The 57,671-nt window shown below is 35.7% G+C and carries 64 protein-coding genes and 3 pseudogenes (2 of these 67 cut by a window edge); 54 read left to right on the top strand and 13 right to left on the bottom strand.

The window, feature by feature from the left end; genetic code table 11:
* Nucleotides 1–79: the end of an aspartate-semialdehyde dehydrogenase gene (locus tag ACZDYH_RS12425; RefSeq protein WP_474886369.1), read on the top strand. The gene continues 965 nt to the left of window position 1, outside the view; the window shows 79 of its 1,044 coding nt (coding positions 966–1,044); the start codon falls outside the window, past its left edge; it ends in the stop codon at nt 77–79.
* A gap of 78 nt (nt 80–157) precedes the next feature.
* On the opposite strand, the gene ACZDYH_RS12420 is transcribed toward ACZDYH_RS12425, so the two are convergent.
* Nucleotides 158–589: a hypothetical protein gene (locus ACZDYH_RS12420; protein ID WP_048558433.1), complete on the bottom strand. Its 432-nt coding sequence runs from the start codon at nt 587–589 to the stop codon at nt 158–160.
* 285 nt (nt 590–874) lie between these two features.
* Here ACZDYH_RS12420 and ACZDYH_RS12415 point away from each other — a divergent pair, with 285 nt between their 5' ends.
* Together ACZDYH_RS12415 and ACZDYH_RS12410 are read left to right on the top strand one after the other, a co-directional pair.
* Nucleotides 875–1,999 (top strand): C45 family autoproteolytic acyltransferase/hydolase, encoded by a 1,125-nt coding sequence (locus ACZDYH_RS12415; protein WP_474886368.1) that lies wholly within the window; start codon nt 875–877, stop codon nt 1,997–1,999.
* A gap of 63 nt (nt 2,000–2,062) precedes the next feature.
* Complete coding sequence (locus tag ACZDYH_RS12410) at nt 2,063–2,314, top strand: hypothetical protein (protein ID WP_000936605.1); 252 nt, start codon at nt 2,063–2,065, stop codon at nt 2,312–2,314.
* Between the two features lie 96 nt (nt 2,315–2,410).
* Here the strand turns inward: ACZDYH_RS12410 and ACZDYH_RS12405 are convergent, their stop codons facing one another.
* Nucleotides 2,411–3,313, bottom strand: coding sequence for a LysR family transcriptional regulator (locus ACZDYH_RS12405; RefSeq protein ID WP_149215847.1), 903 nt, complete (start codon nt 3,311–3,313; stop codon nt 2,411–2,413).
* Nucleotides 3,314–3,469: 156 nt separating this feature from the next.
* On the opposite strand from ACZDYH_RS12405, the gene ACZDYH_RS12400 reads away from it, so the two are divergent.
* The 6 genes from ACZDYH_RS12400 (at nt 3,470) to ACZDYH_RS12375 (ending at nt 10,878) form a co-directional block, all read left to right on the top strand.
* On the top strand, nt 3,470–4,159 hold the full coding sequence (locus tag ACZDYH_RS12400) for an MOSC domain-containing protein (protein ID WP_001263000.1): 690 nt from the start codon (nt 3,470–3,472) through the stop codon (nt 4,157–4,159).
* A gap of 258 nt (nt 4,160–4,417) precedes the next feature.
* Complete coding sequence (locus ACZDYH_RS12395) at nt 4,418–5,305, top strand: GNAT family N-acetyltransferase (RefSeq protein ID WP_474886367.1); 888 nt, start codon at nt 4,418–4,420, stop codon at nt 5,303–5,305.
* Between the two features lie 33 nt (nt 5,306–5,338).
* Nucleotides 5,339–5,935: a DUF1349 domain-containing protein gene (locus ACZDYH_RS12390; protein WP_001027679.1), complete on the top strand. Its 597-nt coding sequence runs from the start codon at nt 5,339–5,341 to the stop codon at nt 5,933–5,935.
* Nucleotides 5,936–6,156: 221 nt separating this feature from the next.
* Complete coding sequence (locus tag ACZDYH_RS12385; protein ID WP_474886366.1) at nt 6,157–7,911, top strand: ABC transporter ATP-binding protein; 1,755 nt, start codon at nt 6,157–6,159, stop codon at nt 7,909–7,911.
* Entirely contained in the window at nt 7,904–9,700 is a 1,797-nt protein-coding gene (locus ACZDYH_RS12380; protein ID WP_474886365.1) for an ABC transporter ATP-binding protein, read from the top strand. The genes ACZDYH_RS12385 and ACZDYH_RS12380 overlap by 8 nt, the downstream gene beginning before the upstream one ends.
* A gap of 530 nt (nt 9,701–10,230) precedes the next feature.
* Entirely contained in the window at nt 10,231–10,878 is a 648-nt protein-coding gene (locus ACZDYH_RS12375; protein ID WP_474886364.1) for a hypothetical protein, read from the top strand.
* Nucleotides 10,879–11,294: 416 nt separating this feature from the next.
* On the opposite strand, the gene ACZDYH_RS12370 is transcribed toward ACZDYH_RS12375, so the two are convergent.
* From ACZDYH_RS12370 to ACZDYH_RS12360, 3 genes are all read right to left on the bottom strand, one after another.
* Nucleotides 11,295–11,555, bottom strand: a complete 261-nt coding sequence (locus ACZDYH_RS12370) for a hypothetical protein (RefSeq protein WP_078993328.1) — start codon at nt 11,553–11,555, stop codon at nt 11,295–11,297.
* 385 nt (nt 11,556–11,940) lie between these two features.
* A complete protein-coding gene (locus ACZDYH_RS12365; protein ID WP_139850029.1) occupies nt 11,941–12,723 on the bottom strand; it encodes a glycosyltransferase family 2 protein in 783 nt (260 codons plus the stop codon).
* Nucleotides 12,724–12,902: 179 nt separating this feature from the next.
* Nucleotides 12,903–13,487: a LysE family transporter gene (locus ACZDYH_RS12360; protein ID WP_139850027.1), complete on the bottom strand. Its 585-nt coding sequence runs from the start codon at nt 13,485–13,487 to the stop codon at nt 12,903–12,905.
* 55 nt (nt 13,488–13,542) lie between these two features.
* Between ACZDYH_RS12360 and ACZDYH_RS12355 the strand changes: the two genes are divergently transcribed.
* Nucleotides 13,543–14,157, top strand: coding sequence for a helix-turn-helix domain-containing protein (locus ACZDYH_RS12355; RefSeq protein ID WP_139850025.1), 615 nt, complete (start codon nt 13,543–13,545; stop codon nt 14,155–14,157).
* A gap of 374 nt (nt 14,158–14,531) precedes the next feature.
* Here ACZDYH_RS12355 and ACZDYH_RS12350 read toward each other — a convergent pair.
* Nucleotides 14,532–15,027: pseudogene (locus ACZDYH_RS12350) on the bottom strand (BclA C-terminal domain-containing protein).
* Between the two features lie 220 nt (nt 15,028–15,247).
* Here ACZDYH_RS12350 and ACZDYH_RS12345 point away from each other — a divergent pair.
* Nucleotides 15,248–16,168: a DUF4183 domain-containing protein gene (locus tag ACZDYH_RS12345; protein ID WP_474886363.1), complete on the top strand. Its 921-nt coding sequence runs from the start codon at nt 15,248–15,250 to the stop codon at nt 16,166–16,168.
* A 62-nt stretch (nt 16,169–16,230) separates the two neighbouring features.
* On the opposite strand, the gene ACZDYH_RS12340 is transcribed toward ACZDYH_RS12345, so the two are convergent.
* Nucleotides 16,231–16,521, bottom strand: coding sequence for a DUF4183 domain-containing protein (locus ACZDYH_RS12340; protein WP_001121647.1), 291 nt, complete (start codon nt 16,519–16,521; stop codon nt 16,231–16,233).
* Between the two features lie 468 nt (nt 16,522–16,989).
* Between ACZDYH_RS12340 and ACZDYH_RS12335 the strand changes: the two genes are divergently transcribed.
* Complete coding sequence (locus ACZDYH_RS12335; RefSeq protein ID WP_474886362.1) at nt 16,990–18,276, top strand: exosporium glycoprotein BclB-related protein; 1,287 nt, start codon at nt 16,990–16,992, stop codon at nt 18,274–18,276.
* A 561-nt stretch (nt 18,277–18,837) separates the two neighbouring features.
* Here ACZDYH_RS12335 and ACZDYH_RS12330 read toward each other — a convergent pair.
* Complete coding sequence (locus tag ACZDYH_RS12330; RefSeq protein ID WP_049107819.1) at nt 18,838–19,470, bottom strand: cupin domain-containing protein; 633 nt, start codon at nt 19,468–19,470, stop codon at nt 18,838–18,840.
* 229 nt (nt 19,471–19,699) lie between these two features.
* Here ACZDYH_RS12330 and ACZDYH_RS12325 point away from each other — a divergent pair, with 229 nt between their 5' ends.
* The 3 genes from ACZDYH_RS12325 to ACZDYH_RS12315 all read left to right on the top strand — a co-directional run bounded on the left by ACZDYH_RS12325 (nt 19,700) and on the right by ACZDYH_RS12315 (nt 22,257).
* Nucleotides 19,700–20,005, top strand: coding sequence for a luciferase domain-containing protein (locus ACZDYH_RS12325; protein ID WP_000010319.1), 306 nt, complete (start codon nt 19,700–19,702; stop codon nt 20,003–20,005).
* A gap of 94 nt (nt 20,006–20,099) precedes the next feature.
* Entirely contained in the window at nt 20,100–21,410 is a 1,311-nt protein-coding gene (locus tag ACZDYH_RS12320) for a phytoene desaturase family protein (RefSeq protein WP_474886361.1), read from the top strand.
* Nucleotides 21,388–22,257, top strand: a complete 870-nt coding sequence (locus tag ACZDYH_RS12315) for a sigma-70 family RNA polymerase sigma factor (RefSeq protein ID WP_474886360.1) — start codon at nt 21,388–21,390, stop codon at nt 22,255–22,257. The genes ACZDYH_RS12320 and ACZDYH_RS12315 overlap by 23 nt, the downstream gene beginning before the upstream one ends.
* Nucleotides 22,258–22,289: 32 nt before the next feature.
* Here the strand turns inward: ACZDYH_RS12315 and ACZDYH_RS12310 are convergent, their stop codons facing one another.
* A complete protein-coding gene (locus ACZDYH_RS12310; RefSeq protein WP_001100984.1) occupies nt 22,290–22,448 on the bottom strand; it encodes a hypothetical protein in 159 nt (52 codons plus the stop codon).
* Nucleotides 22,449–22,751: 303 nt separating this feature from the next.
* On the opposite strand from ACZDYH_RS12310, the gene ACZDYH_RS12305 reads away from it, so the two are divergent.
* The 3 genes from ACZDYH_RS12305 (at nt 22,752) to ACZDYH_RS12295 (ending at nt 25,630) form a co-directional block, all read left to right on the top strand.
* Nucleotides 22,752–23,345 carry an O-methyltransferase gene (locus ACZDYH_RS12305; RefSeq protein WP_002094007.1) on the top strand — a complete coding sequence of 198 codons (594 nt, stop codon included), beginning with the start codon at nt 22,752–22,754 and terminating at the stop codon, nt 23,343–23,345.
* Between the two features lie 314 nt (nt 23,346–23,659).
* A complete protein-coding gene (locus ACZDYH_RS12300) occupies nt 23,660–24,772 on the top strand; it encodes a toxic anion resistance protein (RefSeq protein WP_000137402.1) in 1,113 nt (370 codons plus the stop codon).
* Nucleotides 24,773–24,796: 24 nt separating this feature from the next.
* Entirely contained in the window at nt 24,797–25,630 is an 834-nt protein-coding gene (locus ACZDYH_RS12295) for a DUF3974 domain-containing protein (protein ID WP_000008372.1), read from the top strand.
* Nucleotides 25,631–25,687: 57 nt separating this feature from the next.
* Here the strand turns inward: ACZDYH_RS12295 and ACZDYH_RS12290 are convergent, their stop codons facing one another.
* Nucleotides 25,688–27,247 carry a glycoside hydrolase family 10-like protein gene (locus ACZDYH_RS12290; RefSeq protein ID WP_474886359.1) on the bottom strand — a complete coding sequence of 520 codons (1,560 nt, stop codon included), beginning with the start codon at nt 27,245–27,247 and terminating at the stop codon, nt 25,688–25,690.
* A gap of 227 nt (nt 27,248–27,474) precedes the next feature.
* Between ACZDYH_RS12290 and ACZDYH_RS12285 the strand changes: the two genes are divergently transcribed.
* The 10 genes and pseudogenes from ACZDYH_RS12285 (at nt 27,475) to ACZDYH_RS12240 (ending at nt 37,063) form a co-directional block, all read left to right on the top strand.
* Complete coding sequence (locus ACZDYH_RS12285; RefSeq protein WP_000865907.1) at nt 27,475–27,780, top strand: PTS sugar transporter subunit IIB; 306 nt, start codon at nt 27,475–27,477, stop codon at nt 27,778–27,780.
* 11 nt (nt 27,781–27,791) lie between these two features.
* Nucleotides 27,792–29,075, top strand: coding sequence for a PTS sugar transporter subunit IIC (locus ACZDYH_RS12280; RefSeq protein ID WP_001032280.1), 1,284 nt, complete (start codon nt 27,792–27,794; stop codon nt 29,073–29,075).
* 78 nt (nt 29,076–29,153) lie between these two features.
* Nucleotides 29,154–29,420 carry a hypothetical protein gene (locus tag ACZDYH_RS12275; protein ID WP_001021963.1) on the top strand — a complete coding sequence of 89 codons (267 nt, stop codon included), beginning with the start codon at nt 29,154–29,156 and terminating at the stop codon, nt 29,418–29,420.
* Nucleotides 29,421–29,442: 22 nt separating this feature from the next.
* On the top strand, nt 29,443–30,615 hold the full coding sequence (gene anmK, locus ACZDYH_RS12270; protein ID WP_474886358.1) for an anhydro-N-acetylmuramic acid kinase AnmK: 1,173 nt from the start codon (nt 29,443–29,445) through the stop codon (nt 30,613–30,615).
* Complete coding sequence (locus tag ACZDYH_RS12265; RefSeq protein ID WP_474886357.1) at nt 30,612–31,505, top strand: BadF/BadG/BcrA/BcrD ATPase family protein; 894 nt, start codon at nt 30,612–30,614, stop codon at nt 31,503–31,505. The genes anmK and ACZDYH_RS12265 overlap by 4 nt, the downstream gene beginning before the upstream one ends.
* A 137-nt stretch (nt 31,506–31,642) precedes the next feature.
* The gene (gene plsY, locus ACZDYH_RS12260) at nt 31,643–32,191 is read left to right on the top strand and encodes a glycerol-3-phosphate 1-O-acyltransferase PlsY (protein WP_139850010.1); all 549 of its coding nucleotides are present in this window, start codon (nt 31,643–31,645) and stop codon (nt 32,189–32,191) included.
* Between the two features lie 70 nt (nt 32,192–32,261).
* Nucleotides 32,262–33,844 (top strand): annotated as a pseudogene (locus ACZDYH_RS12255) (aminotransferase class V-fold PLP-dependent enzyme).
* A gap of 74 nt (nt 33,845–33,918) precedes the next feature.
* Nucleotides 33,919–34,920 (top strand): bifunctional threonine ammonia-lyase/L-serine ammonia-lyase TdcB, encoded by a 1,002-nt coding sequence (tdcB, locus tag ACZDYH_RS12250; RefSeq protein WP_000632955.1) that lies wholly within the window; start codon nt 33,919–33,921, stop codon nt 34,918–34,920.
* Nucleotides 34,921–35,151: 231 nt separating this feature from the next.
* Nucleotides 35,152–35,622, top strand: a complete 471-nt coding sequence (locus ACZDYH_RS12245) for a MarR family transcriptional regulator (protein WP_001030904.1) — start codon at nt 35,152–35,154, stop codon at nt 35,620–35,622.
* A gap of 205 nt (nt 35,623–35,827) precedes the next feature.
* Nucleotides 35,828–37,063 carry an MFS transporter gene (locus ACZDYH_RS12240; protein WP_048656574.1) on the top strand — a complete coding sequence of 412 codons (1,236 nt, stop codon included), beginning with the start codon at nt 35,828–35,830 and terminating at the stop codon, nt 37,061–37,063.
* Between the two features lie 152 nt (nt 37,064–37,215).
* Here the strand turns inward: ACZDYH_RS12240 and ACZDYH_RS12235 are convergent.
* Nucleotides 37,216–37,284, bottom strand: a pseudogene (locus ACZDYH_RS12235) (YkvA family protein); the annotation flags it as partial.
* A 378-nt stretch (nt 37,285–37,662) separates the two neighbouring features.
* Here ACZDYH_RS12235 and ACZDYH_RS12230 point away from each other — a divergent pair.
* The 3 genes from ACZDYH_RS12230 to ACZDYH_RS12220 all read left to right on the top strand — a co-directional run bounded on the left by ACZDYH_RS12230 (nt 37,663) and on the right by ACZDYH_RS12220 (nt 39,294).
* On the top strand, nt 37,663–38,820 hold the full coding sequence (locus ACZDYH_RS12230) for an AimR family lysis-lysogeny pheromone receptor (protein WP_474886356.1): 1,158 nt from the start codon (nt 37,663–37,665) through the stop codon (nt 38,818–38,820).
* A 1-nt stretch (nt 38,821) separates the two neighbouring features.
* Complete coding sequence (locus ACZDYH_RS12225) at nt 38,822–38,977, top strand: hypothetical protein (protein WP_176524318.1); 156 nt, start codon at nt 38,822–38,824, stop codon at nt 38,975–38,977.
* A 143-nt stretch (nt 38,978–39,120) separates the two neighbouring features.
* The gene (locus ACZDYH_RS12220; protein WP_000712297.1) at nt 39,121–39,294 is read left to right on the top strand and encodes a hypothetical protein; all 174 of its coding nucleotides are present in this window, start codon (nt 39,121–39,123) and stop codon (nt 39,292–39,294) included.
* A gap of 22 nt (nt 39,295–39,316) precedes the next feature.
* Here ACZDYH_RS12220 and ACZDYH_RS12215 read toward each other — a convergent pair whose 3' ends face one another.
* The gene (locus tag ACZDYH_RS12215; RefSeq protein WP_098430480.1) at nt 39,317–39,655 is read right to left on the bottom strand and encodes a helix-turn-helix domain-containing protein; all 339 of its coding nucleotides are present in this window, start codon (nt 39,653–39,655) and stop codon (nt 39,317–39,319) included.
* Between the two features lie 266 nt (nt 39,656–39,921).
* Here ACZDYH_RS12215 and ACZDYH_RS12210 point away from each other — a divergent pair, with 266 nt between their 5' ends.
* From ACZDYH_RS12210 to ACZDYH_RS12100, 23 genes are all read left to right on the top strand, one after another.
* Entirely contained in the window at nt 39,922–40,230 is a 309-nt protein-coding gene (locus ACZDYH_RS12210) for a helix-turn-helix transcriptional regulator (RefSeq protein WP_474886355.1), read from the top strand.
* 5 nt (nt 40,231–40,235) lie between these two features.
* Nucleotides 40,236–40,385, top strand: coding sequence for a hypothetical protein (locus ACZDYH_RS12205; protein ID WP_170962309.1), 150 nt, complete (start codon nt 40,236–40,238; stop codon nt 40,383–40,385).
* Between the two features lie 23 nt (nt 40,386–40,408).
* The gene (locus ACZDYH_RS12200; RefSeq protein WP_172452005.1) at nt 40,409–40,570 is read left to right on the top strand and encodes a hypothetical protein; all 162 of its coding nucleotides are present in this window, start codon (nt 40,409–40,411) and stop codon (nt 40,568–40,570) included.
* Nucleotides 40,554–42,110 (top strand): AAA family ATPase, encoded by a 1,557-nt coding sequence (locus tag ACZDYH_RS12195; protein WP_474886354.1) that lies wholly within the window; start codon nt 40,554–40,556, stop codon nt 42,108–42,110. Before ACZDYH_RS12200 ends, ACZDYH_RS12195 begins: the two co-directional genes overlap by 17 nt.
* 13 nt (nt 42,111–42,123) lie before the next feature.
* On the top strand, nt 42,124–42,420 hold the full coding sequence (locus tag ACZDYH_RS12190; protein WP_071714771.1) for a hypothetical protein: 297 nt from the start codon (nt 42,124–42,126) through the stop codon (nt 42,418–42,420).
* A complete protein-coding gene (locus ACZDYH_RS12185) occupies nt 42,420–42,653 on the top strand; it encodes a hypothetical protein (protein ID WP_000421150.1) in 234 nt (77 codons plus the stop codon). Before ACZDYH_RS12190 ends, ACZDYH_RS12185 begins: the two co-directional genes overlap by 1 nt.
* A 13-nt stretch (nt 42,654–42,666) precedes the next feature.
* The gene (locus ACZDYH_RS12180) at nt 42,667–43,302 is read left to right on the top strand and encodes a chromosome segregation ATPase (RefSeq protein WP_000273132.1); all 636 of its coding nucleotides are present in this window, start codon (nt 42,667–42,669) and stop codon (nt 43,300–43,302) included.
* A gap of 16 nt (nt 43,303–43,318) precedes the next feature.
* Nucleotides 43,319–43,684: a hypothetical protein gene (locus ACZDYH_RS12175; RefSeq protein ID WP_000334955.1), complete on the top strand. Its 366-nt coding sequence runs from the start codon at nt 43,319–43,321 to the stop codon at nt 43,682–43,684.
* Nucleotides 43,684–44,742 (top strand): metallophosphoesterase family protein, encoded by a 1,059-nt coding sequence (locus ACZDYH_RS12170; RefSeq protein WP_221839681.1) that lies wholly within the window; start codon nt 43,684–43,686, stop codon nt 44,740–44,742. The genes ACZDYH_RS12175 and ACZDYH_RS12170 overlap by 1 nt, the downstream gene beginning before the upstream one ends.
* Nucleotides 44,739–45,029 carry a hypothetical protein gene (locus tag ACZDYH_RS12165; RefSeq protein ID WP_474886353.1) on the top strand — a complete coding sequence of 97 codons (291 nt, stop codon included), beginning with the start codon at nt 44,739–44,741 and terminating at the stop codon, nt 45,027–45,029. The genes ACZDYH_RS12170 and ACZDYH_RS12165 overlap by 4 nt, the downstream gene beginning before the upstream one ends.
* Nucleotides 45,022–45,573 (top strand): hypothetical protein, encoded by a 552-nt coding sequence (locus ACZDYH_RS12160; RefSeq protein WP_242314025.1) that lies wholly within the window; start codon nt 45,022–45,024, stop codon nt 45,571–45,573. Before ACZDYH_RS12165 ends, ACZDYH_RS12160 begins: the two co-directional genes overlap by 8 nt.
* 9 nt (nt 45,574–45,582) lie before the next feature.
* Entirely contained in the window at nt 45,583–46,101 is a 519-nt protein-coding gene (locus ACZDYH_RS12155) for a hypothetical protein (protein WP_324656449.1), read from the top strand.
* Between the two features lie 83 nt (nt 46,102–46,184).
* Complete coding sequence (locus ACZDYH_RS12150; RefSeq protein WP_474886549.1) at nt 46,185–47,762, top strand: DEAD/DEAH box helicase; 1,578 nt, start codon at nt 46,185–46,187, stop codon at nt 47,760–47,762.
* An 89-nt stretch (nt 47,763–47,851) separates the two neighbouring features.
* Entirely contained in the window at nt 47,852–48,094 is a 243-nt protein-coding gene (locus ACZDYH_RS12145; protein ID WP_474886352.1) for a hypothetical protein, read from the top strand.
* Entirely contained in the window at nt 48,094–48,828 is a 735-nt protein-coding gene (locus ACZDYH_RS12140; protein ID WP_000191309.1) for a hypothetical protein, read from the top strand. The genes ACZDYH_RS12145 and ACZDYH_RS12140 overlap by 1 nt, the downstream gene beginning before the upstream one ends.
* 19 nt (nt 48,829–48,847) lie before the next feature.
* Nucleotides 48,848–51,934, top strand: coding sequence for a DNA primase small subunit domain-containing protein (locus tag ACZDYH_RS12135; RefSeq protein ID WP_474886351.1), 3,087 nt, complete (start codon nt 48,848–48,850; stop codon nt 51,932–51,934).
* 23 nt (nt 51,935–51,957) lie between these two features.
* Complete coding sequence (locus tag ACZDYH_RS12130; protein ID WP_474886350.1) at nt 51,958–54,384, top strand: bifunctional 3'-5' exonuclease/DNA polymerase; 2,427 nt, start codon at nt 51,958–51,960, stop codon at nt 54,382–54,384.
* Between the two features lie 3 nt (nt 54,385–54,387).
* On the top strand, nt 54,388–54,660 hold the full coding sequence (locus tag ACZDYH_RS12125; protein ID WP_474886349.1) for a hypothetical protein: 273 nt from the start codon (nt 54,388–54,390) through the stop codon (nt 54,658–54,660).
* The gene (locus ACZDYH_RS12120; protein WP_080598401.1) at nt 54,623–54,880 is read left to right on the top strand and encodes a hypothetical protein; all 258 of its coding nucleotides are present in this window, start codon (nt 54,623–54,625) and stop codon (nt 54,878–54,880) included. The genes ACZDYH_RS12125 and ACZDYH_RS12120 overlap by 38 nt, the downstream gene beginning before the upstream one ends.
* Before the next feature lie 25 nt (nt 54,881–54,905).
* Nucleotides 54,906–55,271 carry a hypothetical protein gene (locus ACZDYH_RS12115; RefSeq protein ID WP_474886348.1) on the top strand — a complete coding sequence of 122 codons (366 nt, stop codon included), beginning with the start codon at nt 54,906–54,908 and terminating at the stop codon, nt 55,269–55,271.
* A gap of 16 nt (nt 55,272–55,287) precedes the next feature.
* Nucleotides 55,288–55,590, top strand: coding sequence for a hypothetical protein (locus ACZDYH_RS12110; RefSeq protein ID WP_000219343.1), 303 nt, complete (start codon nt 55,288–55,290; stop codon nt 55,588–55,590).
* On the top strand, nt 55,587–56,126 hold the full coding sequence (locus ACZDYH_RS12105; protein WP_474886347.1) for a dUTP diphosphatase: 540 nt from the start codon (nt 55,587–55,589) through the stop codon (nt 56,124–56,126). The genes ACZDYH_RS12110 and ACZDYH_RS12105 overlap by 4 nt, the downstream gene beginning before the upstream one ends.
* Before the next feature lie 11 nt (nt 56,127–56,137).
* A complete protein-coding gene (locus ACZDYH_RS12100; protein ID WP_474886346.1) occupies nt 56,138–56,917 on the top strand; it encodes a hypothetical protein in 780 nt (259 codons plus the stop codon).
* Nucleotides 56,918–57,018: 101 nt separating this feature from the next.
* Here ACZDYH_RS12100 and ACZDYH_RS12095 read toward each other — a convergent pair whose 3' ends face one another.
* Nucleotides 57,019–57,671, bottom strand: the 3' portion of a protein-coding gene (locus ACZDYH_RS12095) for an exosporium leader peptide-containing protein (protein WP_474886345.1). Its footprint extends 217 nt past the window's final position; the window shows 653 of its 870 coding nt (coding positions 218–870); its start codon lies off the right edge, out of view — the gene reads right to left on this strand; its stop codon occupies nt 57,019–57,021.

The following is a 57,671-nucleotide window of genomic DNA, read 5'->3' as shown; positions in this document are numbered from 1 at the left end:
TTCCGATAACCTATTAAAAGGTGCGGCTTGGAATTCAGTTCAAATCGCAGAGACTTTAGTGGAAAAGGGGGTACTTTAATATAGTTTAAAAAACTGGGGAATCGTTAATGATTCCCCAGTTTGTATTTCATAATTGTTTTCTTTATTTCGGCCAACTTTAATTAAAATTAGTCGTTATTGAATTTTTATAAATATCTACTTTATGTACAGTGAAGCGTAAGGTTTTGGATTCTGCATGAATTGTAAGATTAATAATAATCGATAACGGCATTTCGACCGCTTTCACAATATCTTCTATAGCAATATACTCATTTTTTGCTTCCTTATAATAAACAACAGAACGAATTACGGCCTCGTCACCTTCAATATCAATTTCACACATCATAGGGAATTTTTCACCATTATGTAAGAATAATTCGCCTAGTACGATTGAACCGTTTAATTCTTCTGTAAAATTAGTAGTTGCCGCTGGTTTTACCCATGTTTCGTCATGTTCTTCGTTTTCCTCTTCATCTATTGCCCATTCCCAAATGGGGTTTTGTTTTAGGTCCTCAATAGTTAATTTATCAATTGGTTTGCAACTACTCATACATAAATTCTCCTTTTATTTTGATAAATAAGTTTTTTGATTTCATGAATTAGATGATTGCTTATAAGTGGGTTTAACAAAGTATTTTGCTCATTTGATATCCAAACTACTTTATTTTGAAATAAAGCTATTACAGCAATATTAACAAAACTTTAATTGTCTAGTAAATAATTATTAGTGGAGATATTAATATGGGATGGTGTTAAAGAAAGATAGTAAAAAACATCAAGGATGAATGGAATCCATTTGGTATGATATGGATATATCCAATGTGAGGGGGATTTGATGTATCAAGTAAAGGGGTATTTTTCATCATTAAAAGGAAGTTATTATGAGATTGGAAAGCAACAAGGGGAATTCGTGAAACAAAATCCATATCTCATCCCGCAATTTATACACGAAGAAAATGTAATATCTAATAACCATTGGACAGAATCGAGAAATATACTAAACAAACATTGTCCAGGCATAAATGAAGAAATTGAAGGGTTTTGTGAAGTGTTAAAAATTCCTTCAAAAAATATGATGTATTACTATCAAACACTATTGAAAGCAGGTTGTAGTCATTGTGCAGTATTACCTAAAAAGACAGATTCAAAACACACATATGTATTAAGAAATTATGATTTGTCACCAGTAATAGATGATATGCGTTTTTGCTCGACGCATGTTGAAGGTGCGTATGCACATAGTGGTTTTTCTACTCAATATTTTGGTCGAACAGAAGGGGTTAACGAACATGGATTATCTGTTACATTTTCAGCATGTGGTCAACCAGTAGGAAACATTGCAGGTTTAAGAAAGCCAATGGTAAATGGTTTACAATGTTTTGCGGTAATTCGATTGTTGTTGGAGAAATGTAAAAATGTGCAGGAAGCTAAGTCACTAATAGAAGAAATACCAATTGCTAGTAATATTAATTTAATAATAGCTGATCCTTTAAGTGCAGCATATATTGAAATATTTGACGGTCATAAATCGACAATAACGATTGATGGTGAAAAACAAGCTTTTATTGTATCAACAAACCATGCAGTTAGTTCATCAATTCAGAAATTAAATAATAGGAAATTAGAACAATCAACAAAGAGATATTACCTTTTACATGAGCATTTAAATAGATATGAACAAGTAAGCATAGAGTCTTTAAAAAAGTTAGTAGAAGAAGAATATCCTGCTGGACTTACTGTGCATAACTATGAAGAATGGTTTGGAACTTTACATTCTGTATTATTCGATTTACATGATTGTACAATGAAGATTTGTTTCGGATCACCACTTTTAAACGACTGGTATTCATTGAAAGTTGGAGGAAGTATGCCGTTTTCTGAGGTGAACGTGAACTTTAAAAATAAAACTTATACTGACTTTTGGAAGGAAGATAAGAATGAATTGATACCTAAAAGATAAATGGGATAAGATTGTGATGTAAAGAGTGCATTTATACTGGAGGGATTATCAATACTAAAGGTTATGTTACCATTTGTTCTTATCTTTTTTCTTGTCATTGCGATGTATATTGCTTATCAAAAGAGAAAAAAGTCTGGGATAAAAGGATTGAAAAGTGCGGTAACTTCTATTTGCTTCTTTTCACTTGCAATCTTAAATATGTTTGCATATTGGTTTCATTTTGGCGGTGCTTTTACTTGGTTATTTTCAATTGTATTATTGCTAGTTGGTGCATATTTTACAAAATATATTCCAATATCTAAAAGGGTACATTAAAGTTTATAGGAGTTAAATATAATGTTTACTTTGTTTTGAAAAGAGATTATTCTACTAAATTGTTGTGAAACGGTTTCATAGGATAATCTCTTTTGTTTAGTTTTGGAAAGAACGTACTGTGATTTTTAGTTGCTCAATAAATTTTCGAGTTGCAGCACACATATATTTATCTTTTCTATAAATTAGCCCTATTTCAATTATTGGAGTAGGGTTTTCTATTTTAATAGCTTGAATGTTTTTATTTTGTAAAAAGTCTATATATGGTTTGGGTAACACTGTAATTCCCATTCCTTTGGAAACCATTTGGATTAAAGATTCCATCGTACTAATTTCTAAAATTGGCCTTGGTTTAAAGTTTAACTTTTGACAATGAGATGTAATTAGTTCGGTTAAAAAGAAATTTTTAGGTAAAAGAATTAAAGGGTAGTTCTGTAATTCAGCAATAGATACATGATTACGTTCAGCTAATCGATGACCAGTGGGCACGACCAATGTAAGATCGCTTTTGTATAGAGGGATGGAGATAATCTCTTTATCTTGCACCGGGAGAAATGTAATTCCAATATCTAGTTCGTTTTGTAATAATTTTTCACGAATATCTCCTGTACGAAGCCCTAATACAGAAAGCTCTATATTAGGATATAAATTATTAAAATTTAAAATAGCTGGTGGTAGTAAATAATTTACGACGGTTAACAAAGCCCCTATTGTTAAGGAACCTTGCTGTAATCCGTTTAGGTCTTGAATAGCTGAACGAGCTTGTTCGACTTCATGAAAAATGGTTTTACTATGTGATAATAAAATCTTCCCTGCTTCAGTTAATGATATTTTTTTACCAATTCGATCGAAAAGTGGCATTCCTACTTCATGCTCTAATGCACGTATTTGTTGACTTAGAGAAGGCTGTGAAATATTTAATTTTTCAGCTGCTTTTGTGAAATGTAATTCTTTTGAAACAGCTAAAAAGTATTCAAGTTGTCGTAATTCGATTGGAATCACCTCAAGTATAATAATAGGTTATACCTATCATTATTATATAAATAATTGAATTGAACAATGATTTTAGAGGTTTTATAATCATCTTTATATAACAGAGAGGTTTGTAAAAATTAATCGAGAGAAAATACATGTAACACCTGTAAAGGAGGAAATAGAATGGCTAATGAATATCAATTATTATCTTTAAATATAGGATTACCAAAAGAGGTTACATACGGCGGAAAAGTAATTCATACAGGCATAAATAAGAAACAAGTAAAGGAACCGGTATATTTATCCTTTGTAAAATTTAATGGGGATGGACAAGCTGACTTAGTTCATCATGGAGGAGTAGATAAAGCAGTTTGTGTTTATACTGGTGATCACTATCCATATTGGAAAAAAGAATTGAATCAAGATTTTGTATATGGGGCTTTCGGAGAAAATATAACAGTTAGTGGTATGCGCGAAGAGGATGTTTGTATTGGTGATACGTTTGAGCTAGGACAGGCAATCGTACAGGTAACACAGCCAAGGCAACCTTGTTTTAAATTAGCAAAAAAATATAATATTCCAAAGTTACCACTATATTTTCAAGAAACAGGATATACAGGATTTTATTTTCGTGTATTAAAAGAAGGATGGGTATCATCAGTCGATACCTTAAAAAAACTACAGTCTGATCCAAAAGGTGTTTCAGTAGCGTTTGCTAATCGTATCATGCATAAGGAAAAACAAAATATTGAAGGGGTAAAAAGGATATTAGAAGTAAATGCACTTTCAAATAGTTGGAGAAAGTCTTTTGAAAAGCGTATAAGTGGAGAAGAAATTAATACGAAGGAAAGACTTGAAGGGATAAAAGAATAAAAATATTTTATTATAAATAGTGTATTTCTATTAGTAAAAGCTAATTAGAAAGCGCTATTTTTATATAATAAACTAATTAATATCCAGAAATCTTAATATTGTTTTATTCGACTTATTTTCAAATAGTCAAAACATAAAATTAATTAGACTTTTTTTTTATGTTTTATGATAGTATATTGATTGGTAAGACCTCTATTTTTAAGAGTAGGTCATATAAGTATATCTAATTTAATGGAATTTAATATTTGGAGGTACAACATGGGGAACGTTGAAAAATTGGCAAGTCTTCTAATAGAAGAACCGAAAAGAGAGCAGTTATTTCCTTTATTTGAAGAAGTGTTTGGAATTAAAACTCAAACATTGAATGATTTTTCGGATAAAGGATATTGGGATGATACATATAAAGCTTTATCGTTTTTACAAGAAGATAAAGTGATTGCAAATGTTGCGGCATTTTCACTCCCATTATTAATTAATGGTGAAAAAATAAATGCAGCGGGTATTCAATCAGTAATGACACACCCTAATTTCCGTAGACAAGGGCTAATGACACAATTAATGGGTAAAATGATAGAAGAAATTGATAAGAAATGTGACTGTGCATTATTGTTTACAGAAAAACCTGAACTATATACAGCATTTGGGTTTAAAGTTGTGCAGGAATATTTGATGACTATACCATATGATAAAAATATTAATAATAACGATTCACTACTTAAAAAGTTAGATTTCTATAATATAGAGAATAGACAGTTAATACATGAAACTATTGATAGTAGCCAAAGACTTTCAAATAGTTTTTCAACTTTAAACTTCCATCCTTCATTTTATTTGAATATGTATGATTCGGAATGGAATGAGAAATTGTATTATTCAGAGAAACTAGATGCTCTAATCGTTTATGAAGTAGACAATGAAAAGTTGAAATTATTTGGAGTATTTGCGCCAGTACTTCCGGTTTTAGATGAATTATGTGGAGAAATCAATGAAAGGTTTACGGAAATCGAATTTTATTTTTCTCCGGATCAATTAGGGATTGAGGATGTACAGTTTACAGAATTACAGTCTAGCAAGTATTTAATGGTTCGAGGTGATAAAGAGTTAGATTTTAAAGGTTATAAATTCCCAGTATTAGCGGAGTTTTAAATGACTATATAAATGCTTTATTATGGAGGAGCTATGAATATATCGTATATACCAGAACGTATTGAGCAACTCACTATAATGAATGTACCTGAGTACTATAAGATTAATGATAATCATGCGTTTATTGTCCGTTCGAAAGCAGAAACCGATTTTTGGCTTAAAACACATTATGGTTTTGAAGTAATGAATGGTCATGTATTTTATAATGAGATGATGACAGACTTTCAAGCTGAAGTTCAGTTACGTATGAATCCAAATTCAAAATTCGATCAAGCAGGTCTTTTTGTTATGATTTCGGAGAACTGTTGGCTAAAAACATCTTTAGAATATATCCCTGAAGGGCCATCTCACTTAGGTGCTGTCGTAACGAATAATGGATATTCTGACTGGTCAACGCAAGATTATCCAACTGAAGCAGCTAAGCAACAACTTTGTTTTCGAATTATTCGAAAACGCGGTGATTATACAATATATGTGAAAAAGAGCCATCAATGGGAACAAATAAGAATCGCTCATTTAATGGAGGATATAGGGAATGAGCCTATTAAAATAGGTTTTTACACGTGTAGTCCTTCTAAAAATAAGGGATTTGAGACTGAGTTTTTAAATTTTACAATTGAAGAAATATAGATGAAAAACCGTATTCTTTTCATTAAGAATGCGGTTTTTGTATTTACATAATATAAAGCACATTTATTGACCAGAAAGTCATTAATACTTATCATTTAATAATGTTAAATATTAATTTACATAATATAATAGAAGTAATGAAGAAATTACAAAATATATCGCTTAAATAAGGAGGGATATGAATTATTCAGTGGTAATTTCATGGGAAAAGGAGACTATGTATGAAATCATTTCGTAAGTTATTACAGTATTTAAAACCATACATGTTCTTCGCTATTATTGGACCGCTATTTATGGTACTTGAGGTTGCGATGGACTTAATTCAACCGACTATTATGCAACATATCATTGATGTTGGGATTGCAAATCGGGATTTAAATTATGTAATAAAAATGGGGCTTCTTATGATAGGAGCAGCAGCACTCGGTTTAGTTGGAGGGCTTGGGTGTATGATGTATTCTACAAAAGCAGCTGTTAATTTCGCTACAGACATACGAAAAGATGTGTTTGCGAAAATAGAAACATTTTCTAGTAATAATCGGGATTCATTTGGAACAGGTAAATTATTAACGATCGTAACAAATGATATCACTTCCATTCAATCAGCAATGACGATGACATTACGTGTTCTCGTTCGTGGTCCACTGTTATTTATCGGAAGTATAATTATTGTTTTTGTAACAGCGCGAGAGTTATTTCCAATATTACTTGTAGTTGTTCCGATTTTATTACTTGCGATTATTTTAATTGCAAGTAAAGCAAGTGGTACATTTAAAAAGGTGCAAGAGGCATTGGACAAAGTGAATACAAAGTTACAAGAAAATTTATCTGGTGTGCGTGTTATAAAAGCGTATGTAAGACAAAAATACGAAATCGCTCAATTTGGAAATGTAAATACAAATTTAACGAAGATAAATATTCGAGCTGTGCAACTTATTTCTTTAATGATGCCAATCATTATGCTAGTTGTAAGTGGCGGGATTGTCGCAACATTATGGATTGGTGGAGAAAAAGTATTCAATGGAACGCTTCAAGTAGGAGCGATTTTGGCATTTATTAATTACTTGAATATCATTTTAATGTCACTTATGTCGATTAGCATGGTATTTATTCAAATTGCGCGAGCTTTTCCATCTGCGGAGCGTGTACAGCAAGTGTTAAATACCGAGGTTGATATTATAAGCGAAGCGAATGCGATCGAACCTGAGAAAATCGAGGGGAATATCGAATTTAAAAATGTTAGTTATAGCTATACGAAAAATAATGAATACGTTTTAAAAGATATTTCGTTTAGCATACAAAAAGGTGAAAAAGTAGGGATTATTGGATCAACTGGAAGTGGTAAATCTACCTTAGCGAAACTGTTACCACATCTATATGATGTGGATCAAGGTGAAATATGTATAGATGGAATAAATGTTAAAACATATGATTTGCAAAAACTCCGTGCTTCAATAGGGTTTGTACCTCAGAAGGCATTGTTGTTCTCAGGTAGTATAGAAGAGAATTTACGTTATGGTAAAGAAGATGCAACACATGATGAGCTGGAAGTAGCAGCTGCATCAGCTTGTGCGACTGAGTTTATCAATAAGCTGGAAGAATCTTATCAATATAATTTAACACAAGGTGCGACAAATCTATCAGGTGGACAAAAACAACGTGTATCAATTGCAAGGGCACTTGTGAGAAAACCGCCGATTCTCATATTAGATGATTCTACATCAGCAGTTGATGCGAAATCAGAGGCTACTATTCAAACAGCTTTAAAAACAAAATATAAAGGCACAACGACTTTATTAATTGCGTCCAAAATTTCTTCCATAATGGATGCGGATAAAATACTTGTATTAGATAATGGTGAATTAGTTGGCAATGGTACACATGAACAATTATTAGAACAAAGTGAGGTTTATCAGGAAATTTATCTTTCCCAAGGTGGTAATTTGCATAAAGAAGGTGGGGAAGAACATGCGTAATTTTCAAGGGCAATTTGCTAATAAAGGTGGACGAAACACGCCAAAGATGGGGAAAGCTAAAAATGCTCAAGGAACTGTAATGCGGATATGGAACTATATGGGCTACCAAAAAGCTGCTCTTATGTTTGTTATATTTCTAGTCGTTGTTACTACTTTACTTGGATTATTAGGTCCCTATTTTATGGGGGTCATTATAGATCAATATATTGTACCGAAAGATTTAAGTGGTACAGCAAGAATGTGTATGTTACTTATCGCGATTTACGGTGTAACTGTACTTTTAACATGGTTACAAACATTTGTCATGATTAACGTTGCATTAAAAACAATTCAAAAAATACGACAAGATATTTTTGAGAAAATCCAAACGCTTTCTTTACGGTTCTTTGATGTGCGTTCCCAAGGTGATTTAATGAGCCGTGTGACAAATGATATAGATAATTTGAATCAAGCTTTGACACAAAGTGTTGTACAAATTATTTCATCAGCGTTAACTTTTATAGGTGTAACGATTGCGATGTTCGCTTTAAATTGGATTTTAGCAATTGTAACTTTAATTACAGTACCTATTATGTTTTACGTTACAAAAAAACTAGTTGCATATAGTGGTAAAAACTTTGCGAAGCGTCAAAAAGATTTAGGTGAATTAAATGGATTTATTGAGGAAGCAATTACAGGTGCGGATGTTACAACGTTGTATGGAAAAGAAAAAGAAACTGTCCAAAATTTCAATAAAATTAATGAACAGCTAAGAGTTTCAGCTACGAAGGCTGATACATTTTCAGCTTTTATTTTTCCAAGTATGAACTTTATTAATAACTTAGGTATGGGGCTTGTCATTGGGACTGGATCAGTTATGGTCTTAAACGGAATGACAACAGTAGGAGTTATTGCGGCTTTTATTAATTATTCTCGTCAATTCTCAAGACCGCTAAGTCAATTTGCGACTTTAATGAATACAATTCAAGCGGCAGTTGCTGGTGGAGAACGTGTTTTTGAGATTATGGATGAGGTACCAGAAATTCAAAATAAAAAAGACGCATTTGTTGTACAAAATTTACAAGGGCATGTTACACTTGAGCATGTTTCATTTGGCTACGCAGAAAATAAAACAATTTTAAAAGAAGTGAGTCTTAAAGCGCAGCCAGGAGAGACAATTGCTTTAGTTGGTCCGACTGGATCAGGGAAAACAACAATCATTAATTTGTTAACTCGCTTTTACGATATACAGCAAGGACAAATTCATATTGATGGAAAAGATATAAAAGATTATGATATTAATTCTTTACGAAGTAAAATTGGAGTAGTTTTACAGGATACGTATTTATTTGCTGGTTCAATTATGGATAATATCCGTTATGGACGCTTAGATGCTACTGATGAAGAAGTTATCACTGCAGCTAAGGCAGCATCTGCACATTCTTTTATTAAGCATTTGCCAAATCAATATGAAACAGAAATTGCTTCAGAAGGATCGAATTTAAGTCAAGGACAAAAACAACTTCTTGCGATTGCACGAGCAATTTTAGCAGATGCAGATATATTAATTCTCGATGAAGCGACATCTAATATTGACACAAGAACAGAATTACAAATACAAGCAGGACTAAATAATTTAATGAGAGGTCGCACAAGTTTTGTGATCGCTCACCGACTTAAAACAATTGAAAAAGCAGATCAAATCCTTGTTATAAAGGATGGGGAAATTTTAGAAAGAGGGAATCATGAATCTCTCATGGAAGATAAAGGGTTTTATTTTGATTTGTATACGAGCCAATTTAAAATTTAATATAAAAAATGAGGTTTCTCTAGAAAAGAGAAGCCTCATTTTTTATATTTGTAAATTTTATGAATCACTTTTCTAACCAAATTAATTATCCGACCTGAAAAATACTTATACTTGCAGATACATTTGTTAAAGAGCCACCATCACTATTTGAGAGAGTGATAGTACCTGCTGAAGAGGTGTTATTTATTAAAGTCAATGTTGAAGGAACAACTGTTACGGTAAAAGCAGCAGTACCTTGATTTATTGTATGTGGTGACCCCGTACCAAAACGTCCACCTGAAATTGGTGTACCATTTAGTTCGAGGGAGAATTGGTTTTCGCGAGAAGCTTGTAATTGAAACTCTGCTACATATGTTCCTAGTGTATTAATTATAATATTTCCAGTACCTGTGATGTGGCTAAGGGCAGTTCCTGTTATAGGTCCATTTGTGTTAAAAGTAACACTACTTCCTACTGCAATTGATTGGTTAGTAGTATCAAAAACATATAGATAGTTTGTTAATCCTACACTAGCCGCCCCAGTAGGCCCGGTGGAACCGGTAGAGCCAGTATGTCCAGTAGCCCCAGTAGAACCGGTGAAGCCAGTAGGCCCGGTGGAACCAGTGAAGCCAGTAGGTCCGGTGGAACCAGTGGAGCCAGTAGAACCGGTAGGTCCAGTGGAGCCAGTAAGTCCAGTAGAACCGGTAGGCCCAGTAGGCCCGGTGGAACCAGTAGAACCGGTAGGCCCAGTAGGCCCGGTGGAACCAGTGAAGCCAGTAGGCCCGGTGGAACCAGTGAAGCCAGTAGGCCCGGTGGAACCAGTGAAGCCAGTAGGCCCGGTGGAACCAGTGAAGCCAGTAGGCCCGGTGGAACCAGTGAAGCCAGTAGGTCCGGTGGAACCAGTGGAGCCAGTAGAACCGGTAGGTCCAGTGGAGCCAGTAAGTCCAGTAGAACCGGTAGGCCCAGTAGGCCCGGTGGAACCAGTAGAACCGGTAGGCCCAGTAGGTCCAGTGGAACCAGTGAAACCAGTGAAACCAGTGAAACCAATGGAGCCAGTAGCCCCAGTAGGCCCGGTAGGCCCAGTAGGCCCAGTAGGTCCAGTGGAACCGGTAGAGCCAGTTGGTCCAGTAGGAGAATGTGGGAGAATAATACGGTTAATATCTAAAAGTGAAAAGTTAATGAACATATCTTTGTTTTGATAATCTATCGAAATCACCTCACTAGCATGTTTAAAGAAATAGTAAAGTAATAATTTTTATAGGTATTTCATTTCTATATTATTAATGCAACTTATTTTGGAAACAGTAAATAGCTATCATGACTATAGGGTATTAATTTTTAACCTAAATTTTAATAAAACCTTTATTAAAGATAAAGAGCGCTTTTAAAGGCGCTCTGAGACAAGTTTCATGTTGAAAAAGGGAATTGAGGATATTATGTGCATGCTGTTTTAGAATGTTGTAAATTTTTAATTAAAAATAAAAAGATCTTATAAAAATTTAAAATTTGTATTATTAGATAGTCACCATACAATAAAATATGCTTGTTTGATATAAATGTGTGTCAAATTTACCAAAATATATTTTGGCATGCATAAGAAAAATAAAATACTTTGTTAGCAAATACTAGCGGCTTCAGTGACAGATGGTAGAAAGAGTTTACGTGGTATTGTAATAATCTCAAGCGCAATTTGCGTTGAATATAGGAGTATTGGAGTTAAATCTAAAGCGAGTGTTAAAAGTATTATGAAGCTTGTAAGAATTACAAAACTACCCCAAAAGAAACTTTTTGAAGTGTTGCGGAAATCTTTTATTAAGGAAAAGAAAGAAAAAGATGCGGTAACAATAAGAATGAAAATTTTATACTTATCAGACATTATAACCCTCCCAAAGAACAGTGACTTATATTATACCGTATTTTTCAATATTATTATAAAAAGATTTTAAAGTGAATAATAAGAAAAAATAAAGCCATAACTTAAAACATTAGTTTAGGTTCTATTGTTTGAATTCTTTATTTTAGAAGGTATATAATTTGAAATTTAAAATTTTCCAAATGAATTACCATTTTTTATTTCTGATCCAACATCAGGTGCTCAATGAAATGGTATGAAAGATTATAGGCTAGTGATACGAGATTAAATAAGAGGAATCTGCGTGCAGCAAGAGTCCTAGCTCAGATTTCTACTAGAGAAAAGTATTTAGTTGGAGTTGGTATGTTAATAAAAAAAGGATGGATGTGGAAACTAAATATTCAAGACATTAAGGATAAAGGTCAGGAAATATAATTTGGTATTCTGGGAATAACCGGAGGTCCGTAGTTAAAGTTGCATAGAATTTGTATTTTGTTTCTAATTTTTCAATTGTTGTTAAGTGATGAGAACCTAGTCCACGCTGTACACTATGTTGAGAAAGAGTCGGCCCAATTTGTAATTTTCGTTTTTTCATTGCATCGTTCCATGGACTATAAAAAAATTTAAAAATAAAAGCAGGTTCTTTGTAAATGTTATAAGGATAATGCGAACCATGTCTCCCGACTCTATAGTTCCCGTGCGAATTATTGTGAATTAATCTACCGTTAAGATATAGTTGATTTGGATTAGGTTGAATTATTATGCCATGGTAACGTTGTTTAACAAGCGGAGAACTATATCTTGGATTAGTGTAGCCATAAGTCGGATCATCAATCATCATAATCATTCTTATTGAAAACATATTGCCGCCCATAGTGTTAAGTGATTTGAAAAATTGTTCTTTATTATAACAGCACAGGAATTCTGTCGTATTTAATACCATTTTCCATCCTGTAAGTTCTCTTTCAATTTCCATAACTTCTTGATCAACTAAATAAGCATCAAATTCGAATGATTTTGAGTTTCGTATTTCCCAATTAGGAGCGAATGTTTTACAGATTTCAACTGAACGATCAGTGGATCCACGGTTAATAAGAATGCCATGATCAAATAGCTTTGTATGGTGCATTAACCACCACGGAAGTAAATATTCTTCATTGTAAAAATGAGAAATTAAAGTAGTCTTAATCAAAATCACCTCCGTATTTAACCTGCTTCTTATTTAATATGATATGGAAGGAAACCTATTGTTAGAAGGTCTCCTCTTAAAAGTTTTAAACCACATAGGGTATGTGGATGGATTAGTATGTAAAGTAGTCTGAATGATAAAGAGTGGTATTAAAAAGTACAAAATCTAAAATGAGCATCGAATTAGTGTATAACGATTGAAACGGCACTGAAAACTAATAAAACAGCCATAATGATGTTAAATAATTGATTATGTTTTAATAAAAATTTTTGGAACATGGAACCAAAAAGGCTCCAACTAAATGTACTCAGTAAACCGACTATACCTAGAAATAATGAGAAAAGTAGAAAACTTGAATATGAATTGTAGTAAGGGAGTATAAAAGTAGAGACTACTGTGAGTCCGAATAATATTCCTTTAGGGTTAATAAATTGAAGGAAAATACCCACTGTAAATAAGTTTTTATTATTTTTTTCATTGTGACCGGCACCGCCTTTACTAGTAATTATTTTAAAGGCTAAATATAGCATATACGCGACACCTAAAATTTTTAAAGGAAATTCAATTATAGGGATAATATTAATTAATACAATATTAAAGAAACTGCATAAAGAAGTGAGGATGAAAAAACCGAATGCTACTCCAAAGCAAAAGTTTATGCTTCTCTTTAATCCATGTTGATTTGCGTATGTCATAGCTAAGAAATTGTTGGGACCAGGTGTGAAGCTACTTATAAATACAAATAACAAAAAAGAAAATATAGGCATTTCAAAACCCCCTATTTTTTGTGTGTTATAATGACCAAAAAGAACAATATAACGTGTGCTTTTTATTATACATAACGGTCGTTATATTGTATACAGTGTAGGAGTGTTTTTTATGGAAGAAATTCAACTTATTCTGGCAAAAAATTTAAAATCAATACGTGAAAAAGAAAAATTAAGTTTAGAAAAGGTCTCTCAATTAACAGGTGTAAGTAAAACAATGATTGGACAGATAGAAAGAGGAGATTCAAGCCCGACACTAACAACAATATGGAAAATTGCTAATGGTTTGAAAGTATCATTTACCTCTTTAATTAATAATCCTCAGCCTGATACGAAAGTGATTTTAAGAAAGGATATTCAAGTATTGTCTGAAGACAATGGAAAATATAAAGTGTATCCTTCTTTCCCTTTTCAAGATGATAGACATTTTGAAATGTATACAGTGGAAATAGAAACAGAAGGGAAATTAAGTTCAGAAGGGCATAAAGAAGGCGCAGAAGAATTTATAACGGTATTTGAAGGTGAATTGACAGTAAAAGTGAATAACTGTCAATATAAATTAAATAGTGGAGATTCAATTCGTTTTAAGGCCGATAGATCACACTCTTATTATAATTTAGGGAAATCTTTGACTCGATTAAGCATGACAATTTATTATCCAACTGCATAAGTTTACATTTATAGTAACAAAAGATAAAACCATCTATAAGAGATGGTTTTTATTTTTTATCATTCACAAAAAAAGACACTCATCTGAGTGTCAACATAGTATTGCTCTCGCGTATAGGATTGGAGTACGTTTCTCAAATACGTATTGAGATGGTTCGTAAAAGAGAAACTGTCTTCATATTTAATGTAACATCGGTGGAAGTCAGTGTAAATTGATAATATATATACGGAAAATTTAGTATAGATAGTTTCTACTATGAATATAGTGCAATTTGTTCTTTAATGCGCCATCACTTTTATGAAATAATTGGGAGGTTTTTATCATGATAGACTTAGTATTTAATAATGTTTATTAGAAAAAGAATGAATCATTTTTTAATCGATTCGTATAATTGTTAGAGAGGCACCTGTTGAACCACCTCCAACCAAATTAACGATGTATAATACGCCGAATAATTGAAGGGAAATTGTATTATCGGCAATTAAATTATTGTTATAATTTGAAGTTGATATAGCGGGAGAAAAAATAGAACCAGGAAGTGGAGTAGAAGCGTTTAATAGTAGTTTTGTTCCAGTGAGTAGAGCAGTTGTCGTATTAACTTGATAGGTTAAATGATATCTTCTGGCTACAGGAATTGTAAATATATCGTTTGAGGCGTTAACTGTAAAATTACCGAGGCTTTGGTTATTAGAAAGAGGAATATTAGTTCCACCTAATACCTAATGTATTATTAGCGAACATAGAGTTTGTTGTAACTATTGACCCAGTACTTCCGGTAGGTCCAGTACTTCCAGTAAGTCTGTATGGAAGAATAATTTCAAGAGCTATTGATACTAGTTCTTCTATTCTTTTTTCATTTTTATCTTGAATTTAAATCACCTCATTTTTAAATTAGAATGCAATAAGTTTCGTGTTTTTGGAATGGAACTATCATTTTATTATATTAATAGTAGTAGTTAAAGCAACGGTAAAATGTTTAATAACTGTATGAATCATTTGGAAAGAAAAAAGAATAGTTATGAAAGTATTCCTTAATAATAGACTCATACTTATGTAAGTTAATTAAAAATATGTGGAATGAGGAATTAAATTGAAGCGGAATGATAAATTATCAATAAATAAAGGTAAGATAGAACCTGAGAATATTGGACCTACATTTCCAGCTCTTCCACCAATATATATTCCAACAGGAGCAACGGGAGCAACAGGAGCAACGGGGGCAACAGGAATAACAGGAGCAACAGGAGCAACGGGGGCAACAGGAATAACAGGAACAACAGGAGCAACGGGGGCAACAGGAGCAACAGGGGCAACAGGAATAACAGGAGCAACGGGAGCAACGGGGGCAACAGGAACAACGGGAGTAACAGGAGTAACAGGAACAACGGGAGTAACAGGAACAACAGGAGCAACGGGGGCAACAGGAATAACAGGAGTAACAGGAACAACGGGAGTAACGGGAGCAACAGGAACAACGGGAGCAACAGGAACAACGGGAGCAACAGGAACAACGGGAGCAACAGGAGTAACAGGAGCAACAGGAGCAACGGGAGCAACGGGAGTAACAGGAACAACGGGAGCAACAGGAATAACAGGAATAACAGGAGCAACAGGAGCAACGGGAGCAACAGGAGCAACGGGGGCAACAGGAATAACAGGAGCAACGGGAGCAACAGGAATAACAGGAGCAACAGGAGCGACAGGAGCAACGGGTGTAACAGGAGCAACAGGTCCTACTGGGGGGATTGGCCCTATAACAACAACTAATTTGTTATTTTACACTTTTTCAGATGGAGAGAAACTTATATATACAGATGCAGATGGCATAGCTCAATATGGTACAACGAATATACTTTCACCTAGTGAGGTTTCGTATATAAATTTGTTTATCAATGGAATTTTGCAACCACAACCATTCTATGAAGTTAGTACTGGTAAACTAACTTTATTGGATAACCAACCACCATCGCAAGGTTCTTCAATTATTTTACAATTTATTATTATTAATTAAAAAAGACAGATTCTTAATGAAAAGGAATCTGTCTTTTTTGTTCTGAATTACATTCGTTAATATTAAGTGACGATAAATTCAATTGTAATTGGAATTCCGCCGTCTAATGCATCCCCACCAGGAATTGTAATAGCACCAGTAGGACCAGTAGTAACACTGGAGTTCACGCTTGGTTGAAGAATACCGTTCACATATAAGTTGTAATACGTGAAAGTCGGAAAAGCGGTTGCAGTAGTACCCGCATCGTTTAAACAAGCTGTGGCAGCAATTGCAAAAGCCGCACCTGTACCTGTGCCGGCTCCTAGTGTAGATGTAAATCTTCTAGATGCCATAAATGGTTGAATGATAGGCAATTAATTTTCACTCCTTACAATATTTTATTAGAACGAAGTATAAAATAACTTGTCCACTATATTGTATGAGAGTTTTTTATAATAGAAACGGCTTCCCCTTTAAAAGGGGAGCCCAATTTTAGTAAAGAAGTGTTCTTTATGTATATGAAAAAATGATGTTGTTACTTGCGGAATATATGTAAATCGTAAATTCGGTTTTTGTATTCAAATTAAAATGTGTCTTTGAACCTAAGAGATAAATGCGGAAAAATAAAATAAACTCTTAAGTTTAGGTATTTAATCTAAGCAGTCAATTATTAAAAACATATAATTAATATGTGAGTCATGAACATAATTAAATAGCGTTTGCAAGTTTAATTATATTTCATGTTTCCTATTTTAAGTCAATATATAACAGATACTCTTTTACAACTTTATGATCCTTATAATAGGAAAAACTCAAATATAAAACAAGTAAGGAGGACATAAATGACAAGTAATAATTGTTTTGGTCATAACCACTGCAATAATCCGATTGTTTTCACTCCAGAATGTTGTAACAATCCACAAACAGTTCCAATTACTAGTGAGCAATTAGGTAGATTAATTACTTTACTAAACTCTTTAATTTCGGCTATTGCAGCGTTTTTTGCAAATCCAAGTGATGCAAACAGATTAGCTTTACTCAATTTGTTTACTCAACTATTGAACTTACTAAATGAATTAGCACCTTCTCCAGAAGGAAACTTCTTAAAACAATTAATTCAAAGTATTATTAATTTACTACAATCTCCTAACCCAAATCTAAGTCAATTACTTTCTTTATTACAACAATTCTACAGTGCTCTTGCACCATTCTTCTTCTCTTTAATTATTGACCCTGCAAGTTTACAACTTTTATTAAACTTATTAACTCAATTAATTGGTGCTACTCCAGGAGGCGGCCCAACAGGCCCAACAGGTCCAACAGGTCCAGGAGGAGGAGCAACAGGTCCAACAGGTCCAACAGGTCCAGGAGGAGGAGCAACAGGTCCAACGGGAGCGACAGGTCCAACAGGCCCAACAGGAGCGACAGGTCCAGCAGGTACTGGTGGCGCAACAGGTTTAACAGGAGCAACAGGCCCAACGGGAGCAACAGGCCCAACGGGAGCAACAGGTTTAACTGGTGCAACAGGCTTAACAGGAGCAACGGGAGCAACAGGAGCAACAGGTCCAACAGGAGCAACAGGTCCAACAGGAGCAACAGGTTTAACTGGTGCAACAGGCTTAACAGGTGCAACTGGTGGCGGAGCTATTATTCCGTTTGCTTCAGGTACAACACCAGCAGCGTTAGTTAATGCGTTAGTAGCTAATACAGGAACTCTTCTTGGATTTGGATTTAGTCAGCCTGGTATAGCATTAACGGGTGGAACAAGTATCACATTAGCATTAGGTGTAGGTGATTATGCATTTGTAGCACCACGCGCAGGGGTTATTACGTCATTAGCAGGTTTCTTTAGTGCAACAGCTGCATTAGCTCCATTATCACCTGTTCAAGTGCAAATACAAATATTAACTGCACCTGCAGCAAGCAATACGTTTACAGTACAAGGCGCACCTCTATTATTAACACCAGCATTTGCCGCAATAGCGATTGGTTCTACAGCATCAGGAATCATACCTGAAGCTATTCCAGTAGCAGCCGGGGATAAAATACTGTTATATGTTTCATTAACAGCAGCAAGTCCAATAGCTGCAGTTGCTGGATTTGTAAGTGCAGGTATTAATATCGTTTAATTTGTTACATTTAGTAGGAAATTAAACAGGGGTTTGTATATAGTCCTTCCTAATAAATTTAGGAAGGACTATATTTTTTGGGGAAATAAGTAATAAATCAATTGAACAATTACTCTTTGTTAAGTTCGTATAAAAAAGTATAAGTTACTCTTTCTTATTTAAGGAATAAGTTATGTAACTTTAAAAATTTCCGGTCAGTAAAAAAAGATGAATTCTTTTAAAAGAATTCATCCATAAAATAAACTATTTATTTTTATTACAGTTACATCCTTTTTTCTTTACATAGCCTTGCTCGGCTAAGTCTCTTTGCGATTGGGAATTGGAAGATTGAGAATTGGAAGATTGAGAGGATGCTGAAGAGCTACTATTTTTATTATAAGAGTAGTTTTTTCGATAGTTATAATTACTCATAGTACTATCACCTCCAATTTAATATATAAATATTATATGTATGTACACTATCAATTGTTACTATTTTTAATAGGAAGAGAAGATACAATAAAAAAATCTCCTTGGTATTTTCCTAGGAGATAAATGATGATTCTTTTGAAAATTTACAAATTAATAGCCCCAGTAAAGAGGAAAGCAATAAGAATCTTGGTGATACGGATTCTGTTGTTGAGCGAGGGGCTGGGTTGGATAATTTTTCATTTCACGGTTTTGATTGCAGTTTGCCGGAGGACCAATTACAGTAGTTGATTGAATAGGGGAAACCGCTTGTTTCCATTGTTGTTCATTGAGACAGTAAGTATGGGCCATCATATGAGCCGGAGTTAACCTTAAAATGTCAGAACCGAAAATAACTTCTGGAGTTGGAGCATTGAAAATAGCTAATAAATGAGTATTATCTGCTGTAGCAATTTCATAATGCCACCACGCTTGTGGAATGTTGGCAACTTGCCCGGGTTTTATCGGTAAGTTTAATATTTGATTCGTAAATGGATTAAGTAAAGAAACAACAGCAGACCCTGAAATACAATAAACAAGTTCAGCTGCATTTTGATGAATATGTGGTTCTACAACATTTCCTGTACTTAAATAAATATCTAATAATGAAGTATTTTCTAAAGTATTTAATTGTTTAATACCAAGTACATTTATATAATTTTGGGCATCTTTCCGAAAAAAATTACTTTTATTTACATCATAAGTAAAATTGGTTGAGGGGGAGGTATAGTCGATGTTTGCAGTCAATTATATTACCCGCCTTTCTATAGGGAAGTTAGGTTACAAAATTAGGATATGTGTCTAGTCTTTGTTTTGTGCTGTTGTCGGTAGCTTAATAAATTCACTTATTCCATAAAGAATAAGGTGTTAAGACTAAACTATATTCGTATTCCCATTCATACTTTGGATTGATGGAAAAAAGTAATGAAAATGTTAATTTAAAATTACATCAATCATTTATAAGGAGTGAATGTTTATGTCATTTAGTGAAATGATTAGAAATGAAGTACTTAGCTGGGCGGGTGTTTCTGAAAAACCGCATCGATTTGGTGGTATTGAAATAAATTATGGCAAGAAAGAACTTGGCCATCTTCATGGTGATAAATTAGCTGATTTACCATTTCCGAAGTTAAAGCGAGATGAATTAGTGAAGCAAGGCTTGGTAAAACCACATCACGTATTACCTGAATCAGGATGGATCAGTTATTATTTAAAGAGTGAAGAGGATATTCCATTTGCAATTGAGTTATTTCGTATGCAATATGACCGAATTAAAAAGTAATGAAATATAGTAGGGTAATAAAAATTTATTTTTATGTCACATCCCTCCTTAATCGTTCGTCTTGTATGTAGAACGATTAAGGAGGGATTTTATTATGAAGAAATTTGATGTAGCAATTGTTGGCGGTGGGCTTGCTGGATTAACAGCATCTATATATTTAGCGAAAGTTGGAAGGAAAGTGATTGTATTAGAAAAGTCCAGTCAATTCGGTGGCCGAGGGATGACTACAAATAAAAATGGAATCTGCATGAATCTTGGTGCACATGCTTTATATAGAGGCGGGGCAGCGTTTATAACTTTTAATGAGCTCGGTTTGAATCTTCCAGGTGGAATACCATCTACAAAAGCACATGGAATATGGAAAGGGGATATATTCACCATCCCAACAGATTTTCGCTCAATTTTATCAACACCACTACTTTCGTGGTCTGCAAAAGTACAATTCTCACGTCTTATGATTCGTTTAGGAAATTTAGATGTAGGAGAAGTTCCGAAAATGAGTCTAACTACATGGGCAGAAAATGAAATAAAAGATCCAATGGTTCGTAATATATTTTATGCGCTATGCCGGACAACAACATATACGTTTGCTCCTACAATACAATTAGCATCATCTGTACTAAAGCAAATACAGCTTTCTATAAAAGAAGGAGTGCTTTATGTAGATGGTGGTTGGGAGACGATAATAACAAAATTAAGAGATTTAGCGAATGATGTCGGGGTAAAATTTTTGGCTAAAAAGCATGTTTTGGAAATAGAGCATTATGAAGATAAACAAAGAATACATTGTGTTGATGATGAGGTTTTTGAAGTAGGTACAGTCATCGTGACGACTCCGCCGAAAGAGGCTTGTAAAATAATAAAAGGTGCAGAAGGAACAAGTTTGCATAAATGGAGTGAACAATCGGTACCGGTTACTGTTGGTGCATTAGATATTGGCTTGAGACAATTACCCAATCCTACACATCAATTTGTATTAGGATTAGATCAACCTATATTTTTCACAAATCAATCGAGAGCAGCTAAATTAAGTGAAGACGGATCAATTGCAGTGAGTCTAATTAAGTACCATAATCCTGTGCTAGAGATGAATCATATTCATGAAGATAAAGAACAGTTGGAAAGTACGATGGAGTTGTTACATCCAAATTGGAAAAGAGAAGTTGTTGCACAGCAATATTTACCGAAAATAACAGTAGTACATGATTTTCCTCATATTGACCGTGTTGAAAAGCCGGGTCCTAATATACCTGAAATGCCAGGTGTTTATGTTGCAGGAGATTGGGCAGGGCATGATGAAATATTAGCTGATGCTGCGGTAGCAAGCGGGAAACGTGCAGCGTTACACATTTTAAAGCAATATGAAAGTGAGGCAGCTCATCATGGAAACGGAGCAGTTATATGAAGCGTATCAACCATTATTATTTTCGTTATCATACAGAATCCTTGGGAGTGTTATGGATGCTGAGGATATCGTTCAGGATGTATTTATCTCGCTAAATAATATAGAAGATCCACAATCTATAGAAAATATGAAAGCATATTTATGTAAGATGGCGACAAATCGTTCAATTGATAAATTACGATCGGCAGCGCATAAACGTAACGTGTATGTAGGGATGTGGTTACCAGAGCCACTTGTAGAAGAGAGTGATGAGCCATCAAAGTCATTTATAATGAAAGAATCCCTTTCCACCACATATTTATTACTTTTACAACAACTATCTGAGGTAGAAAGGATTGTTTTCATATTAAGAGAGGTTTTCAGTTATGAATACGAAGAAATAGCTTCAATTGTTGATAAGAGTAGTGTGAACTGCAGGAAGATCTTTCAACGTGCACGAAAAAGCATGTTAGAGAAACCGAAGCAATCAAAATTAAGCACGGAGAAAATGGCTTCTTATGTTGAAAAGTTTGTAGCATCATTACAGTGTGGGGATACGGAAGGTATGTTGGAAGTATTAAAAACAGATGCTATACTCAAAGCTGATGGTGGCGGTAAAGTTACGACTGCGATCAATCCAATTTATTCTGCAGATCGAATTATACGTTTGTTCTTTGGGATTGCACAACGATTGACAGAAGAGTACACTGTTGATTTCAAAATGGTAAATGGTATACCAGGAGTTATAGTTACAATAAATAATAAAGTAACATATGTTCTTTCGTTTGCATTTGAGGATGAGAAGATTTCAAATATTTATATGATGGTTAATCCTGAAAAACTTATGCATTTAAATGTAAAAATATAAAAAAGCGCATTTCTTCAGAAATGCGTTTTTTATTATTTTTCTAACATTTCAAGAGGTACATCTTTTTCGCCAGCTACCTCAAATTTAATTTCCCCGTCTTCTTCATAAATACGTGTAATAATCGGTATAGTAATCATTAATTTTTTATGCTGCTTTCGTTTTCGAGCAGCATCTAAGCTAATCACGTTCATTTGTAAGCATCCTTTCTTCTGGAAATATATAAACAAAGAAAATGCGTCCGAAAAGGGCGCTTAATTGAATTTGAAATACCGATTCATTTAAATGGGGTTTATATAATTTAATAACTGCAATTTTTATATGAAATAATATGAATGGAATAATTGCACGTAGAAATTAACTTTACCAAAAAACGAAACAATATGCTATAAAAATTATAAATCTTTGTCATATAACAGGAAAAAGGTTTTTGTTTCGCATATAATAAAAAGTAGACGGGCAGCAAGAGCTTTTTCATCATATTGCTTGGAAAGGCGATGAAAAGAATGGATACAGTAGATTCATTATTATTGCAACTTGAACAATATGGAGAAGAGCATGATCGAAATAAAAAAACAAGGGAAGAAAAATTACGGAATGTTTCTCGTGAGATGGGGCAATTTTTATCAATTTTAGTAAAAGGGTGTAATGCAAAAAATATCTTAGAAATTGGAACTTCTAATGGTTATTCTACATTGTGGTTGGCTAATGCGGTAGAAGAAACAAATGGAAATGTAACAACTGTAGAGCTTTCTTCAGAACGAGTTGGAGAGGCACTTGTCAATTTTGAAAAGGCAAACCTGTTACAAAGAATTGATATTCATAATCAAGAAGCAGGGGCATTTTTAGATTCCCAATTAGATCATTCATTTGATTTTATTTTCCTAGATTCAGAGCGCACGCAATACATGTGGTGGTTTGAGCATATAAAACGTATGTTACAACCAAAAGGTTTTCTTGTTGTTGATAATGCAACTTCTCATGCAAGTGAATTAGATGAGTTTATAAAAATGATTGAAGAAGATGATACGTTTGAAACAGTGTTATTAGCGTTTCAAAAGGGAGCATTTGTAGCTCGCAAAAATAAATAGAAGTGAGTGTAATAGAATTATCACATTGAAAACGGGTGAATGTCAAAAGATTGAGTGTAGCACGATTAAAAGAACGTAAATTATTTAGGAAATGTATGAAGAATCCGCCTTCAGCATGTAGTTCTCTAGGTCTTAAGTCTGAGGAAATTTATGTTGATTACAGGTATACTTATAGTAAGAAACAGGGAATGACTGCATAAACAGACATTTCTAAAAAAATCGATTTCAAGCAGTCAGAATGTATATGAAATACGATATAATTGATGAAATATAGTGCATGTAAATTCGCACATATAAATAAAGGAGCGATTTTGTTGACTGAACTCGAGAAAAAAGAACCCGTATCAATTGTGAAAGATAATAATGTAGAAGTAGTAGTTGATACAGTTATAAAAGATGAAGAACTTGATGAATTAAATAAGGAAGCCGATCTTTATGTACAAAAGTTAAATAGCGAGCAAAATACAGATTTATCGAAAGTATTGTCGCAGCTAGGAGATTTGGGGGATAAAGAACAACAAGCAGCAGGACAAACGTTATCAGCTTTAAAACGCCCTGTAACAGCGATGATGAATGGGAAAAATGAAGAAATTCCAAATACATTGTTAGAATTACGAAAAGTGGTATCAGAGCTTGATCCCAATTCACTTAAAGCAAGTGGTATGAAGAAAATAATGTTTAAAGTATTCAAGAAAAATCCACTTGAAACATACGTGCATAAATATCAATCTATAGATAAACAAATTGAGGAAATTATTAGATCCCTTCTAATTGGCCGTGATAACTTACAAGAGGATACAGTTGGTCTTGAAATGTTAAAAGAACAATCGCACGATAAAATTCATGCGCTTGATAAACAAGTATACTTAGGGAAAAAGCTTGCTGGCATGCTTGAAGCTGAGAAACAAAACCCAGAGCGTCAAAGGGATATTCCGTTAATTAACGATGCATTAGAAAAGATACTTGTACGTACACGTAATATGCAGCAAGCGAAAAGTGTATTATTACAATCTATAGCTTCTGTAGACATCATTAAGAAAAATAATGAAAAATTAACAGAGGCGATACGTAATGCGATTACGATGACACAAAACGTTGTAACAGTTTCAGCTGCTATTCAGCTTGCATTAACGAATCAACGGAAAACAATTGATGCCGTAAATGCGACGAATGAAGCAATTGAATCGATGGTATTAAGTAATTCTCAAGCGTTAAAACAAAATACAGAAGAAACGACGAAATTGCTTGAAAACCCTGCTATTAGCATGGATAAATTACGTGAATCATTCCAAAATGTGTTCGCTGCAATTGAAGCATCTGAAAAATCGTCAGAACGTATTATTGAGTCAAGCAAGAAGTTCGTTATTGAACTAGACACATTTAATGATGAGATGAAGCAGAAACTCATTCAGCGTCCAAGGAAATAACGGATTATTAGAGGAGGTGAACAAATGAGTTTCATTCAAACAGTACTATTACTACTCGGTACATTGCTTTTAATAGCATTTACTGTCGTTGTTTTAGTCGTATACTTCGGGCGGAAACTGTATTTTTCATGGACGAAGCCATATAAAAGAGCGCAAGATTCTCTAGATAAGATATCAAACAAATCAATACCGTTTCTACAAGAATTTACACAACATCCACTGTTTTATCGCTGGATTCGCACCGAAGGAAAGAAAGAACAAAATACATTAAATACTCTATTTTGTGCATCAGGTCAACGTACGAGAGAGCAAGTCTTCTCGATGTTACCGAAAGAAAAGCAGAAAAAAGTGCATGTAATGGCAAAAACTACGAAAAAGCTTACGAATGAAGATATTGATGTGGCTGCGATGAAAGTGAAAGATTTCTTAAGACAAGAAACGCAGCAAACTGTAAAACCGACAGACTTATCATTTTACAAATTGTATTTTTATGACCGTTATCCAGACGCATTAAATACAATTCAAGCGTATAAACGCTCAATAAATCCTTCATTACAAAGAACGGTTGATGATATTACAATTTCGGTATTAAATGCACTTCCGTACTATCAAGAGCAACGCATGTTTGAACAACAACATAAACTTGAAACATTCTTAATGAAAGATTTAACGGCCATGTTATCGTTGGTAGTACAATTACCACCTTCACAAAGACCAGAGAAGGAAGAAGAACTGAAGATCTACTTGGAAAATTTCAAAAAAGAAATGGAAGTAGTAGAGCGAGATATTCGCGACTCGATTGATCACGATTTAAATGTGAAGATGAGGGCAGCGACTGAGAAGTTTAAGAATAAATAACAAAAAGCGCCTTAAAAGCTAAGTATCACAGCTTTAAGGCGCTTTTTTTATGAGATTTTATTTTGCTCTAACGGTAGTATGATTAGAAGCCACACTTTCATTATGCAATCGATCAACTGCAGTTACGACATACGTATACGTTTCTCCAGAAGTTGCTGTTTTATCTACATAAATTTCTCCAAGTTTTGTTTTTCTTACAGTAGTAAGTAAATTTTTAGGATTTTGTATATCCACTTCATTTTTCCCATTCACGCGGTAAATAGCGTAATAAGCAGAATCATTATCTCTATTGTCAATGATACCGATTGCAATACCTTCATCTCTTGGAATGGCGCCTTTTAAAGTCGGTTGTTTTGGTGGATCATGATCAAGCCAAGGCATAGGCGGGATTAATGCAGGATGTTTATATATGTTTTTTGAAAGTCTATCTTTAACTCCGAGTGGATTGTTATTAATATCTTTTAAGCTAAAATGCATACTACCTTTTATATCAGGATATAGCCGGTTTAATGCAATTTGTTTTGGATATTCTTCTGGATCAGACCAAGCAGGGACGGAGTTATTATTAATTTTATAGGCCGCTTGACCAATGTATAGGTGAATCGGTTTGTTATTTGTTTCTTTAACCCACCAATCTACTAATATGTCATATGCAGCTGGGGTGAAACCTATATTCCAATATATTTGCGGTGTAATGTAGTCAATATATCCTTTTTGTATCCACTCACGTGTGTCAGCATAAAGGTCATCATAGTTTCTTTGGCCTGCGGTTGTGTTAGAGCCAGTGGGATCGTCAGCTATATTTCGCCATACGCCGAACGGACTAATACCAAACTTTACATATGATTTTTCTTGTTTTATAGCAGTATTTAAATCTTTTACAAGTTCATTTACATTGTTACGTCGCCAATCTTCTATATTTGTAAATCTACCATTATTATATGTTTCGTACGTTTTCTGATCTGGAAATTCTTCACCGGCTACTTTATATGGGTAAAAATAATCATCCATATGCAGCGCATCAATATCGTAATTTTGTACGATTTCTAAAGCGCCTTCTGTTATAAATTTTTTCACTTCCGGAATACCGGGATTGTAATATAACTTTCCGCCATAAGGGACAACCCAATCGGGATGTTGCCTTGCAGGGTGATTATTTGATAATCGATTTATATCGGTGTGATTCATCGTTATTCGGTATGGGTTAATCCAAGCGTGGAATTCTATATTTCTTTTATGAGTTTCTTCAATCATAAATGCGAGCGGGTCATAACCAGGATCTTTTCCTTGTGTTCCTGTAATGTATTCAGACCAAGGACCGTAATTTGAAGGATAGAAAGCATCAGCGGTTGGTTTAATTTGTACAACAACTGCATTCATACCAGTGCTTTTTACATCGTCTAATAATCTTATAAATTCTTGCTTCTGTTTTTCAATAGGTAAGCCAGTTTTTGAGGGCCAATCAATATTCAGAACTGATGCGATCCATACAGCACGTAATTCATGTTTTTTGTACGTAGTATTTACTTCAGCATAAGTAGAGTGAGGGGGAATGAAAGAGAAAGGGATGAACAAGATAACGATACAACATATCATTAATAAACGTTTAACGATCATTTATAAGCCTCCCTATCATATGATTATTTAAAATAATATCTGAGGCGAGGTTGACCTTGCAATAGAGAAAATTGCATATTGAAACATTAATTTAATAGGAAAAATATTTTTAATGAAATTTACTTTCATTATAACTAAATTCATTTACTACTTCATATGCTTGTTAGTAAAGTGAAACTTCCTTTCATTTGAAGGGTAATAAATTATAAGTATAGGAGGATTAATAAATGAAAGTTTTGTTCGTCTGTTCTGGAGGAATGTCCAGTGCAATTGTTGTAAACGCTTTAAAAAAAGAAGCGGAGAAAAATGGTGTGAACATGGAAGTGCATGCAATTGGAACGAATGAGGTAGAGGAAGAAGTAAAGAATGGCTGGGATGTCGTAATGGTGGCACCTCAAATAAGACACCGATTTGACTCTGTAAAAAAATTTGCAGAGGAGGAATCTATTCCGTGTGGCATCATACCGCCGCAAGCATACACACCGCTTGGCGGCCCGACTTTATTAAAAACTGTAAATGAATTAATCAGTTAGGGGGAAACGTTATGAATAAGTTTGTCACGTTTCTTGATAAAAACTTATCTGGACCGATGGCAAGGCTTTCTGAGCAGAGACATTTACAAGCAATCCGTGATGGAGTTATTTCGGCGTTACCATTTATTATAGTAGGAAGCTTCTTTTTAATAGTAGCATTTCCACCACTGCCGAAAGATAGTTTTATATCAGTTTGGGCATTAAAGAATCAAACAAGTATATTGATACCATATCGTTTAACCATGTTTATTATGTCCTTATATATCGCATTTGGAATAGGATATAATTTAGCGAAAAGTTATAAATTAGATGCTTTATCAGGAGCACAGCTCGCGGTATGTTCACTACTTTTAACATTAACGCCTGAGTTAATTGATAAAAAAGGATTCATGCTTCCGATGACAAATCTCGGAGGTCATGGATTATTTGTGACGATGATTGTTTCTATTTTATCCGTAGAGATTTTAAGGTTTTGTAAGAAGAAAAATGTAATGATTAAAATGCCAGAACAAGTACCGCCATCTGTATCGCGTTCATTTGAAGCACTTATACCTGCAGCATTCGTTATTATTATAATGAGTCTAGTAACTGTCGTTTTTAGCATTGATTTACACCATGTTGTTGATAAATTAGCAGCACCATTAGTAAAAGCTGGGGATAGTTACTTCGGTGTAATGATTCCAGTGTTTTTAATTACGTTTTTTTGGTCATTCGGAATCCATGGTGTGTCGGTTGTTGGAACTGTTGCTCGGCCATTATGGGAAGTATACCTAGGGAAAAATGGTGAAGCAGTTGCTAGTGGAGCAGATCAGTTGCCATTTATTTCACCAGAGCCGTTATATCAATGGTTTATATGGATTGGCGGTTCTGGTGCGACGTTAGGGCTTGTATTAGCTATGATTGTATTTGGTCGATCGAAATATTCGAAAGCATTATCAAGAACTTGTATTGTTCCGGGTATTTTTAATATTAATGAACCAGTCATATTCGGATTACCGATTGTACTAAATCCAATTTTAATTATCCCATTTATCATTACACCACTTGTAACAGCAACTGTTGCATATTCAGCAACTGCGATGGGATTTGTAACACCAACGCATATTATGCCGCCATGGACACTACCTGCTCCAATTGGTGCATATTTAGCAACAGGTGGAGATTGGCGTGCGATTGTATTAGTTTTTATAAATATAGCAATATCGTTCCTTATTTATTTACCATTCTTTAAAATGTACGACAAAAATATGCTTGAAATTGAAAAAAATGGTGACGGGGAATCTGTTAATCCTTAATCTGCACGCTGTTATTTTGAGTGATAGACTTTTTGTCTATCACTTCTTTCACATTAAAACTAGAAAGGGGGAAATAGAATGAATATAAAATTTAGTTATAAAGGCGTATTTTTATTATTATTTGGAGTGATTTGTGCAAATTTACTTTTTGTCCCTTTATTAGGCATGCTAAATCTATCACAAATGCATAGTATCTGGCTTGTTACAAGTATTGCGGCAAGCGTTTTGCTTACGGTAGTTGTTTCTTTCATTGATGGATCGTTTGCATCGAAAGCTCAGTTGTTTTTTAGATTTATATTGTTTTCGATTGGTTGTACGTTCGTTACTTACATGATTGTTTTTTAGTAAATAGGAGGTCATGCACGTTATGTATATTGCAGGGGTAATGTCTGGTACTTCATTAGATGGAATAGATGTAGCGCTCGTTCATATAGAAGGAAGTGGTGTAGATTCTAAAATCCAACTCATCCATTTTACTACTGTTCCATTTTGTAATGATATGAAAAATGAGATCCAACAAGCGTTATCAATTGAAACTTCGAATGTCCAACTTATATGTAGTTTAAATTTTAAACTTGGTTTATGCTTCGCCAATGCTGTAAAGGAAGTTTGTAAAGAGGCCAATTTTCCTTTGAGACAATTAGATTTAATAGGCTCTCACGGACAAACGATTTATCATCAGCCAAAGCAAGAAGGGAATATTATTTCTTCAACATTGCAAATTGGGGAACCAGCAGTAATAGCATATGAAACGAACACGACGGTTATCTCGAATTTCCGAACGATGGACATGGCGGCAGGGGGACAAGGTGCACCACTTGTACCATATTCAGAGATTATTTTATATCGGCATCAAACTAAAAATAGACTACTACAAAATATTGGTGGGATTGGTAATGTTACAGTGGTTCCAAGTAAACGAAGTAAAGAGAGTGTTATTGCTTTCGATACTGGACCAGGCAACATGGTAATCGATGAAGTATGTCAAAGATTATTTCATGTACCATATGATCAAAATGGTTGGATTGCAAAGCAGGGGGGAGTTGTAGATGAAATTTTAACATACTGTATGAACCATCCATTTTTGAACATGAAACCACCAAAAACAACAGGTAGAGAACAGTTTGGAGAAGCGTTTGTGACTGAATTATTGAATCGATTTAAAAAGCATAGTAAAGAAAATATATTGGCAACTGTCACGATGTTTACAGCATGTTCAATTGTTCAGCATTATAAGGCGTTTATTTTGCCGTATTATGAAATTGATGAGGTGATTTTAGGTGGTGGTGGAAGTTATAATAATACACTTGTTGAAATGTTACGGAATGGATTAAGAGAAGAGAAATGTAGCATATGTATACAAGAAGATATTGGTCATTCTTCAGCAGCGAAAGAAGCAATTGCATTTGCTATTTTAGCAAACGAAACGTATCATCGTAATCCGAGTAATGTGCCGAGCGCAACAGGTGCTAAGAATTCCGTAATTTTAGGGAATATAACATTCCCTCCATACGCAGATGAAAATGAGGCGAACATATGAAGTATATGATTGGAGTAGATGGCGGGGGAACGAAGACCGAGGCAATTGCATTTGATAAAGACGGAAATGAACTTGTAAGAGCTACCAGTGGTTTTGGAAACATATTAATAGATTTTGAAGAAGCTCTTGTGCATATTATGGAAGCAATTAATCAATGCCAGAAGAGTTTAATAAATGGGCATTGTGTTTGTGTTTGTTTAGGATTAGCTGGTATAAGCGGAGCGAATACAAATGAATTAACATTACGTTTAAAAAAGAAATACGGAACAAAAATTGAAATTTTTAATGATGCAATGATCGCACATGCAGCTGCTTTAAAAGGTAAGGATGGAATATTAACTATAGGTGGTACAGGTGCAATTTGTATAGGAAAAAAAGGAGAAGTATATCAGTATAGCGGTGGATGGGGACATATTTTAGGAGATGAGGGGAGCGGATATTGGATTGCATTACAAGCTTTAAAGAAAATGGCAATTCAGTTCGATCAAGGAATCAGTCTTTGTCCATTGAGTTTGAATATTCAAAGGCAGTTTCAACTTTTGACACCGTCTCATATAAAAAGCTTAGTATATACTTCTTCTAAAGATAAAATTGCAGCAATCGCCCCATTAGTTATTCAGGAAGCGAGAGATGGCAATGATGATGCGCATGAAATTATGATGCAAGCTGGAAAGGAATTAGCAAGGATTACAGTAAATGTTTATAACAAGTTGAACTTTAAGCACTCAACGTCAATTGCAGCAAGTGGCAGTATATTGCGTTTAGTTCCTGAAATATTTGCTGTATTTAAGAAATGCTGTGAAGAAAGTATGAAAGAAATTACATTCGTATCACAGGCAGAAATGGCAGTGAAAGGAACATATTATTTAATTAGGGATATATATTTTTAAAAATAGGTATGAGAATTTTTGTATGATTTGTAAAAATATGATGTTAAAATGTATAAAGGGATGTATGTTAAAAACGTACAATATACGTAGTAATTGAATATTGTATATGTATTCCCATGTAGAAAGTGAATGATTACATGATTAATAGTATGCAGTTTTTATATTTGGTGGCTTCTTATTTAATTGGAAACATATTGACCGCTTATATAGTAACAAAATTGAGATATAACGTTGATATTAGGGATGAAGGAAGCGGAAATCCTGGCGCAAGAAATATGGGGCGCGTATATGGAAAAGGGTATTTCATCGCTACATTTTTAGGTGATGCAATTAAAGGGGCAATCGTTGTTGCTGTAGCAAAATATCTTTTTGAAGATCCTACATTCGTAATGTTAACATTATTGGCCGTTATTATTGGACATATTTATCCAGTTTTATTTAAAGGCAAGGGCGGTAAAGGTATTTCAACATTTATAGGAGGACTAATCGCATTTGATTATTTGATAGCGCTTACCCTCTTAGGCATTTTTATTGTATTTTATTTAATATTTAAAGGGTTTACGAAGCCAGGACTAATTACGATTGCTTGTTTACCAATTTGTATGATTCTTTATTCTTATTCTATTGTTACCACTATATTAAGTGGAATAATTATTGTACTTCTTCTATATGTAAATCGAGAATAAAATGAGTGTTTAATAAGTGGGGATAATCTCCACTTATCATTTTTTATTAAATAGATAAAGGAGATAAGGCATGGGGTTAATTTATAAAGTTGCTGATCAAGATTGGGAATTTGAAAGTATACATAAATTGAATTATAAAACTTTTGTAGAAGAGATTCCGCAACATGAAGAAACGAAATACCGCTTTCGTATAGATCGGTTTCATGAAGAAAATACATATTTAATTTGTTTAGATGAGGATAAATTAGTAGGTATGGTCGCAGTGCGGGGAAAACGACCATTTTCGTTAGATTATAAAATTTCAAATTTAGATGTTTATTTGCAAGAGCATGGAGAAAAAGTGTATGAAATTCGTTTACTTTCAGTAGAACGTGAATATAGAAATGGAAGAGCGTTATTAGGGTTAATTCGTTTTCTACATCGTTATTTGCTTCTAAATGGATATGAATTGGCACTCATTTCTGCTACAACGCGTGAACTCCCTTTATATGAGCAAATGGGATTCAAAGCTTTCCATACGTTAGTTGGTACAGAAGAAGCAGCTTTCCAGCCAATGTATGTTACCCCTGCTATGTTTGAAGAGTCGAGTGTTGGGGGGATTATGACGAAAGAATATACGTTTTTACCTGGTCCAGTAGATATTGAAGAGAACGTTCGAAAGGCATTTTCTACGCGACCTATTTCCCATCGCTCTAAGTCATTTCAAGTGATGATGGACAATGTGAAAAAACGGTTACTTCACATGACAAAACAAAACATGTACAGCTTATGTTAGGAACAGGGACGTTAGCAAATGATGCGATTGCTTTACAGTTACGTTCTTTAAAAGGGAAAGGACTAGTATTAACAAATGGGGAATTTGGTAATAGATTAGTTGGACATGCAAAACGAGCACGGTTACATTTTGATACTTATAAAAAGGAAATGGGAGATCCATTTATTTATACCGAATTAGAAGAAATTATGACAACTGGAAATTATGAATGGATTTGGTTTGTTCATCATGAAACATCTACTGGAATGTTAAACGATTTAAACGAGCTAAATACTCTTTGTAACGAGAATCAAATGAAACTGTGTGTAGATTGCATAAGCTCAATTGGAGCAATACCATTAGACTTGAAGGATGTGTATTTTGCAAGTGGTGTTAGCGGTAAAGCGATTAAATCATATACAGGAATTTCTTTCGTTTTTCATAACCACATTGTAAAAATAAACGAGGCTGTGCCGGCCTATATGGACATTGGCATGTATGAAGAAAATGAAAGTATTCCATACTCACAATCATGGAATTTAATTTATGCATTGCAAGAAGCGTTGAAGAGATTTGAAGATGAAAAGGCATTTGTAAAAATTAAAGAGACATATGATTATGTTGAAGAAGTTATTACTGATATGGGTTTAAGGCTTGTTTCACCTAAAGAACATGCCGCGCCAATTATACTTACTATTGTATTGAGCGAAGATTATTCTTCTAAAGTAGTAGGCGATACATTAGCATTACAAGGATACATCGTTCATTATGAGTCATCTTATTTACAAAAGAATAATTGGATCCAAATTGCATGTTTAAATCATTATAAAGAACGCGATATGAAGAGGATGTTAAATTGTTTGCAAATGTGTTTATTTCAGAGTGGGGTACATATATAAAGACTTTTTCTTTTCGTATAAAGGAGCTACGACTTACGAAAACTTAGGAATAGAACATTGGAAGAGGTGTCAGTATGATAACTAGAAAACTACCATTACATATAGACGATATTAAAAAAGCTCACAAAATTCTAGATAGAAATGCTCGTAAAACGCCATTAGTAAAATCTTTTTACTTGACTAGTAAAACGGGTGGAGAAATTCATTTGAAATTAGAAAATATGCAATTAACGGGTTCTTTTAAATTTCGTGGCGCATTTAATAAAATGTCGCGGCTCACGGATCAAGAAAAAGAAAGAGGTGTAATTGCATGTTCAGCAGGTAATCATGCACAAGGAGTTGCATTATCTGCTCATTTACTTGGTATTAAGAGTAAAATTGTTATGCCAATTTCTGCACCGCAGGCGAAAGTTGAAGCAACTAAAGGATATGGATCTGAAGTGATTTTACATGGTGAAACCTTTGATGATGCAAAGGCAAAATGTGAAGAAATTATAAGAGAAACAGGTGAAACATACTTACATCCATATGATGATGTAGAGGTAATGGCTGGTCAAGGTACAATTGGATTAGATATTCTTGATGATATGTGGGATGTAGATACTGTCATTGTACCAATTGGTGGAGGCGGAATTATTTCTGGCATTTCTGTAGCATTGAAATCTTTTAATCCATCCATTAATATAATTGGTGTCCAAGCAGATAATGTTCATGGAATGAAGGCATCTTACGATAAAGGAGCAATCGTAGAACACTATGAGGCGCCTACTATTGCAGATGGTTGCGCAGTTAAAATACCAGGTGAATTAACATTTGAAATTGTAAAAGAATTAGTAGATGATATTGTAACTGTATCAGAAAAAGAGCTGGAAGTAGCGATGAAAGATTTATTACAACGTGGGAAAGCTGTTGTAGAAGGTGCAGGTGCATTAGCAACTGCTGCACTTCTTGCAGGGAAAGTTGATAGTTATATAAAAGGGAAAAAAGTAGTGGCTGTTATATCTGGTGGGAACGTGGACTTACAGCGCATATCAAGTGTATGTGAGCACTTTTTTGTCGCTAATGAAGTGAAATAGTTTTATGAAAGAAGAGCTAAGAGAAATGATCTTAGCTCTTACTTTTTGTCTACCGTTTACTGTAAGTAGAAATAAACTTGCAAAATTTACTGTTTAAAAATTATTTTATTTACGCGCCTATTTTTACACATATCTTTAATGTTATAATAATTATTTCAATATTGTCGAAACGTAAGCAGAAATTTAATATAATAGTTTTAATGTGCTAATGAGCGGTGAGGAGGGTAGGGCATGAATAAAGAAGAACAGGTCATGAACGGTTTCAGGGAATTATATAATAAGCTGGTTTGGCTTAATAAAGATAAGATGGAAGAGGGTCTTAAAGGTTTTAAGTCTTCTGAAGTCCACTGCATTGAATATATTGAAAACAATGCAGATTCTAACGTGACACAACTCGCAGAGGCTTTTTATGTGACTCGCGGTGCTATAAGTAGAATGACTAAGAAGCTCATACAAAAAGGCCTTGTTGAAAGCTACCAAAAGTCAGAAAATAAGAAAGAAATTTATTTTAGGCTTACCGAACAAGGGAAAGAAATTTATAAAATCCATGAAAATCTGCACAAAGAGTTTCAAGAGCGAGATAAAGCTGTATTTGAACAAGTAACTGAAGAAGAATTCAACAGTATAATTAGCTTTGTGGAAAAGTATAGTAGACATTTGGATGCGGAAATAAAGAAACAAGGTATACATATTAAATCGTAATATATTTTAATAATAAAGTGAAACTTTAATCAGTGGGGGGCTTCATCTCCACTGATTATCAGCCCTCACCAATCGGGCTTTTACGGGCAGCCTTACTCTAATGAGAATAGGCTGCTTTTTTATTATTTTATTTTTGTTGACTAATCAACAAAATAGAGTTATTATTTTGTTGACAAAGCAACAATTTTTTTAGGAGAGAAGTTAAATGTCTATATTTAGATTGAAAAATGAAAGGGGAACTGAAAAAAGCATAGATAAACATGCTTTACTATTCGGACTTATTTCTGTATTTCTTTGTGGTATAGGTTTCAGTATCATCATGCCTGTAGTTCCATTCTTAGTACAGCCATATATAAGTAATTCAGAAGAACAAGCATTAGTTGTTACACTACTAACTTCCGTATATGCGGCTTGCGTGTTTTTTGCTGCCCCAGTACTCGGAGCTTTAAGCGATAAATATGGGCGTCGTCCATTACTTTTAATATGCTTATTTGGTTCTGCAATTGGGTACTTAGTTTTTGGTATAGGAGGAGCTTTATGGGTACTATTTGCTGGACGCATAATAGAAGGAATAACAGGCGGGAGCATAAGTACTATCTTCGCATATTTTGCAGACATTATTCCAAAAGAGCAGAGAACGAAATACTTTGGATGGGTGAGTGCAGTTGTAGGTGCGGGAACTATCATTGGCCCAACCCTTGGAGGATTACTTGCCAAGTTTGGTGATACTGTACCTATGTATTTTGGTGCAATCATAACGTTAATAAATGTTGTATATGGGATGAAATATATGCCTGAGAGCCTTGAAAAAAATAATAGGTTGAAAGAGATTACGTTTGTAAGGTTAAATCCTTTTGTACAGCTAGCAAACATACTTTCCATGAAAAATTTAAAGTGGTTACTTGTCTCAGCGTTTTTACTTTGGATACCTAACGGATCTTTACAAGCAATTTTCACGCAATTTACAATGGATACTTTCAGTTGGAAACCTGCATTAATCGGACTTATGTTTTCAATTTTGGGCTTTCAAGACATTGTTTCACAAAGTTTTATCATGCCAAAGCTTTTGATCAAGCTTAGTGATAAACAAATAGCAATTCTTGGGATGGTTTCGGAGATTATAGGATACAGTTTTATTGCGGCATCAGCTTTGTTTTCACTCTATCCACTACTTATCGTTGGGATGCTGATGTATGGTTTTGGGGATTCAATTTTCGGACCTTCATTCAACGGGATGCTTTCAAAGTCTGTCAGTTCTAGTGAACAAGGAAGGATTCAAGGTGGAAGCCAATCTATTCAAGCTTTAGCAAGAATGATTGGTCCTATTCTTGGAGGACAAATCTATGTATCACTTGGTCATGCCGCACCTGCTTTTATGGGTATGATTCTTATAGTAGCGGCAATAGCAGTTTTATATAAGGGAACGCATGAAACTGTATAACAGATAGATATAAGAATAAATAAAAGGGAGTCAGAACTTAGGAACAAGTGCTGATTCCCTATTTGTTTACGGTTTGAGGACTAAGAGAAATTCTTTTACTGTTTAGGAATTTATTCTGCAATGCTCTCATGGTAAATGACTAGATAGTTTCATTATGCTTGTGCTGAAGTAAATAATGACTCCATCTTTACTTTGCTCTTCTCTCGAATTTCAGCATCTGCGGTATGCTTATAGGGACAAAAATTATAAACCGAGAAGACAAATAGTCTCCCATTACCCTGAAGTATAATGGGGGAAGTTTCTTGTTGGGATTCTGAAAAATTTAGAAAAAACTTTCTCAACATTGTGTGAGAAAAGAGTGAAACGAATGTTCTAAATTTTATGATAAGATGAAAATAATAAAAAAGAGCAAAAAGACCCACGGCGTTACAGTAGTGCGGTAACACAACTGTGACGTTTTACCCTAGCGAATGTAGGTAAAACTTTCCATGAGTCAGCCTCAAGTATATCATACTTCAAATAGTTTTAAATCCATATGGAACGTTTTCTTGTTGAGAAAATCAGGGGCTGTGTCTTGTGTTCTATTTAGGAGGATACGGATGAGGGCTTTGATGAATGAACTGAATAACACAATTCAGTCAAAAAACATGAGTACAAGAAAGTTAGCGAAAGATACAGGTATTAGTAGAACAACAATTACAAATGGTCTGTCCTTTGTAACTGGAGAAATGAAATTTGATGTTTTTGAAAAATTGGTTCGTCATGTGTATAAAAGTCCCATAGAACAAACAAGAAGGATTAAAGATTTTATTTTAAAGTGTGGAACTAGCTTGAATGTAAGAAAAGCATTGAGCTATTGCCAGGTAGCAGGAGAATACGATCTTATAGATATGTTAATCGAAAAGTTCAAAATGGAAACAAAAGATCCAGATTTCAAGAAGCTTCAAAAAGATGTACGTAAATATTTAAATGTATACAATCTATATAACCATCGGAATATGAATCGAAAAAAAGGACAAAGTCTTCTGGAAGAAATATACAAAACACGTGTTTCATCAGATTTGGAATGTCAGGTATTATTAAATACATTACTAATGGCAGCAGAATATGATAAACAAAGGTATAGCGCTATGTCATCATACGCGGACGCGGCAGAAGCTTATGTCGCTAAGATGGATAACGGTTATATTAAAGATTGTTTATGCATGCAGCATATGGAACGAATTGCGTACACTCAGTTGCATTCCAATGAAATTGATAGCTGTAGAGCTACGTGCTATGCGATTATAAATTCCGAATTGAATTTTACAGTAGTAAAAGCTACAGCATATTGTTGTTTAGGTGAAAGTTATATTTTTGAGAATCCATTAATGGCAGAAAAATATATCTTGAAAGCTATTCAATGCCTTGAAGGTATAAGTTCACCGAAAGGAACTCAAAAATACAACTCTTTTAAAACGACTCTTGCCTTTTTATATATTGAGTTCGGATTTAATTTAGATAATATTGATTTTGATTTTATTAGTGATGGTGATCTTGCTTATTATGAGTGTTTATATGGTGATAAGCAAAATGGTTATAGAATTTTTGAAAGGTTAAAAGATCAAGGTCTATCTGCTTTCCAAATGTACTATCTTTCTAGAATTGAAAATGATACAATTATCGCGAGGGAATCTTTAGAAAAATTTGAAAAAACGGGAAGTATAATATATGCGCAACTTCCGAAGCGCATTTTAATAACTGAAGGAGTGTTGTAAAATGAAAAGAATTTTAGTCACTACATTATGCGCACTTGCGTTATCAATTGGGGTTATCGGTGCTGGTGCAGATCAGACTAAAGATTTAGGTAAAGAAAAAGCTACTGTACATACTAAAGAAGTACAATTAATGATGGTCGATCCCGGTGGGATGTAATATAAATGAATAGTTAAAAAGACGCTACTTATAGTAGCGTCTTTCGTCTTTTATAGGCGTGTCACGTTTTTGGAGGTTTTGGAAAAATTATACCACTTGATACATATTTCACAAATTGGTAAGGATGAAGGGGAGGAAATAAGGTGAAAAAAGAGACGGCCAAACAAGAAACAAAACGCTTAATTAGGGAGTTGTTCGGAGCTGAAAAAGTAAGTTGTGATATGAATTATCTAATGGAGGAGTTGTATAAGCAAGGACAGATTACTCCGGAACAGTACAAACAAATTACAGCTATATTGCAACAAAAAAAGGAATAGCATCTGGCTAATCCTTTTTTACTTATTGCTGCTTTCTTTGTAGGAGTTGTCTTAATAAAACATTAGCAATTTCAGCTTGCTCATCCGTAATTTCTACCCCATCAGAATGAAGTCTGCCTTGATCTAAAAAGTCTTTTACATTAAAGTTAAGACCGTTTGGATTTTCTGTTCTTCCTAAGATGAAGTCTGTAGTAGTATCAAATATGTCTGCTAGCTGTACAAGAACCTCAGCGTTTGGTTTTCTTTTATTTGTCTCATATCCACTATACGTAGAATCATTTTTACCAATACGATCTGCGACTTCTTGCATTGTCCAACCACGTCTATTTCGTAAGAATTTTAATTGAGCTCCTATATCCATACTTTTTACCCCCGTTAAATTCTTTTTTATATTTTTCATCGATTTTATTTTTTATAAATTTTATAAAAATATATAAAACGTTTTTTATTTTTTTATTGTTATCTATATATAAGATAACACTTTATTGGACAATTACACAATGGTAAATACACGCATATTGCAAGTAAAAGTAGGTAGGTGTTTATGAAAAAGTTGAAAAATCACTTTACTTACTTGCAAAAAGCCAGTATAATAAAAATCATTAAAGGTTGTCTGGAGGTGGACATATGAAAAGGACTTGGTTAGCGGATTTACGTGGAAAAAAACGTATGTCGCAGGCGGCTCTAGCGGATAAGGTTAGTGTGACTCCTGGTCATATAGCAGATTTAGAGACTGGTAGACGCGATCCGGGTGGGAAATTAGCCTTGCAAATCGCAATTGTACTTGGGTTCCCTATGGAACATTTTTATTTACCCTCTTACTTGCAAAACGCCAGTAAAAAAGAAATTAGACAATCGTTTGAACTGGGATTTCCACCAGAAGAAGAATTTTTAGAGCATTATCCTCATTACGTAGAAAAAACTGTAGGGGGCTGAGGAGTGTGGGGAAAAAGACATCCGGCTTATACATCCGTAACGAGTACTACGGTACAGAGAAAAAGGAAGTTCTATTTCAAGAAGTTTACGAAAAATATTTAGGTGTTAAAGTAACGGTCACAAGAAAGAAAAAAACAGAAGTAAAGGCAAGTTAAATTATTGAAAGGAGGTGATACACATGCAACGGTACGTGACTTATGCGACTCGGTTAGTAAAAGCAAAAGACGTAAAAGCTGTATGTTGCGAAAGTAAAAATTACTTCAAGAATGGCTCAGAAGAACAAGCGGTAAACATCATGTTAAAGCTAACAGAAAGGAGTGGACGTGTTGGCCAACATTAACGAGATTTTCGTGGAAGGTTTCCAATCACATACGAATAGTCATTTCAATTTAGGAAATGGGCTAAATGTAATTACTGGACCATCTGATAGTGGTAAAACATCCATAATACGAGCGATTCGCTGGGTAGCATTTAACGAACCTCAAGGTGAGGCTTTTGTAAACAAATCAGTTGAACAGGCTACTGTAGCGATTCACATGGATAACGGCATTATTATTTCAAAGCACCGTAGAAAAGGAAAAACATCGTACAGAATCCAAACGGATCCTGGAGATGCGGGAAGTGTATTTGAGAAGTCAGAGGTACCGGAAGAAGTAAAACAATTGCTCGGTATCACAAAGCAAACATTTGGGGATTTTGTTACTGCTTTAAACTTTGCATTCCAGCTTGAAGCACCTTTCTTAATAAGTGAAACACCATCATCGGGTGCGAAAGTTCTAGGTAAGTTAGCAGGAACAGAAGCTGTCGATCTCGCGGTAAAAAGTGTTTCAAAAGATACATACGCAGCAAGGCAAGAGAGGTTACTAGCGGAAAAAGAAATTGAGAGATTAGCAGGTAACTTACTCGAGTACTTGGATGTGGATGATAAAGTACAGCAGTTAAAAACAGCTGAAAGTTTGATGGAACATGTAGAAGAATTGCATAAAAAGAAAGAGGTACTGCAGCAACTACAAACTCAACAACAGATAGCATTTGAAAAATTCCGTGTAGCGTTTGTTGAGGATGAGAGACTCTCAAAAGTGCCGGTTCTTATACAAATACTTGAAGAAACAGAAAAAGACCAGCAGCGTCTGCAAACACTACTGGACTTACAAAAAAGATACGAGTCACTGTCCACCGCCAAGAAGACATTGACTGAAACATTAAAACAATTTGATGGATTAGTAGAAGTAAGTAACTTGTTACAAGATTCTACTAAATCCGAGGAAATATATTCTTTGCTTTCTATCTTATCACAAAACTATAAGAAGTATAGTCAAGTATTACAAGAAGCTCAATTACAGGTCGAGAGGTTAACTGTAATTGAAAACATTAATGTAGCTGTGATTGAAGAGGAAGTAAAGAAAACGGATGAGTTAAAGAAACTCTATGTACAACATAGCGTGGTTAAACAAGGCTACGAAAAAACAAGTAAGGATGTAGAAAGATTATCTGTACCTGGTAATGCGTCAGATCAACTACAAGAATGTGAAACAAGTATTACACAACTAAGTCAAATAAGTGTGCTCTTACAAAAATACCAGAATATACACAATTATTATATGAGCTGGACAAGTCGTGCGGAACATTTAAATGTTCCGAGAGAAGTGGTAATACAGATTGCAAATGCTGAGAACAATGTCACTCATTTAGCTGAATTAAAAGAGTTGTTACGAAACTATATAATCTGGCATCAAAGAGTACGTCATAGTACAAGCACATTGGAACTATATGAAAAGCACATTGACAATTACACAAAGGAATTGGAAGAGACATGGAACGAGGCTGGTGGAGTTTGTCCGCTATGTGAATCGCCGATGTCTTTTGAACATTCTCATTGAGGAGTGATTAGTGTTGGTAAATACAAAAGAAATTGATGAGTACGTTAATACTGTTGGACGTTTAAATACAGCACTTTCTGAAGTGCGGTCAACGTTAGCTGCGCTAGAAAGTGGGGAAGGTCAATTTGAAATAGATCTTCGTAGGCATCATGTTTATCACAGTATTCACAAATTAAATATGGTAAATCGTAAAGAACTGGATACAGTTATTCGCTATGTCATAATTGGGCATTTAAAAGATAAAGAAAAGTTTCTTGAATCAGAGCTACAAAATTTACTATCAAAACAACTTGAAGGGGGAAATGAGTAATGGAATTAAAACAACGTATTGAAATTGCAAAAGCAAATTTAAAGAAAGCAGAAACAGCAAAAATCCAAGCAGAGGCGGAAAAATCTTCAGCTGAAAAGCAATTAACGGAAATCGCTGAACAAATGGCGCAGTACGGGGTAACGCCTGAAACGATCCAGGAAGAAATCAATAAGCTTGATACATCAGTTAAAGAAAACCTGGAGCATGTAGAACGACTCATCCCGCAGGTATAAGGAGGCTATTTTTATGTACGAGCTTCTAAAAGCAAGAGCGGATATCCGTCAGGCAAGCGATAAATTGAAAATGAAAATCGGTCAACGTGATTTGTTAGTTAAGCAACAAAAAAGCGCCGAAGCAAGAAAAGCAAAAGCTGAGGAGCAACTAGGGGAGTTTGATTTAGTACAAATTCTTCTTCAAAAGACAAGTGATTATGCAAGGCAGCAAGCAAAACGTCGTATAGAAGAAATTGTTACGTCAGCTCTTACAGTTGTATTTGATAAAGACTACAGATTCGAAATTGAAATTGCCGTAAAAGGTAATCAACCGGTAGCAGAGTATTGGCTACAGTCTGAGGATGTACGGACACAATTAAAGCCACCTGATTATGATCGCGGTGGTGGTGTAGCAGACGTAGTTAGTTTAGCGCTCAGATTGGCTGTTGGAGAAATTAGTGGTGTAAGAGGACCGTTATTCTTAGATGAGGTTGGAAAGCACGTGAGTCAAGAATACGCACCAAATGTGGCGTATTTCTTGAAGGAGTATAGTACGAAATTTAAACGTCAAATCATTTTAATTACGCACAGTACTCATTTAGCTGAGATAGGTGACGTAGCACTTGGTGTGACTCAAAAACAAGGAAAAAGCATAGTAACTGCTTTATAGAAAGGGAGATTTGGATATGTGTATTAAGTGCTTAGTAAAAGAATTAGCTGCAACGGTAGCAGGTGTAGAAGTGACAGAGGAAGTTGTAGGTAAAGCAACTGAAGAACAAGTACGCGAGTTACGTAGAATTCGTAAAGAAACGGAAGCTATTAAGGAAGTTGTAGCTAAGGAATTAAAGGCTGAACTTGAACCAATTAAAGAAAAATATAAAAAGAAATTAGAAAATGCAACAAAAGGATTAGAGGAATGGCACGATGCAGTATGGGCTGACATTCATTCTGAATTGGGTGTTAACGGTAAAGATGATTTGACGTTAGATGCTGAGACAGGTGAAATCACAAAACAAGTTATCAAGAAAAAAGAATCAAGTAACCTTCACTGATGCACCACATTGTTGAAGGTGGAATTACTTTAGATACAACGTTACGCGAAGTACGAAAAAGCAGAGGTGAGAGTATGAAGTTTCTATATTTCGGTGATCCACATATACGAGGTACAAACCCTCGTAATCGTAAGGATAACTACAAAGAGGCTTTAATTGCGAAGTTCCGTGAGGTTTTTGCTTTAGCTAAATACAAAGGTGTGACAGCAATTATTCAACCTGGAGATACGTTTGATAGGCCTGAGGTTACAACAAGCGTGTTATTAGAATTCGCAAAGGTATTGAAAGAGAGTCCAGTTCCAATTTATACAACAGCTGGTAATCACGATATTTACGGGTACAATCTTGCAACGTATGAACGGACAAGCCTTAGAGTACTGGAGTTAATCGTTCCACAGCTTACAGTCATTAATGATCCTGGACAAGCTCATATGTTTCATCAAGATGGTAATCATGTACAGCTAACATTTACACCATACAGTGACCGAATTGATAAAGCTGGATATGGTTATTCTCCAGAAGTTATTGAAGATTATGAGTCAACAAAAATACACGTAGCACACGGCATGCTACTTGATCACGATCCACCTTTTGACCGGTACACAAAAGTACAGGATGTAAAAACAGAGGCGGATTTGGTTTTGTGTGGCCATGACCATACAGGTTTCGGTATCTATGAACGTTCTGATGGAAAAGTTTTTGTGAATGATGGAAGCCTGACACGATTATCAGCGTCAGAGGCTGAGATGCGAAGACAGATTTCTGTTCTTCTAATCGATGTGAAAGCACCCCGTGTTTTTGATTTAGAACGGATTCCGCTTCAAAGTGCAAAACCTGGTGAAGAAGTACTTGACCGTAGCCGGATTGAAGCTGAGAAGAAACGAGCGTATGCGATGGAGGAGTTTGCCTCATTAATTCAAACGGAAACAGGAGAAGATGTGCTAGTTGATATTAATACGATTGTTGAAAGTATAGCGAAGACAGATTGTATTAATCCTGATGTGGTGGAAATAGCGTTAACAAAAATAGCGGAGGCAAAGGAGGGATTACGGGCGTGATTGTTACTAAACCGCAATTTGATGAAAACGAATTAGGTGAAGGTACACCGGTGCAATTATGTATTTCTAGTAAAAAAGAGAAAGACTGTAAAACAAATTGGAACGGTATTGTAGTTGGTTTTACTCCTCTAAAGTTGAAGGTTGCTGGCTACACACCGAAGTGGGCTTTAGATATCGAAATTGTAGAAATCAGTATTGAACAGGTTTTAAAAGAAAAAGTATCAATTGAAAAATTGGTTCGACCGATACGTTGCACAAATCCTGAGGAGGATTCAATAAATGACTGAATTAAATAATCAAATTCGTAGCTTACAAGAAGTCCATGGGAAAGAAAAGTTACTTGCTGCCGCAACTGAAATTTTAGGTAAGAAAGTACCGACTGACTACGTTCGAGTATTAGATCCACTTGAATTACAAGCATCATTACAACAAATAGATGCTGCAGTACAAGATGTTCTTGAAAAAGGTAAGGCGCGTGAAGAAGCTTATGGAAAGAAAGCTGAACTAATTAAACAAAAAGTGAAACTTAAAACAGCTGTAGAGTTAAAAGAAGCTGAAGCATTTATGCAGATTCAAGGTGAAGGCCGTAACCAATACGCTTATGTGAATGATCAGAAAGTAGCTCTAACGAATGATACGTTACGTGATGCGTACCGTCTGCATTACAGCAAAGAAGAACGTCAACAACTTACAGACGTAGAGCAAGAGCTGGCGTCCATTGATATCAAAATTTATCAAACAAAAGATGCTTGGGAAACAGCTAAAGAATCAGCGGATCTTGTAAAAGCAAAAGCTTATGTGCAAGCGAATCTACTGAAGTTTTTGGCATAGGAGGTTGCTATGGATCCAAAACAAACAGCAATGAGGAATAAACAGCGTGAACGTCAACAACGTGGAGATGACTTCCAAGCTGAAATCAGAAGAAGCTGGAGGCATGTTCCTAATGTATGGCGCATGAGAATAGCGGATGGTGCAGGTGCAACCCGTCCAGGCGATGAGATTGTACTAACATCTGAAGTAAATATATTAGCGGAAATGAAACGTACAGAGAGTCGTAGATTTTCACTAGATTATATGAGACCGAATCAGATTATCGGTTTACGAGACTTTGATCAAATTATTGAAAAGAATTTAGGTTTAGTGTTTATCAGTTTTCTAAACGAAAGCAAGGGGCTCGACGAGGCTTACGCATTCAGACTTATTACAGCTCTTATTCATATGAAAAAACGAAACGTGAACCATATAAAACTTGAAGAATTTCAAAGTCAGACGGTTCCCTGTGTACCACTTCCAAGACTTACATACCACGAACCTTCTTACGATCTATTGGGGGTGCTCGCTTGCTACAAATCTTTGTAAAACACAACATCCGAATAAGAGGTGCTAGTACACCTCTTAAGGCAGCAATTACTAAGGCGCTATCATTTGATAATCCAGCGTATTTGAAAGCAAAAAAACAACGTAGACCAACATGGGGCGTACAAGCAAAACTTGAATTGTTTGTATATGACAGAGGCGATATTGTTACGCCTCGAGGTTTCTTGTCAAAGCTAGAAGAGGTACTGAAAAACTTAGGTTACGACCCAAGTAAAGTTATTACCTCACAGATTTCATATGGCCGAGATGTTAGTTTCGGGGAATGGGATGACGGGTTTGTATTAAAAGAGGACCAGACACCGATGGTTGAAGCACTTATGCAAGAAAACGGAATAGGTGTAGCACCGGCTGGTTCAGGTAAAACCGTAATGGGCATGCGCTACATTTACGAAAAGGGTAAAGCAGCATTATGGCTTACGCATACAAAAGACTTAATGTATCAATCCGCAAAGCGAGCTAAGGCTACAATGCCTGATATCGGTCGTATCGGATTTTTCGGTGACGGCGTGCATGACTGGGGAGACGGTAAACTAATCGTTGCTACAGTACAAACCTTGCAGCGAAATCCACAAATAATCGATGCACTAAATGATTTTATCGGGACGGTAGTAGTGGATGAAGCCCATCACTTTCCAGCAATACAATTCATTGAAACGGCTGGGAAGTTAACGGCTGAAAATGTGATCGGCCTCACCGCAACACCTTCCCGAAAAGATGGATTAGAAATCTATATGTACAACGGTGTAGGTCCAAAAGTGTATGAGATTAGCAGAGACGGAATGTATGAAGCTGGGAGACTGATAAAACCGACAGTGAAATTCGTATATACCGAGTTCAATTACGAGACGGCAAGTAACCGTAACGAGATTGATAGTGTGGATGCTGGTGGAGAAGATCTTGATTACACAGATCTAATAAGGCACCTCATTTCTGATAAAAAGCGTGCGAAGTTAGTTGCTGAGAATATTGTTGAGTCTGCAAGTTTAGGGCCATCTATTGTTATAACAGAATCAGTTCGCTACTGTTTCGTACTTGAAGAACTCGTAAAACGAATGGCAAAAGCTAGATTTGGTATCGATGTTAGAACAGCTGTAGTACACGGAGGTATTAGTCGTTATACCTGGAGAAAAGCAAAAAGCGAAAAGCATGCACAGCAGTTTATCGATAGTGGTTATGCTCTAGATAAAAAGCAAGGTAAGTACGGTTGGCAAGTAAAGGTTGCTCAGTATTCAGAAAAAGAAATTCGTGAATGGCAAGTAACAAAACAGCAACGTAAAGACATTTTAGAAGCTTGCGACCGAAAAGAAGTAGATATTTTGTTTGCCACTCAGTTAGCGCGTGAAGGACTGGACATGCAGCATTTAGTAGTTGGTCACATGGTAATGCCGAAACGTGGTGACTCCCGTGAGAGTAATAGTGGTTCATCAGTAGAGCAAGAAATTGGACGTATCATGCGTCCAGATCGGAACAATCCGGATAAAGAAGCGTACTGGTTCGATTACGTTGACTACAATGTTGGAGTATTTAAGGACCAATATCACAGCCGTAGGAAAGTATACAGCAGAATCGGGTTAACGGTACCAAGAAAGCCGAAAACAGAACGCGATACAGTGGCTAATTTCTTAAATGACATGCCTTGGTGAAAGGGGTGATAACGATGGAAAAGTACGAATATGTGGGTGCGCTTTATGAAATCACAGAACTAATTGCTTCAGCGAAAGAGGTGAAGTAAGTGGGTTTGAAAGAAACAGGTCAAAAAATCGTTAAAAAAGTGATAAGGGTGTTTGCAAGAGGATCCGGTAAAAGTTTATCTCTTCAACGAGGAATCCCGATAATGGTTGAGGTTCCGGAATACGATTCGAAAGATTGCGAGATTTCGTATAACAGAAAAGTAACCTATCGAAAAAAGAAAAGCCAAGCAAAACGAAAAGCATGGAAAAAACATGGCCTACAGGGGCGCGGGAGGAAAAAATAATGACACAAGAAACAAATCAAAATGAAGTAGTGGTACAAAATAACGCGGTGGCGAAAAGAAACGATGGCAGCAATTATATTTCAGCAATTTTAGAAGAAACAAAGCAGGGATTCGTTGAAGCGAATAACGGTCTTGATATGGATTTCGTCCGTATGGGCGAGTGGTTAACGGTTAACAAGAAAGGGAATTTCGTAGAAAAAGATGATGAAAATGTAATGTACGGCGACAATATTGATGTAGTAATCGGATACGGTGAGCAACGTTGGTCTGTATGGGGGAAACAAGATTCTCCTGAAGATGGTCAGTTGATCGTGGCGGAAAAAACAAAAGAAGATGCGGAAGTTGTATTCAATCAATGGCTAGCTGAAAATCCTCAAGCAGAAGAACGTTATGAATTAGATGATATTCAACTTCGCTATATGGCGTCAGTTGTTCCAGTATCAACGTTAAGCCCAGAAGACTTCCCTCGTATCTACTTAATGAGCTTTAGCCCAACAGACACAATTATTTTCGGGCGTTTTGCGATGAATGTGTATACAGGGAAATATAAGGCTCTAGGTGTTCCGTCTAAATTAGGTGTCAATAAAATTGTTACACGCTTAGTAACAACAGAACGTAAAAGTCGTACAAACGCTAGTAACCAGTGGATCGGTATCGACTTCCAACCTGTTGGTGTATTTAAACCAGAAGATTACGGAATTAACGTAGAAGAAACAGAACAAGCTTCAGAATAATTAAGGAGGGCGTCTACAAATGGCAAAAAAGAAAGATAAAACAAGTGAGTATCAATATGTAGACGCATGGTACAGCAATCAGAACGGTAGAAGCATTCCGTGGAAACGAATCCCTTCCTCTGAAGTGAAGCAATTCCAAACGGGAGAGGCATTCAATTTCAATTGCTTTGCTACAGTTCAACGATTTGCGAACGACACAAAAGTAAAGGGGGAGGCATTTATTGCTCCCCTATATTTTGACCTTGACCATGCGGAAGACCCATCAGTCAGCCAAAAGGATGCAATAAAGCTGGTGGAATTTTTTACGAAAGAAATGGACATTCGTGAATCGGATATGTGGATTTACTTTTCTGGATCAAAAGGATTCCACATCTTAATAAGCTCCGATGCGCTCGGTATTGAACCGAGAAACGACCTTCATAAAATCTTCAAACATATGGCTGGGTACTTAGTACATAGACTAGGACTCACGTCACTAGACCTTGTGGTGTATACAGAAAAGCGGATGATTCGTTTACCGAACAGTATGCATCATAAAACAAACCTATTTAAAACAGAAATTAGTGTAAATGAGTTAAACAAATTAACACTGGAAGAAATTAAAGATTTAGCGAAATCACCAAGACATGCTGACGATCTACCTTATACGGCAGAAGAACGTAAAAAGGCAATGAAATACAGACCTCGTACAGGGTATTTACTAATAAATAAGACAGAAGAATATGAACAAGCTGCAGCAACGAGTGCTCGTAAGTATGCGAAAGAAGAATTCCAGTTTAAGAAAGATAAACCACCGGCATGTGTAGTTGATATTTTAAATGGTGGATGGAAAAAAGACGGTGACCGAAACCAGGCAACAGTACAGCTTGCATGTTACTTCAAAGACGCTGGCTACACGAGAGAAGAAACAATGAAAGAGCTGGAAGACTGGGTGCTTAAATTTACATCTGAGGATAACGAGTATGGTAAGCAACAACGTGTTGCGAATACGAGAAGTGTTATCGATGCGGTATACAGCGGTGATAATACATACAAATTTGGTTGCGCGTTTATTCGTTCACTACATGGCGAAAAGAAACCGGGAAGCAAAGATTATGAACGTGTAGCGTGTGCTGGTGATATGTGTCATTGCATTAAGAAGAATGCTGAGGAAGAAGAAAATGCAAAGTTACTTCATTTAGCAGAGACAGGCAATGCGGATCTCACTGGAAAGCTTGTAAAAACACGTGTCATGGTTGCAGGGAAAAAGCATACGCCTTACATCATTCCGAAAAACATTGAGTACCATTGCTGGGGCAGAGAAAGTTGTAAAAAGGTACATTGCCCTCTATACGACATCCATACACATACAGGATATAAAGACCTGGGCGTAAGTGATCGGGAAGTTATTCAAATGACAGGTGTAGGTGACGATAATATAAAAGGCATTTTACGAGAAATATCAGGCATTCCAAATTGTCCGAAATACAATACCGATATTTTAGAAAACATGAACGTTGAAGAGTTGCTTGTAATCCCGATGGCTGAAGAAGATGACGAAAAGCAAGAGCAACATAAAGGGAATTATGTACTACGAAAAGTGTACGCCGTAAATGGACTAAACGTAAGTGAGAATAAGTACTACGAATTAACAGGTTATGTATACCCACATCCAAAGAATCAGGAGTCAACACTACTTGTAAAGAGTGCGGTACCGCTTCAGGATGTGGTTGAAAGTTTTGAGCTAAATGAACAAGTGAAAGAAGATTTAGCAACATTTCAGCCGGCTGATTATACAGCAGAATCGATTGAACAAAAATTAGGAGCCATTTGTAACGATTTAACGTACAACGTAACACACATTGTAGAACGTGACGAAACGCTACTTGCAGTATTGCTAACACTTCATAGTGTTTTACGTTTTAAAGTACCGTGGGATTTAAATCCGTTACGTGGTTGGGTGGAATTGAAAATCGTTGGTGACACAGGTACTGGTAAGTCTGCGCTCATTGAAAAAGTAATGAAATATGCAGGGCTTGGAACACGCGTGAATGCGGAAAGTACTTCTCGTACAGGTCTAACGTACAAGATGGAACAATCTGGTGCTCAAGGTGCATGGTACATCGTTTGGGGGGCATGGCCGTTAGCGGACAAAGAAATGATTTGGATCGATGAAGATACAGGTATTACGAAAGATGATTATGGTGAAATGACGCTCGCTCGTTCTGACGGGAAGCTGGAAGTAAAACGAGCTGTAACAGCTGAAACACCTTGTAGAGTACGTGCCATCATGTCAGGGAACGTACCGAAAGGGAAACGACTTGCTGATTACTCTCAAGGCGCAGAAAGTTTAAAAGATATTTTCAATAACGAGGATATACGTCGTTTTGACTTTGCAGTTTTTATGAGAGCGAGTGATGTGGATCCTGAGTTGTACAACCAAACGCTTGCTACGTATCCATCGATTATACAGAAGGATACTTTGAAAAATAACATCTTATATGCTTGGTCACGTAAGCCGGAGGACGTGCTATTTACAGACGGTACGATTGATAAAGTACTGGAGGTTGCGACAGACCTTGCGAAAGTATATGGAAATGCGAATGACATACCACTTGTTTCTCCTTCAGATCAGCGGAATAAAGTAGCAAGATTAGCAGTTGCACTTGCAGCTCTTACGCATTCAGTTGATGAATCAGGCGAAAGAATTCAAGTTTGGCCGGGACACGTTGAGTTTATTGGGGAGTATTTAAAAGCTTTATACAATGCTCCAGGTTGCGGCTTAAATTACTATGCTCGTTTAGCAATAAAAGAAGAAGAAATGACAGAAGAAAGATACCAGAAGTTTACGGCAGATCTTAAGAAAATCGATACGTTAACAGGCGAAATGAAATTCTATGAGTTTATCAAACTATTTGCTCAGCAGAAGTACTTACGACTTGGTGATGTTGAAGCAATGCTATCTATCGATAAAGAAGAAGCGAAAGCAATCGTAAATCAATTAGCGAAAATGAGGATGATCCTTCTAACAAGCGGTGGCTATCGAAAAACGCCACGATTTAATGCATATATTGCGTATTGCATGAAGAAAGGTCTCTTTGATCATATAAAAGATGAGTACTACTAATTATACGGACAAGCAAGACAAATATGACTGGAAGTGAAAATATGAAACTTGGAAGTTTATTCGGGAAACCAAGAACATTAGCGAGTAGTAAAAAACAGGTGCCGGTAAAGGAATCGAAATTAGCGGTAGAAATGGAAAAAAAGAAGAAGCCAGGGCAATTCGATATTGTTTGGCCAAAAGTAGAACCACAACAAGTGAAAGATTACCAAGCTATTCTTACAGTCTCTGAGTTAAAGAAATACCTTGAGCGTTGTATACAAACAGGTAAAGCAGGATTTGACTGGGAGACTGCAGCGAGTGAAGAAATTAGAGCGCATTACAAAAAGGCGTTTGAAGATATAGAAAAAGCATGTGCTATAGGTGCTATTGATGAGAAAGAAGCAGAAAAACAAAGAGAAAGTTTAGAAAAAGCATATTTAAAAACACCGTTAGATCCGTGGAAAGGGGAAATTTGTACCGTATCTTTATCAGCAGCGGCGCATGAATCAAGAGTTGTTCCAATATCACATAAAGTTGGCCAAGTATTTGAACCAAGTATGGATAGGAATGAAGCTAGAAAAGTTGTACTAGATTTACTCGATGAGTACTTATTTAAAAATGAAAATGTACTAAAGATTGCGGTTAACTTATCTTTTGAAACGAAATACGCAGCAAAGTACGGTAAGTATATTTTAGGAAAAGTAGCAGATCCATTGATCATGTGGGTGCGGTGTTTACAAATTGTAGCACCTCAAAAGATTAACAATTCAAAAAAGCCTACAAGCGGATGGGGTTTAAAACCAGCTACGAAACACATTTTTGGTGTAACGATGAACGACTTTTCCGCCCTATTAAAGAAATACAGGGTCAATTTCTTTGACGAAATTGATGCGAGTAAAGGTGAAGGGCTGCTTTACTCAGCTGAAGACTCGGATTATGCTGTGCAGCATTACGAATACTGGTCTCAAATTGCAGCTCAAATTCCTCGATATGAGGAATGGCTCCATAAGATTGAAATGCCATTCATGCGTGTTATCGGCCTTATGGAATATTGGGGGATGAATTGGGATCCAAACCTTGCAACGCAAAAGAAACAAGAAGCAGAAATTATGCAAGAGCAAGCGGCTGAACGTATTAAACAAATCGCGAAAGAAACGTTCAATATTGATATAAATACCGGTAAATCAGGTAAAACGAACGAAGTGAAAAGCTTAATGTTTGATTACTTAAAAATACCGATTGCCAAATATGGAAAAACAGGTGCGAGTCTTGATCAAGAGGCACTTATCGATATGGCATTTATGCTTGAGAATAAGCTAAAAGATATCGATGAGGAAAAGTACCTCAGTGTTCCATTACCTGAAAATTGGGAAAATACCAATCCTGATAAGGACCCTATCTTAGATAAATTAGAACGTGGCGCAATACGCATCGCAAAACGTGAACCGCACCCTTATAAAGAACAAGCGCTGGAAGTTATTGACCAGCTAAAGAAAATTCAAAAATACACGACGTTACTTTCTTCGCACATCATAGGACGTGAAAAGTACTTGAATTTCATGAGCGGACGGATCCATGCAGGGTACAGCCCATTTACGGAAACAGGACGTTTAAATAGTTTTAACCCAAATGGACAAAACGTACCGAGACCAGATAATGATGAGTTTAAGATAAGAAATTTTTTTGTACCTAAACCAGGAAAGATATTATTCTTCATTGACTTCTCAGGATTCGAGCTTCGCTTAATGGCATGGAAATCAGGCGATGAGGTCATGATTGAGTTATTTAACACAGGTGGCGATATGCACCGTAAAACCGCATCTGTAATGACTGGAAAGTCTGAGGCTGAAATTGTAAAGAAAGAACGTACAGATGCCAAGGCGGGCAACTTCGGTATCTCTTATGGCGGTACGGAACACGCTCTACAGTTCACATTTAAAACGAAATACATGATTCGTAAAACATTAGATGAATGTGCGCAGATCGTGAATGCCGTTAAAACAGCGTACAAACGCATACCAGAGTATCAACGCAAGATTGTTTTAGAAGCACGGGAACAAGGCTATGTACAAACAATTTATGGATATATGAGATTGCTACCTGGTATTAACAGCGCGAATAGAAGAGATCGTGGCTCTGCTGAAAGACAAGCAGCAAATACACCAGTACAAGGAAGTGCCGCTGACATTATGAAGAAAGTACAAAATGAAATTTATGAATCTATCGGTAAACAAGAAGGCGTACTTTCTCATGGAAGTGCCGATATGATTGCACAAATTCACGATGAAATCATTTTTGAAATAGATGATGATCCGGAAATTGTAGTTGCAGTAGAAAAACAAATTAAAAAAGTTATGGAGCAACCTCCAGTACCAGGATTTCCAGTTCCGATTGAGGCAGAAGGAAGTGTAGGTTATCGATGGGGCGAGAAAATGAGTGTTGAGTCCTGGCTTAAACAAAGGGAGGAATAGCATGTGGGAAGAGGAGAGGGACCACGTAAATTATTATTTGCGAAGCGTCATGCAACAGCATTACCACGTGTAAAGCCGGCAAGAATTGTAGGAAGTATTGCTGGAGAACCGTACAACATGGTTTGGGTAGTAAGTTCATTAAGAAAAGATAAAAAGACTGGTGTGTTAGACCCAGTACCACAAGATCCATACGCAGAATTACTACTTAGCAGTTGCTTTAAAAAATGGAGGGAAGACGATGAACGCCTTGAACCGTCAACAACGCCGGGCGAGTGAACGTGAGAGAAAGAAAACAAGGGAGCGGCAAAGTTTTCACAGAGGTGAAGTGCAGCAAGTATCCCTTTTATCGTATAAAGATGGCCGAACATTAGCATTACGTGCAGTAAAAGAAGTGTTAGGTTTGGGTCCGGTACGTTTAGAACGTGTACAGAAGCGATTAGAAGAACTAGAAAACGAGAATTTCAATGAACTATTTTTAGAACATTTAAGAAAATAAAAAGCTGTAGGAAGGATGTGCGATTGTGGGTGGTAGACAGCAAGGAAAGGGGTACGAAAATCGGAAAAGTGATCGGAAACTAGAAAAATTAAAACGTGAAATGGTTAGGCAAAAAAGGAAAGTAGCAAAAGGTGAGCTACGAAAGGCGGTAGTGTACTTGGACAATTCGGAGCAACAATTAAAAGATGTGATGCAAGAGAATCGTGATTTGCAGTTAGAAGTTGACTTATACAAGTCTCAGGTGAAAGTGAAAGACAATTACGCAAAACGTGTATTGAAAGAAAATAACGAATTACAGGAACAGATTAAAAATTTACGTAAAAAGTCTATTTCGTTATTTGTTTCTTATATGTTGGTAGCGGTCATTGTTAGCTTTGTAATTGTTAGATAAGAAGGGGGCGATCGAGATGACTGTAGTAAAAGACAACGAGTTCTGGAAAGAAGTGTATTACTACATGGAAAAGCATGGTTGCTATAAGGATGAGGCTGTAAAAGTCGTGGAGGCTCAGTTCAATAGTAAGAACGAGAAAAGAGTAAAAATTATTGAAGCTGTAAAAGAAAAGTTGATTTGTGCGGGAATACCTGAAAAGGACTCTTTAAAATTCGCAGAAACTGCACCCTTTGTTAATTCCTTAACTGGTGCAAGTGTAGAAAGAATGGTGAGAAGTTTTATAGATTTGTTTAAAAAAGGGGAGCGTGCAAAACAATGAACATCATTCATTTATTCCAGCTTCAAAAAGACCTTGATAACAAGATTGTGGAAAAACGTAGTTTACAAAACGTGCCCTTGTTTCAAGAAAAGAAATTATCATTTCGTGACGAATTAAGTGAGCTACTTCATGTGTGGCGCGGTCATAAGTTTTGGAGTGAAGATAACAAACCGATTACAAAAGGTGTACGTAACAAGGGTCAAATGATGGAAGAAGATAAGGAGTACTACAATCCGTTATTAGACGAATTTGTTGATGCACTTCACTTTGCTTTATCGATTGGATTAGAACGTGAATGGAATAAATATATCGATGCCTTTGTAGTACGTAATAGCAAAGGAAATACAAAAACAGAAATTATCGATGTGTTTAACGATTTATATGAAAACAAATTATGGACTGCCGCACATTACATGACCTTGATGAATGACTTGGCGTACTTAGGTGCAGCGCTTGGATTTTCGGCTATTGAAATTTACAACGCATATATCGAAAAAAATAAAATCAATCATGATCGTCAGGCATCCGGATACTAAAAGGAGGCGAAATGGTGGGGAAAGTTATTCTCTGGACAAAAGAAGAGGTAGCGTATCTCGAGGATTCCTGGGGAACATACAGCATTAAACATATAGCAAAAAAGTTAGGGCGTACTGTAAATGCGATAAAGTTAAAAGCAAATCGTATTGGTTTAAGTGACCCACGTTTACATTTTAACGGACTTACAGTACTCCAATTAGCTGATGTATTACAAATAAATTATAAAACAATCGAATCGTGGTATGAAAGATTCGCATTTCCTATAAGACTAAAGCTATTTGCAAAAACTCAAAAAATAAAGGTTGTTTACTATAAGGATTTTTGGAACTGGTTAAAACGGCATAAGCAGGTAGTTGATTTTTCAAAGGTTGAATATGGAGTTTTAGGACCTGAACCAGAATGGATGAAAGACAAACGTGATGCGGATGTGTATAGAAGGAAAAAAGAGAGAGATCCTTGGATCAAACAAGATGAATTATTACTAAGAAGTATGGTTAAAGCGAATTGTTATACGTATTTGTATATCGCGAAACGACTCCAGCGAACAGAAAGTGCAATAAAGAAAAAACTGGAGGAGCTTGGGATCCTCGAGAGACCTGTAGAAAGTCAGGTATCTTATACAGAAGATGAAATACGAATTAGTTTAGAACTATTTGAAAAAGGTTACACGGTAGATGCAATTGCAGAAAGGTTTGGGAAAAGTGCATTAACACTTGTTGGTTACTTAAAAAGTAAAGGGTATCGATTCAGAGCGAAAATGGTGATAAAGCCTAAAAATCCTGTGTTCTAGATTTCAAATAAAAAAGGCTAGGATTTCTCCTAGCACTCAAAACATAAGTCGTATGATTTTACAGGAAAAGAACAGCTAGCAAAAGCTAACTGCTCGGTCTGTTAAACCGGACTAGGTGGAAACTTTAAAGCGGAAAATCCGCGATTTCCGACTTGAGCCGAAGTTATAGTATCGCTCAAGTTACCTATATTCGCAACGATATGATAACGAACTGGACTTGGTGGTACTATCGGGTCCCCTGGGGAATCTATCCATGTAAATGTGGAGTTGAATGGATATAACATATTTACATCATTACCGACTTCGTAGTTTCCAGATACAGGTGTACTTGTCAGTAATAAATTATCACGAAATAACTGATAATTAATGGCATCTGCGTTAAATGATGAAGCGCCAGTAGCTCCTGTTTGAACATGAAGCTCTGTACCAATTGTTGCATTTAATAGAACTTGATCACCCGCTCTTTCTATAGGGACAAAGACCTCCATAATCGTTAAGTTATTTGTATTTGGTGGAAGATTTATAGCAGTGGGGCTTGGGGCAAGTGGAGTGAAAGACAGGCTTGGCCCGGTAGGCCCAGTTGGTCCAGTCGGCCCGATAGGACCAGTAATACCAGTCGGTCCAGTAATGCCTGTAGGACCAGTAATACCAGTCGGTCCAGTAATGCCTGTAGGACCAGTAATACCAGTCGGTCCAGTAATGCCTGTAGGACCAGTAATACCAGTTGGTCCTGTGATACCCGTAGGTCCAGTAC

The organism is Bacillus sp. EB V-12, from assembly GCF_056158125.1.
The sequence above is the reverse complement of the archived record's forward strand: the minus strand, read 5'-3'. Positions and strand labels throughout refer to the sequence as shown.

Coding starts and splice junctions, on each gene's coding strand:
- ACZDYH_RS12240 (WP_048656574.1), top strand. CDS start 35,828: ATGTCTATATTTAGATTGAAAAATGAAAGGGGAACTGAAAAAAGCATA.
- ACZDYH_RS12335 (WP_474886362.1), top strand. CDS start 16,990: ATGACAAGTAATAATTGTTTTGGTCATAACCACTGCAATAATCCGATT.
- ACZDYH_RS12415 (WP_474886368.1), top strand. CDS start 875: ATGTATCAAGTAAAGGGGTATTTTTCATCATTAAAAGGAAGTTATTAT.
- ACZDYH_RS12105 (WP_474886347.1), top strand. CDS start 55,587: ATGAACATCATTCATTTATTCCAGCTTCAAAAAGACCTTGATAACAAG.
- ACZDYH_RS12315 (WP_474886360.1), top strand. CDS start 21,388: ATGGAAACGGAGCAGTTATATGAAGCGTATCAACCATTATTATTTTCG.
- ACZDYH_RS12130 (WP_474886350.1), top strand. CDS start 51,958: ATGACTGGAAGTGAAAATATGAAACTTGGAAGTTTATTCGGGAAACCA.
- ACZDYH_RS12110 (WP_000219343.1), top strand. CDS start 55,288: ATGACTGTAGTAAAAGACAACGAGTTCTGGAAAGAAGTGTATTACTAC.
- ACZDYH_RS12290 (WP_474886359.1), bottom strand. CDS start 27,247: ATGATCGTTAAACGTTTATTAATGATATGTTGTATCGTTATCTTGTTC.
- ACZDYH_RS12395 (WP_474886367.1), top strand. CDS start 4,418: ATGGGGAACGTTGAAAAATTGGCAAGTCTTCTAATAGAAGAACCGAAA.
- ACZDYH_RS12410 (WP_000936605.1), top strand. CDS start 2,063: ATGTTACCATTTGTTCTTATCTTTTTTCTTGTCATTGCGATGTATATT.
- ACZDYH_RS12210 (WP_474886355.1), top strand. CDS start 39,922: ATGAAAAGGACTTGGTTAGCGGATTTACGTGGAAAAAAACGTATGTCG.
- ACZDYH_RS12285 (WP_000865907.1), top strand. CDS start 27,475: ATGAAAGTTTTGTTCGTCTGTTCTGGAGGAATGTCCAGTGCAATTGTT.
- ACZDYH_RS12380 (WP_474886365.1), top strand. CDS start 7,904: ATGCGTAATTTTCAAGGGCAATTTGCTAATAAAGGTGGACGAAACACG.
- anmK (WP_474886358.1), top strand. CDS start 29,443: ATGTATATTGCAGGGGTAATGTCTGGTACTTCATTAGATGGAATAGAT.
- ACZDYH_RS12420 (WP_048558433.1), bottom strand. CDS start 589: ATGAGTAGTTGCAAACCAATTGATAAATTAACTATTGAGGACCTAAAA.
- ACZDYH_RS12370 (WP_078993328.1), bottom strand. CDS start 11,555: ATGTCTGATAAGTATAAAATTTTCATTCTTATTGTTACCGCATCTTTT.
- ACZDYH_RS12140 (WP_000191309.1), top strand. CDS start 48,094: ATGACACAAGAAACAAATCAAAATGAAGTAGTGGTACAAAATAACGCG.
- ACZDYH_RS12245 (WP_001030904.1), top strand. CDS start 35,152: ATGAATAAAGAAGAACAGGTCATGAACGGTTTCAGGGAATTATATAAT.
- ACZDYH_RS12160 (WP_242314025.1), top strand. CDS start 45,022: ATGACTGAATTAAATAATCAAATTCGTAGCTTACAAGAAGTCCATGGG.
- ACZDYH_RS12390 (WP_001027679.1), top strand. CDS start 5,339: ATGAATATATCGTATATACCAGAACGTATTGAGCAACTCACTATAATG.
- ACZDYH_RS12295 (WP_000008372.1), top strand. CDS start 24,797: ATGAGTTTCATTCAAACAGTACTATTACTACTCGGTACATTGCTTTTA.
- ACZDYH_RS12320 (WP_474886361.1), top strand. CDS start 20,100: ATGAAGAAATTTGATGTAGCAATTGTTGGCGGTGGGCTTGCTGGATTA.
- ACZDYH_RS12275 (WP_001021963.1), top strand. CDS start 29,154: ATGAATATAAAATTTAGTTATAAAGGCGTATTTTTATTATTATTTGGA.
- ACZDYH_RS12325 (WP_000010319.1), top strand. CDS start 19,700: ATGTCATTTAGTGAAATGATTAGAAATGAAGTACTTAGCTGGGCGGGT.
- tdcB (WP_000632955.1), top strand. CDS start 33,919: ATGATAACTAGAAAACTACCATTACATATAGACGATATTAAAAAAGCT.
- ACZDYH_RS12100 (WP_474886346.1), top strand. CDS start 56,138: ATGGTGGGGAAAGTTATTCTCTGGACAAAAGAAGAGGTAGCGTATCTC.
- plsY (WP_139850010.1), top strand. CDS start 31,643: ATGATTAATAGTATGCAGTTTTTATATTTGGTGGCTTCTTATTTAATT.
- ACZDYH_RS12360 (WP_139850027.1), bottom strand. CDS start 13,487: ATGCCTATATTTTCTTTTTTGTTATTTGTATTTATAAGTAGCTTCACA.
- ACZDYH_RS12200 (WP_172452005.1), top strand. CDS start 40,409: ATGCAACGGTACGTGACTTATGCGACTCGGTTAGTAAAAGCAAAAGAC.
- ACZDYH_RS12185 (WP_000421150.1), top strand. CDS start 42,420: ATGGAATTAAAACAACGTATTGAAATTGCAAAAGCAAATTTAAAGAAA.
- ACZDYH_RS12135 (WP_474886351.1), top strand. CDS start 48,848: ATGGCAAAAAAGAAAGATAAAACAAGTGAGTATCAATATGTAGACGCA.
- ACZDYH_RS12225 (WP_176524318.1), top strand. CDS start 38,822: ATGAAAAGAATTTTAGTCACTACATTATGCGCACTTGCGTTATCAATT.
- ACZDYH_RS12400 (WP_001263000.1), top strand. CDS start 3,470: ATGGCTAATGAATATCAATTATTATCTTTAAATATAGGATTACCAAAA.
- ACZDYH_RS12310 (WP_001100984.1), bottom strand. CDS start 22,448: ATGAACGTGATTAGCTTAGATGCTGCTCGAAAACGAAAGCAGCATAAA.
- ACZDYH_RS12120 (WP_080598401.1), top strand. CDS start 54,623: ATGAACGCCTTGAACCGTCAACAACGCCGGGCGAGTGAACGTGAGAGA.
- ACZDYH_RS12305 (WP_002094007.1), top strand. CDS start 22,752: ATGAAAAGAATGGATACAGTAGATTCATTATTATTGCAACTTGAACAA.
- ACZDYH_RS12215 (WP_098430480.1), bottom strand. CDS start 39,655: ATGGATATAGGAGCTCAATTAAAATTCTTACGAAATAGACGTGGTTGG.
- ACZDYH_RS12170 (WP_221839681.1), top strand. CDS start 43,684: ATGCACCACATTGTTGAAGGTGGAATTACTTTAGATACAACGTTACGC.
- ACZDYH_RS12280 (WP_001032280.1), top strand. CDS start 27,792: ATGAATAAGTTTGTCACGTTTCTTGATAAAAACTTATCTGGACCGATG.
- ACZDYH_RS12385 (WP_474886366.1), top strand. CDS start 6,157: ATGAAATCATTTCGTAAGTTATTACAGTATTTAAAACCATACATGTTC.
- ACZDYH_RS12155 (WP_324656449.1), top strand. CDS start 45,583: ATGGATCCAAAACAAACAGCAATGAGGAATAAACAGCGTGAACGTCAA.
- ACZDYH_RS12175 (WP_000334955.1), top strand. CDS start 43,319: ATGTGTATTAAGTGCTTAGTAAAAGAATTAGCTGCAACGGTAGCAGGT.
- ACZDYH_RS12265 (WP_474886357.1), top strand. CDS start 30,612: ATGAAGTATATGATTGGAGTAGATGGCGGGGGAACGAAGACCGAGGCA.
- ACZDYH_RS12180 (WP_000273132.1), top strand. CDS start 42,667: ATGTACGAGCTTCTAAAAGCAAGAGCGGATATCCGTCAGGCAAGCGAT.
- ACZDYH_RS12230 (WP_474886356.1), top strand. CDS start 37,663: ATGAGGGCTTTGATGAATGAACTGAATAACACAATTCAGTCAAAAAAC.